The organism is Paracoccus lichenicola, from assembly GCF_009708075.1.
GTDB lineage: Bacteria > Pseudomonadota > Alphaproteobacteria > Rhodobacterales > Rhodobacteraceae > Paracoccus > Paracoccus lichenicola.
In genome coordinates this window covers 54142-108273 of the sequence record NZ_WMBT01000003.1, presented here as the reverse complement: position 1 = coordinate 108273, position 54132 = coordinate 54142, and the positions used below count along the sequence as shown (strand labels likewise).

The 54132-nt window shown below is 66.5% G+C and carries 62 protein-coding genes and 2 tRNA genes (2 of these 64 cut by a window edge); 31 read left to right on the top strand and 33 right to left on the bottom strand.

The window, feature by feature from the left end:
* Positions 1-60 carry the 3' end of a LabA-like NYN domain-containing protein gene (locus GIY56_RS06675; protein WP_154764046.1) on the top strand. The gene continues 492 nt to the left of window position 1, outside the view, so 60 of the gene's 552 nt are visible here — the last part of the coding sequence; its start codon lies beyond the left edge, outside the window; it ends in the stop codon at positions 58-60.
* Between the two features lie 175 nt (positions 61-235).
* Here GIY56_RS06675 and GIY56_RS06670 read toward each other — a convergent pair whose 3' ends face one another.
* The gene (locus GIY56_RS06670; RefSeq protein ID WP_154764045.1) at positions 236-1879 is read right to left on the bottom strand and encodes a CTP synthase; all 1644 of its coding nucleotides are present in this window, start codon (positions 1877-1879) and stop codon (positions 236-238) included.
* A gap of 152 nt (positions 1880-2031) precedes the next feature.
* Positions 2032-2499, bottom strand: a complete 468-nt coding sequence (secG, locus tag GIY56_RS06665; RefSeq protein ID WP_328288466.1) for a preprotein translocase subunit SecG — start codon at positions 2497-2499, stop codon at positions 2032-2034.
* 72 nt (positions 2500-2571) lie between these two features.
* Between secG and GIY56_RS06660 the strand changes: the two genes are divergently transcribed.
* Genes GIY56_RS06660 through GIY56_RS06635 form a run of 6 tightly spaced genes read left to right on the top strand, consistent with a single transcriptional unit; the run spans position 2572 to position 7365 of the window.
* Positions 2572-4005, top strand: coding sequence for a cobyric acid synthase (locus tag GIY56_RS06660; RefSeq protein WP_154764044.1), 1434 nt, complete (start codon positions 2572-2574; stop codon positions 4003-4005).
* A gap of 47 nt (positions 4006-4052) precedes the next feature.
* Positions 4053-5009 (top strand): 4-hydroxy-3-methylbut-2-enyl diphosphate reductase, encoded by a 957-nt coding sequence (gene ispH / locus GIY56_RS06655; RefSeq protein ID WP_154764043.1) that lies wholly within the window; start codon positions 4053-4055, stop codon positions 5007-5009.
* A gap of 58 nt (positions 5010-5067) precedes the next feature.
* Positions 5068-5673, top strand: a complete 606-nt coding sequence (locus GIY56_RS06650) for a glutathione S-transferase family protein (RefSeq protein ID WP_154764042.1) — start codon at positions 5068-5070, stop codon at positions 5671-5673.
* Entirely contained in the window at positions 5670-6272 is a 603-nt protein-coding gene (locus tag GIY56_RS06645) for a LysE family translocator (RefSeq protein WP_154764041.1), read from the top strand. The genes GIY56_RS06650 and GIY56_RS06645 overlap by 4 nt, the downstream gene beginning before the upstream one ends.
* A complete protein-coding gene (gene rnhA, locus GIY56_RS06640) occupies positions 6269-6736 on the top strand; it encodes a ribonuclease HI (protein WP_154764040.1) in 468 nt (155 codons plus the stop codon). The genes GIY56_RS06645 and rnhA overlap by 4 nt, the downstream gene beginning before the upstream one ends.
* Positions 6737-6738: 2 nt before the next feature.
* Entirely contained in the window at positions 6739-7365 is a 627-nt protein-coding gene (locus GIY56_RS06635; RefSeq protein ID WP_154764404.1) for a trimeric intracellular cation channel family protein, read from the top strand.
* A gap of 9 nt (positions 7366-7374) precedes the next feature.
* On the opposite strand, the gene GIY56_RS06630 is transcribed toward GIY56_RS06635, so the two are convergent.
* Positions 7375-7776 (bottom strand): group III truncated hemoglobin, encoded by a 402-nt coding sequence (locus GIY56_RS06630; protein WP_154764039.1) that lies wholly within the window; start codon positions 7774-7776, stop codon positions 7375-7377.
* A gap of 97 nt (positions 7777-7873) precedes the next feature.
* Between GIY56_RS06630 and queF the strand changes: the two genes are divergently transcribed.
* Entirely contained in the window at positions 7874-8335 is a 462-nt protein-coding gene (queF, locus tag GIY56_RS06625) for a preQ(1) synthase (protein WP_154764038.1), read from the top strand.
* Here the strand turns inward: queF and GIY56_RS06620 are convergent.
* Positions 8332-9156, bottom strand: coding sequence for a DUF6635 family protein (locus GIY56_RS06620; protein WP_154764037.1), 825 nt, complete (start codon positions 9154-9156; stop codon positions 8332-8334). The two genes, queF and GIY56_RS06620, sit on opposite strands and share 4 nt — an antisense overlap.
* A gap of 129 nt (positions 9157-9285) precedes the next feature.
* On the opposite strand from GIY56_RS06620, the gene ileS reads away from it, so the two are divergent.
* The 4 genes from ileS to GIY56_RS06600 all read left to right on the top strand — a co-directional run bounded on the left by ileS (position 9286) and on the right by GIY56_RS06600 (position 14998).
* Complete coding sequence (gene ileS, locus GIY56_RS06615; RefSeq protein ID WP_154764036.1) at positions 9286-12282, top strand: isoleucine--tRNA ligase; 2997 nt, start codon at positions 9286-9288, stop codon at positions 12280-12282.
* A complete protein-coding gene (gene mgrA, locus GIY56_RS06610) occupies positions 12279-13322 on the top strand; it encodes an L-glyceraldehyde 3-phosphate reductase (RefSeq protein WP_154764035.1) in 1044 nt (347 codons plus the stop codon). Before ileS ends, mgrA begins: the two co-directional genes overlap by 4 nt.
* Before the next feature lie 50 nt (positions 13323-13372).
* Entirely contained in the window at positions 13373-13789 is a 417-nt protein-coding gene (locus GIY56_RS06605) for an OsmC family protein (RefSeq protein ID WP_154764034.1), read from the top strand.
* Positions 13790-13894: 105 nt separating this feature from the next.
* Positions 13895-14998: a sensor histidine kinase gene (locus GIY56_RS06600; RefSeq protein WP_154764033.1), complete on the top strand. Its 1104-nt coding sequence runs from the start codon at positions 13895-13897 to the stop codon at positions 14996-14998.
* A 6-nt stretch (positions 14999-15004) separates the two neighbouring features.
* Here the strand turns inward: GIY56_RS06600 and GIY56_RS06595 are convergent, their stop codons facing one another.
* The 3 genes from GIY56_RS06595 to GIY56_RS06585 are packed head-to-tail and all read right to left on the bottom strand — an operon-like array spanning position 15005 to position 16889.
* Positions 15005-15988, bottom strand: coding sequence for a hypothetical protein (locus GIY56_RS06595; RefSeq protein ID WP_154764032.1), 984 nt, complete (start codon positions 15986-15988; stop codon positions 15005-15007).
* 4 nt (positions 15989-15992) lie between these two features.
* Positions 15993-16349 (bottom strand): arsenate reductase (glutaredoxin), encoded by a 357-nt coding sequence (gene arsC, locus GIY56_RS06590; protein WP_154764031.1) that lies wholly within the window; start codon positions 16347-16349, stop codon positions 15993-15995.
* 24 nt (positions 16350-16373) lie between these two features.
* Entirely contained in the window at positions 16374-16889 is a 516-nt protein-coding gene (locus tag GIY56_RS06585; protein ID WP_154764030.1) for an Lrp/AsnC family transcriptional regulator, read from the bottom strand.
* Positions 16890-16989: 100 nt separating this feature from the next.
* Here GIY56_RS06585 and GIY56_RS06580 point away from each other — a divergent pair, with 100 nt between their 5' ends.
* From GIY56_RS06580 to GIY56_RS06555, 6 genes are all read left to right on the top strand, one after another.
* Positions 16990-17322: a DUF2849 domain-containing protein gene (locus tag GIY56_RS06580; RefSeq protein WP_154764029.1), complete on the top strand. Its 333-nt coding sequence runs from the start codon at positions 16990-16992 to the stop codon at positions 17320-17322.
* Positions 17315-18973, top strand: a complete 1659-nt coding sequence (locus tag GIY56_RS06575) for a nitrite/sulfite reductase (RefSeq protein WP_154764028.1) — start codon at positions 17315-17317, stop codon at positions 18971-18973. The genes GIY56_RS06580 and GIY56_RS06575 overlap by 8 nt, the downstream gene beginning before the upstream one ends.
* Positions 18966-19697, top strand: coding sequence for a phosphoadenylyl-sulfate reductase (locus GIY56_RS06570; protein WP_154764027.1), 732 nt, complete (start codon positions 18966-18968; stop codon positions 19695-19697). Before GIY56_RS06575 ends, GIY56_RS06570 begins: the two co-directional genes overlap by 8 nt.
* On the top strand, positions 19694-20080 hold the full coding sequence (locus GIY56_RS06565; protein ID WP_154764026.1) for a DUF934 domain-containing protein: 387 nt from the start codon (positions 19694-19696) through the stop codon (positions 20078-20080). Before GIY56_RS06570 ends, GIY56_RS06565 begins: the two co-directional genes overlap by 4 nt.
* A gap of 46 nt (positions 20081-20126) precedes the next feature.
* A complete protein-coding gene (locus GIY56_RS06560; protein WP_154764025.1) occupies positions 20127-20969 on the top strand; it encodes a ferredoxin--NADP reductase in 843 nt (280 codons plus the stop codon).
* Between the two features lie 168 nt (positions 20970-21137).
* A complete protein-coding gene (locus GIY56_RS06555; protein ID WP_154764024.1) occupies positions 21138-23048 on the top strand; it encodes an OmpA family protein in 1911 nt (636 codons plus the stop codon).
* Between the two features lie 45 nt (positions 23049-23093).
* Here the strand turns inward: GIY56_RS06555 and GIY56_RS06550 are convergent, their stop codons facing one another.
* From GIY56_RS06550 to GIY56_RS06540, 3 genes are all read right to left on the bottom strand, one after another.
* Positions 23094-23525 carry a CoA-binding protein gene (locus GIY56_RS06550; RefSeq protein ID WP_154764023.1) on the bottom strand — a complete coding sequence of 144 codons (432 nt, stop codon included), beginning with the start codon at positions 23523-23525 and terminating at the stop codon, positions 23094-23096.
* A 212-nt stretch (positions 23526-23737) separates the two neighbouring features.
* Complete coding sequence (locus tag GIY56_RS06545) at positions 23738-24142, bottom strand: YHS domain-containing (seleno)protein (protein ID WP_154764022.1); 405 nt, start codon at positions 24140-24142, stop codon at positions 23738-23740.
* Positions 24143-24234: 92 nt separating this feature from the next.
* Positions 24235-25038: a TrmH family RNA methyltransferase gene (locus GIY56_RS06540; RefSeq protein WP_154764021.1), complete on the bottom strand. Its 804-nt coding sequence runs from the start codon at positions 25036-25038 to the stop codon at positions 24235-24237.
* 125 nt (positions 25039-25163) lie between these two features.
* Here GIY56_RS06540 and GIY56_RS06535 point away from each other — a divergent pair.
* Positions 25164-25247 (top strand) — tRNA-Tyr (locus GIY56_RS06535).
* 261 nt (positions 25248-25508) lie between these two features.
* Here the strand turns inward: GIY56_RS06535 and GIY56_RS06530 are convergent.
* From GIY56_RS06530 to GIY56_RS06465, 14 genes are all read right to left on the bottom strand, one after another.
* On the bottom strand, positions 25509-26588 hold the full coding sequence (locus GIY56_RS06530) for a phage portal protein (RefSeq protein ID WP_154764020.1): 1080 nt from the start codon (positions 26586-26588) through the stop codon (positions 25509-25511).
* The gene (locus tag GIY56_RS06525; protein ID WP_154764019.1) at positions 26588-27079 is read right to left on the bottom strand and encodes a hypothetical protein; all 492 of its coding nucleotides are present in this window, start codon (positions 27077-27079) and stop codon (positions 26588-26590) included. The genes GIY56_RS06530 and GIY56_RS06525 overlap by 1 nt, the downstream gene beginning before the upstream one ends.
* Positions 27079-27708, bottom strand: coding sequence for an HK97 family phage prohead protease (locus GIY56_RS06520; protein WP_154764018.1), 630 nt, complete (start codon positions 27706-27708; stop codon positions 27079-27081). Before GIY56_RS06520 ends, GIY56_RS06525 begins: the two co-directional genes overlap by 1 nt.
* A complete protein-coding gene (locus tag GIY56_RS06515) occupies positions 27708-28943 on the bottom strand; it encodes a phage major capsid protein (RefSeq protein ID WP_154764017.1) in 1236 nt (411 codons plus the stop codon). Before GIY56_RS06515 ends, GIY56_RS06520 begins: the two co-directional genes overlap by 1 nt.
* Positions 28936-29277 (bottom strand): HNH endonuclease, encoded by a 342-nt coding sequence (locus tag GIY56_RS06510; RefSeq protein ID WP_154764016.1) that lies wholly within the window; start codon positions 29275-29277, stop codon positions 28936-28938. The genes GIY56_RS06515 and GIY56_RS06510 overlap by 8 nt, the downstream gene beginning before the upstream one ends.
* Complete coding sequence (locus GIY56_RS06505; protein ID WP_154764015.1) at positions 29268-30707, bottom strand: terminase TerL endonuclease subunit; 1440 nt, start codon at positions 30705-30707, stop codon at positions 29268-29270. Before GIY56_RS06505 ends, GIY56_RS06510 begins: the two co-directional genes overlap by 10 nt.
* Before the next feature lie 644 nt (positions 30708-31351).
* Complete coding sequence (locus GIY56_RS06500; RefSeq protein ID WP_154764014.1) at positions 31352-33127, bottom strand: AAA family ATPase; 1776 nt, start codon at positions 33125-33127, stop codon at positions 31352-31354.
* 123 nt (positions 33128-33250) lie between these two features.
* Positions 33251-33649, bottom strand: a complete 399-nt coding sequence (locus GIY56_RS06495; RefSeq protein WP_154764013.1) for a hypothetical protein — start codon at positions 33647-33649, stop codon at positions 33251-33253.
* Positions 33646-33837, bottom strand: coding sequence for a helix-turn-helix transcriptional regulator (locus GIY56_RS06490; protein WP_154764012.1), 192 nt, complete (start codon positions 33835-33837; stop codon positions 33646-33648). Before GIY56_RS06490 ends, GIY56_RS06495 begins: the two co-directional genes overlap by 4 nt.
* 88 nt (positions 33838-33925) lie before the next feature.
* Positions 33926-34288, bottom strand: a complete 363-nt coding sequence (locus tag GIY56_RS06485; RefSeq protein WP_154764011.1) for a hypothetical protein — start codon at positions 34286-34288, stop codon at positions 33926-33928.
* Positions 34288-35535: a tyrosine-type recombinase/integrase gene (locus GIY56_RS06480; protein ID WP_154764010.1), complete on the bottom strand. Its 1248-nt coding sequence runs from the start codon at positions 35533-35535 to the stop codon at positions 34288-34290. Before GIY56_RS06480 ends, GIY56_RS06485 begins: the two co-directional genes overlap by 1 nt.
* Positions 35536-35725: 190 nt before the next feature.
* Positions 35726-36250: a hypothetical protein gene (locus tag GIY56_RS06475; protein WP_154764009.1), complete on the bottom strand. Its 525-nt coding sequence runs from the start codon at positions 36248-36250 to the stop codon at positions 35726-35728.
* 26 nt (positions 36251-36276) lie between these two features.
* Positions 36277-37287, bottom strand: coding sequence for a hypothetical protein (locus tag GIY56_RS06470; RefSeq protein ID WP_154764008.1), 1011 nt, complete (start codon positions 37285-37287; stop codon positions 36277-36279).
* An 81-nt stretch (positions 37288-37368) separates the two neighbouring features.
* Positions 37369-37445 (bottom strand) — tRNA-Arg (locus GIY56_RS06465).
* A gap of 98 nt (positions 37446-37543) precedes the next feature.
* Between GIY56_RS06465 and GIY56_RS06460 the strand changes: the two genes are divergently transcribed.
* From GIY56_RS06460 to GIY56_RS06415, 11 genes are all read left to right on the top strand, one after another.
* Positions 37544-38563 carry a LacI family DNA-binding transcriptional regulator gene (locus GIY56_RS06460; RefSeq protein WP_154764007.1) on the top strand — a complete coding sequence of 340 codons (1020 nt, stop codon included), beginning with the start codon at positions 37544-37546 and terminating at the stop codon, positions 38561-38563.
* A gap of 66 nt (positions 38564-38629) precedes the next feature.
* On the top strand, positions 38630-39412 hold the full coding sequence (locus tag GIY56_RS06455) for a S49 family peptidase (protein ID WP_230312344.1): 783 nt from the start codon (positions 38630-38632) through the stop codon (positions 39410-39412).
* On the top strand, positions 39409-39546 hold the full coding sequence (locus GIY56_RS18360; RefSeq protein WP_196053565.1) for a hypothetical protein: 138 nt from the start codon (positions 39409-39411) through the stop codon (positions 39544-39546). The genes GIY56_RS06455 and GIY56_RS18360 overlap by 4 nt, the downstream gene beginning before the upstream one ends.
* A gap of 300 nt (positions 39547-39846) precedes the next feature.
* Positions 39847-41709, top strand: coding sequence for an excinuclease ABC subunit UvrC (uvrC, locus tag GIY56_RS06450; RefSeq protein ID WP_154764403.1), 1863 nt, complete (start codon positions 39847-39849; stop codon positions 41707-41709).
* Positions 41710-41949: 240 nt separating this feature from the next.
* Positions 41950-42324, top strand: coding sequence for a hypothetical protein (locus GIY56_RS06445; protein WP_154764005.1), 375 nt, complete (start codon positions 41950-41952; stop codon positions 42322-42324).
* Between the two features lie 69 nt (positions 42325-42393).
* A complete protein-coding gene (gene pgsA / locus GIY56_RS06440; RefSeq protein WP_154764004.1) occupies positions 42394-43026 on the top strand; it encodes a CDP-diacylglycerol--glycerol-3-phosphate 3-phosphatidyltransferase in 633 nt (210 codons plus the stop codon).
* Positions 43016-43267 (top strand): molybdopterin converting factor subunit 1, encoded by a 252-nt coding sequence (gene moaD / locus GIY56_RS06435; protein WP_154764003.1) that lies wholly within the window; start codon positions 43016-43018, stop codon positions 43265-43267. The genes pgsA and moaD overlap by 11 nt, the downstream gene beginning before the upstream one ends.
* A gap of 4 nt (positions 43268-43271) precedes the next feature.
* The gene (locus tag GIY56_RS06430) at positions 43272-43760 is read left to right on the top strand and encodes a molybdenum cofactor biosynthesis protein MoaE (RefSeq protein WP_154764002.1); all 489 of its coding nucleotides are present in this window, start codon (positions 43272-43274) and stop codon (positions 43758-43760) included.
* Positions 43747-44253, top strand: coding sequence for a hypothetical protein (locus tag GIY56_RS06425; RefSeq protein ID WP_154764001.1), 507 nt, complete (start codon positions 43747-43749; stop codon positions 44251-44253). Before GIY56_RS06430 ends, GIY56_RS06425 begins: the two co-directional genes overlap by 14 nt.
* Positions 44254-44318: 65 nt before the next feature.
* The gene (locus tag GIY56_RS06420; protein ID WP_154764000.1) at positions 44319-45689 is read left to right on the top strand and encodes a glutamate--cysteine ligase; all 1371 of its coding nucleotides are present in this window, start codon (positions 44319-44321) and stop codon (positions 45687-45689) included.
* 48 nt (positions 45690-45737) lie between these two features.
* Entirely contained in the window at positions 45738-45989 is a 252-nt protein-coding gene (locus tag GIY56_RS06415; RefSeq protein WP_154763999.1) for a hypothetical protein, read from the top strand.
* Positions 45990-46050: 61 nt separating this feature from the next.
* Here GIY56_RS06415 and GIY56_RS06410 read toward each other — a convergent pair whose 3' ends face one another.
* Positions 46051-46767: a hypothetical protein gene (locus GIY56_RS06410; RefSeq protein WP_230312342.1), complete on the bottom strand. Its 717-nt coding sequence runs from the start codon at positions 46765-46767 to the stop codon at positions 46051-46053.
* A complete protein-coding gene (locus GIY56_RS06405; protein WP_154763997.1) occupies positions 46767-48230 on the bottom strand; it encodes a metal-dependent hydrolase family protein in 1464 nt (487 codons plus the stop codon). The genes GIY56_RS06410 and GIY56_RS06405 overlap by 1 nt, the downstream gene beginning before the upstream one ends.
* Positions 48231-48425: 195 nt before the next feature.
* Between GIY56_RS06405 and GIY56_RS06400 the strand changes: the two genes are divergently transcribed.
* Positions 48426-48815, top strand: a complete 390-nt coding sequence (locus tag GIY56_RS06400) for a hypothetical protein (protein WP_154763996.1) — start codon at positions 48426-48428, stop codon at positions 48813-48815.
* On the opposite strand, the gene plsY is transcribed toward GIY56_RS06400, so the two are convergent.
* The 7 genes from plsY to ccmI form a co-directional block, all read right to left on the bottom strand.
* The gene (plsY, locus tag GIY56_RS06395) at positions 48812-49390 is read right to left on the bottom strand and encodes a glycerol-3-phosphate 1-O-acyltransferase PlsY (RefSeq protein WP_154763995.1); all 579 of its coding nucleotides are present in this window, start codon (positions 49388-49390) and stop codon (positions 48812-48814) included. The genes GIY56_RS06400 and plsY overlap by 4 nt on opposite strands.
* Positions 49387-50661 (bottom strand): dihydroorotase, encoded by a 1275-nt coding sequence (pyrC, locus tag GIY56_RS06390; protein ID WP_154763994.1) that lies wholly within the window; start codon positions 50659-50661, stop codon positions 49387-49389. The genes plsY and pyrC overlap by 4 nt, the downstream gene beginning before the upstream one ends.
* On the bottom strand, positions 50658-51656 hold the full coding sequence (locus GIY56_RS06385; protein WP_328288464.1) for a DUF4268 domain-containing protein: 999 nt from the start codon (positions 51654-51656) through the stop codon (positions 50658-50660). The genes pyrC and GIY56_RS06385 overlap by 4 nt, the downstream gene beginning before the upstream one ends.
* Positions 51653-52615 carry an aspartate carbamoyltransferase catalytic subunit gene (locus GIY56_RS06380; protein WP_154763993.1) on the bottom strand — a complete coding sequence of 321 codons (963 nt, stop codon included), beginning with the start codon at positions 52613-52615 and terminating at the stop codon, positions 51653-51655. The genes GIY56_RS06385 and GIY56_RS06380 overlap by 4 nt, the downstream gene beginning before the upstream one ends.
* 66 nt (positions 52616-52681) lie before the next feature.
* On the bottom strand, positions 52682-52840 hold the full coding sequence (locus tag GIY56_RS06375) for a DUF1289 domain-containing protein (protein WP_154763992.1): 159 nt from the start codon (positions 52838-52840) through the stop codon (positions 52682-52684).
* Positions 52837-53307 (bottom strand): Holliday junction resolvase RuvX, encoded by a 471-nt coding sequence (gene ruvX, locus GIY56_RS06370; RefSeq protein WP_154763991.1) that lies wholly within the window; start codon positions 53305-53307, stop codon positions 52837-52839. Before ruvX ends, GIY56_RS06375 begins: the two co-directional genes overlap by 4 nt.
* Positions 53304-54132, bottom strand: partial view of a c-type cytochrome biogenesis protein CcmI gene (ccmI, locus tag GIY56_RS06365; RefSeq protein WP_154763990.1) — the 3' portion only. 383 nt of this gene lie beyond the right edge of the window; only the last 829 of its 1212 coding nucleotides appear in the window; the start codon falls outside the window, past its right edge; it ends in the stop codon at positions 53304-53306. Before ccmI ends, ruvX begins: the two co-directional genes overlap by 4 nt.

Sequence of the window (54132 nt, the reverse complement as noted above, 5' to 3'; positions counted from 1 at the left end):
GACGCGCTGCGCGACATCGTCGGGCGGCCGCCCAGGGAGCAGCAATCGAGCGACGGCTGACGCCCGCCTGTTCCGCAGCGCAGGGACAGCCCCTTTGCCTGGGCCGCAAACATCCTGAGGGATGAGGCGCGCCCGGGGAAAGGTCCAGCGAACGTTTTTCAGCGACGAACGCCTGCCGCCATGCGGCAGGCCGGGGGCGCAAAGCCCCGGCCTTCGCGGGACGCAAGCCGGTCCGTCAGACCAGCCGCCCTTCCTCCATCGCCGCCCGCACGAAGCCTGCGAACAGCGGCGCGGGCGCGAAGGGCTTGGATTTCAGTTCCGGGTGGGACTGCACGCCGATGAACCAGGGGTGGTCGGGGTATTCGATCACCTCGGGCAGCTTGCCGTCGGGCGACATGCCGGAAAAGCACAGGCCCGCCTGTTCCAGCGCGTCGCGATAGGTGGCGTCCACCTCGTAGCGGTGGCGGTGGCGGTCCTCGATCTCGGTGGCGCCGCCATAGACTTCGCTGATCTTCGTGTCGGGTGCCAGCACGGCGGTATAGGCGCCAAGCCGCATGGTGCCGCCCTTGTCGTCCGTCACCTTGCGCTGCACGGTATAGTTGCCCTGCACCCATTCCTTGAGGTGATAGACCACGGGGGTAAAGCGCGTCTTGCCCGCCTCGTGGTCGAACTCCTCGGATCCGGCATCGGGCATCCCGGCCAAGTTGCGCGCGGCCTCGATCACGGCCATCTGCATCCCCAGGCAGATGCCCAGATAGGGCACCTTCTTTTCGCGCGCGTATTTCGCGGCGGCCAGCATCCCCTCGGTGCCGCGTTCGCCGAAGCCGCCGGGCACGATGATGCCATGGTATCCGTCCAGCAGATGCGCCCCTTCGCCTTCCAGCTTTTCGCTGTCCACCCAGTCGGCGCGCACGCGGACGCGGTTGGCCATGCCGCCATGGGTCAGCGCCTCGGCGATGGACTTGTAGGCGTCTTCCAGCTGCGTGTACTTGCCGACGATGGCGATGTTCACCTGGCCCTCGGCATTCTCCAGCCGGTCCATCACGTCTTCCCATTTGGACAGGTCGGGACGCGGGGCGGGGCTGATGGCGAAGGCGTCCAGCACGGCGCGGTCCAGCCCCGCGCGGTGATAGGCCAAGGGCGCCTCGTAGATGGTCTTCAGGTCATAGGCGGGGATCACGGCGTCGGGGCGGACGTTGCAGAACAGCGCGATCTTGGCGCGTTCCTTTTCCGGGATCGGGTGTTCGGACCGGCAGACCAGCACGTCGGGGGCCAGGCCGATGGATTGCAGTTCCTTGACGCTGTGCTGGGTGGGCTTGGTCTTCAACTCGCCGGACGCCGCCAGATAGGGCAGCAGCGTCAGGTGCATCAGGATGCACTGGCCGCGCGGGCGTTCGTGGGTGAACTGGCGGATCGCCTCGAAGAAGGGCAGGCCCTCGATGTCGCCCACCGTGCCGCCGATCTCGCACAGCATGAAATCGACCTCGTCACCGCCGATGGTCAGGAAGTCCTTGATCTCGTTGGTGACGTGCGGGATCACCTGGATGGTCTTGCCCAGGTATTCGCCCCGGCGTTCCTTTTCCAGCACGTTGGAATAGATGCGGCCCGACGACACGCTGTCGGTGCGCCGCGCCGACACGCCGGTGAAGCGTTCGTAATGGCCCAGGTCCAGGTCGGTTTCCGCACCGTCGTCGGTCACGAAGACCTCGCCATGCTCGAACGGCGACATGGTGCCGGGATCGACGTTCAGATAGGGGTCCAGCTTGCGCAGCCGCACGGTGAAGCCGCGGGCCTGCAACAGCGCGCCCAGGGCCGCCGAGGCCAGGCCCTTGCCGAGCGAGGACACGACGCCGCCGGTGATGAAGATGTAACGCGCCATGAGGCCCCCGTGATTTCGCGAATTCGATATGGTTGCGGGTCGCCAGACGACCAGCATCACGGGAGCCGAGATATAGCCGATTCGCCCCGTGGCCGCAAGGAACCGCAAGTTGATGTAGGGCGGAAAGCGACCGCCCCCAGTTGTTGTGTGGTTTAGTTCGCGGGTGCCGCCGGTGCAGGGACCACAGGTTCCGTGGCGGGCGGCGCCACCGGTTCGACCGCCGGTGCCGCAGCCTCGGGCGCGGCGGTATCAGCCGCCGGGGTGTCCGGCGTGGGCGGGGTCAGCGGGTCGCCAGCCGCCCCGGTCGAGGGCGGGGGAACGTAAGCGGGAACCGAGGGAAGCGTCGATTCCTGGCGGCTTTCAGGCACGCCCAGCTGGTCCATGATCGAGCTGTTCGACACCTGCCGCGCGGCGATGATGGTCAGCGCGATCGAGGTCGCGAACAGCGCGATGCCGAAGATCCAGGTCAGCCGCGTCAGCGCGTTGGCCGCCTGGCGGCCGGTCATCACGCCGCCCCCGCCGCCCATGCCAAGCCCGCCACCTTCGGATCGTTGCAGCAGCACCACCCCGGTGAGCAGCACCGCGAGGATCAGATGGATGGTCAGGACGACGTTTTCCACGGCTTTCGGCCTTTCGCTTTCGGACGCGCCTATCTAGTCACCCGGGGGGATGATGGCAAGCGAGTGTGAACCATGCCTGCGCTGATGATCCAGGGCACCGGATCGAATGTCGGAAAGTCGCTGCTGGTGGCGGGCTTGTGCCGTGCTGCGCGGCGTCGCGGCCTGTCCGTCGCGCCCTTCAAGCCGCAGAACATGTCGAACAACGCCGCCGTAACGGCGGATGGCGGGGAAATCGGCCGGGCGCAGGCCTTGCAGGCACGGGCCTGCGGGTTGGAGCCGCTGGTTGACATGAACCCCGTGCTGCTGAAGCCCGAAACCGACACCGGTGCCCAGGTGATCCTGCATGGCCGCGCCATGGCCCGGGCCGAGGCGCGCGATTACGCCGCCCTGCGCCCGCGCCTGCTGGCGGGGGTGCTGGACAGCTTCGCCCGCCTGACCGCCGCCCATGGCCTGGTGATCGTCGAAGGCGCAGGCAGCCCGGCCGAGGTGAACCTGCGCCCCCGCGACATCGCCAACATGGGCTTTGCCCGCGCGGCAGGCGTGCCGGTGGTGCTGGCGGGCGACATCGACCGGGGCGGGGTGATCGCGCAGATCGTGGGCACCCAGGCGGTTCTGGACGCAGGTGATGCGGCGATGATCCGGGGCTTCCTGGTCAATAAGTTCCGGGGCGATTTGCGGCTGTTCGACGATGGATATGCCATGATCGAGCGGCACACCGGCTGGCGTGGCTTCGGCGTGGTGCCGTGGTTCGCGGGCGCGCACCGCCTGCCCGCCGAGGATGCGGTGGACCTGCGCGCCTCGACGGGGCAGGGACTGCATGTCGTTTGCCTGTGCCTGTCGCGGATCGCCAATTTCGACGACCTGGATCCGCTTGCGGCGGAACCGGGGGTGCGGCTGACCATGCTGGGACCGGGCCGGGCGATCCCCGGCGACGCGGATCTGGTGGTGATCCCCGGCACGAAATCGACGCTGGGGGATTTGGCGTTCCTGCGGGCGCAGGGATGGGACGTGGACCTGGCGGCTCATGTCCGGCGCGGAGGGCATGTGCTGGGCCTCTGCGGCGGGTTTCAGATGCTGGGCCGGGTGATCCGCGATCCTTTGGGCCGCGACGGCGCGGCGGGTGAGGTCGCGGGCCTTGGCCTGCTGGACGTGGACACGGTGATGGCCCTCGACAAGCGGCTGCAGCGGATCACCGGCACCGCGATGGGCCAGCCGGTCACGGGCTATGAAATCCACATGGGCCGCACCTCTGGCCCCGACTGCACGCGGCCCTTTGCCCATGTCCCCGGTCCCGACGGCGCGATCAGCCCCGATGGCCGGATCATGGGCACCTATCTGCACGGGCTGTTCTCGTGCGATGCCTTCCGCGCGGCGTTCCTGGAGCGGCTTGGGGCGTCCTCGCAGCCGGGATACGAGGCAGGGGTGGACCAGGCCCTGGACGATCTGGCGGATCATCTGGAGGCGCATCTGGACGTGGCGGGATTGCTGGCGGTGGCCGGTTCGTGAGGGCCTGACGGCTGGACGAAACGCCCCCGGCGCGCTACCTCGGGCACATGGAACATGCGAAACCGCCTTTGACCCTGTATCTTGCCGCGCCGCGCGGGTTCTGCGCGGGCGTGGACCGGGCCATCAAGATCGTCGAGATGGCGTTGCAGAAATGGGGCGCCCCCGTCTATGTCCGCCACGAGATCGTTCACAACAAGTTCGTCGTGGATGCCTTGCGCGACCAGGGCGCGGTCTTTGTCGAGGAACTGGACCAGGTGCCCGACGACCGCCCGGTGATCTTTTCCGCCCATGGCGTGCCCAAGGCGGTCCCCGCCGAGGCGCGGCGGCGCAACATGATCCATGTGGACGCGACCTGCCCCCTTGTCACCAAGGTCCATAACGAGGCCGCGCGCCATCATGCCGAGGGGTTGCAGATGGTGATGATCGGCCATGCCGGCCACCCCGAGGTCCTGGGCACCATGGGCCAACTGCCCGAGGGCGAGGTGATCCTGGTCGAGACGGTCGCCGATGTCGCGCGGGTCACGCCGCGCGATCCGGACCGGCTGGCCTTCATCACCCAGACCACCCTGTCGGTCGATGACACCGCCGAGATCGTCGAGGCGTTGCAGGCGCGGTTTCCGGCAATCGCCGGCCCGGCCCGAGAGGACATCTGCTATGCCACCACCAACCGCCAGGCGGCGGTCAAGGCAATTGCGCACAAGATCGACGCGCTGCTGGTGATCGGGGCGCCGAATTCCTCGAACTCCAAGCGCCTGGTCGAGGTCGGGCGCGCGGCGGGCTGCGCCTATGCGCAGCTGGTGATGCGCGCTGACCAGATCGACTGGCGCGCCATCAATGGTTCCCGCGCGGTGGGCGTCACCGCAGGGGCAAGCGCCCCCGAGGTGCTGGTGAACGAGGTCATCGACGCCTTTCGCGACCGCTATGACGTGACGGTCGAGATCGTCGAGACGGCGCAGGAGAACATCGAGTTCAAGGTGCCGAAGGTGCTGCGCGAAACCGTTTGAGAGCCAAGCCGGGGGCCAGCCCCCGGACCCCCGGGATATTTTGACCAAGGCAAAGCAGATGCGGCTTTATTCCATGCCCTCGTCGGGCAACAGCTACAAGGTGCGGCTGCTTTTGGCGCTGCTGGGGCGCGCGGTCGAGACCGTGGATGTCGAATACATGACCGAGGCGCTGGACCGGGCCAAGGCCAGCGGGCGGCTGCCCTTCGGCAAGGCGCCGGTGCTGGAACTGGATGACGGGCGGCTGCTGCCGGAATCGAACGCCATCCTGTGCTGGCTGGGCGAGGGGACGCGGTTCGTGCCGTCCGACCCCTTCGTCCGGGCCGAGATGCTGGCCTGGATGTTCTGGGAACAGAACCAGCATGAAGGCGTGATCGCCGTCCGCGCAGCCCTGCGAACCTATCCCCACCGCCGCGCGCAGGCGACGCCGGAACGGCTGGCCGCGCTGCTGGACAGCGGACACGCGCTGTTGGGGGTGATGGAGGATCGGCTGGCCGCGCGCGACTGGCTGGCAGGCGATGCGGCCAGCCTGGCCGACATCTGCCTTTATGCCTATACCCACACGGCGGGCGAACGGGGCGGCTTCGACATGGCGCGGTTTCCGTCCGTCAATCGCTGGGTGGACCGGGTGGCGGCGCTGCCGGGATATGTGGGGATCGACGGATGAGCTGGGATTATCTGCTGACCGCCTTCATCGTCTGCGTCTCGCCCGGGATCGGGGTGGTCTATACCCTGTCGATGACCCTGGGCGGCGGTTTCCGGGCCGGGGTCTGGGCGGCGGTCGGCTGCACGGTCGCGACCGTCTTTCACATGGCCGTGGCGATGGCGGGGCTGGCCACCATCCTGCACACCAGCGCGGTGCTGTTCCAGGCAGTGAAATTCGCTGGGGTGCTGTATCTGCTGTGGATGGCCTGGGCGGTGCTGAAGGATCGCGGCGGCATGTCGGTCGCGCCCGCCGCCCCTGCGCCCGCGGGCCGGATCGTCCGGCGGGGGATTCTTCTGAACCTGCTCAATCCCAAGCTCCCTTTGTTCTTCCTGGCCTTCATCCCGCAATTCATGCCGCAGGGATCGGGCCTTGGGCTGCTGGTGCAACTGGGCGCCGCCTTCTCGGCCGTCACCTTCGTGACCTTCCTGGGCTATGCCGCCCTGGCAGCCTCGGGCCGCGACATGCTGCTGGCGTCCGAGGCGGCGATGCGCTGGCTGCGCCGCGCCTTCGCGCTGTCCTTCGCGGCGCTTGGGGTCAAGCTGGCCATGGCGCGCGCATGACCGAGCTTCACGCCTGGACCGACGGCGCGTGCAGCGGCAATCCCGGCCCCGGTGGCTGGGGCGTCCTGATGCGCGCCATGGATGGCGGCACCGTCGTCAAGGAACGCGAGCTTGCCGGGGGCGAGGCGCTGACCACCAACAACCGGATGGAACTGATGGCCGCGATCAGCGCGCTGGAGGCTCTCACCCGGCCAAGCGCGATCACCATCACCACCGACAGCGCCTATGTGAAGAACGGCGTGACCCAGTGGATCCACGGCTGGAAGCGCAACGGCTGGAAGACCGCCGACAGGAAGCCCGTCAAGAACGTCGAACTGTGGCAGCGCCTGGACGAGGCGCAGCGGCGCCATACCGTGACATGGGCCTGGATCAAGGGCCATGCGGGGCATCCCGAAAACGAACGCGCCGATGAACTGGCACGGGGCGGCATGGCGCCCTTCAAGCCCGCGAAGGTTGCCGGGTGACGCTGGCGGGGCTTGTCCCGTGGCTGGACTACGCCAGCGTGCTGGTCTTCGCGTTGACTGGCGCCCTGGTCGCCAGCCGGGCGCAGCTGGACCTGGTGGGCTTCATCTTCTTCGCCACGCTGACCGGCATCGGCGGCGGCACGGTGCGCGACCTGGTGCTGGGCCGCGATCCGGTCTTCTGGGTGCAGCGCCCGGAACTGATCCTGCTGACGACGGGCGCGGCGGTCGTGGTGTTCTTCACCGCGCATCTGTTTGAAAGCCGATACAACCTGATCGTCTGGCTGGACGCCTTCGCCCTGGCGGTGGCCGTGCCCGCAGGCGTGGGGCTGGCCCTGGAAACCGGGGCAAGCCCGGTCGTGGTGGTCGCGATGGGGGTCGTCACCGGCACCTTCGGCGGGCTGATCCGCGACGTGGTGGGCAACGAACTGCCCATGGTGCTGAAGCAGAAGGAGCTTTACGTCACCGCGACCTTCGGCGGTGCTGTGATCGCCGTGGCGCTGATCGGCGTGGGGATGCCCCGGCCGGTGGCGCTGATCTTTTGCGGGATCGTCGTGATCGCCCTGCGCGCGGGCAGCCTGCTGCTGGGGTGGAGCCTGCCGACCTACAAGGCGCGCCCGCCAAGGCGTTAGCGCAGGCCATTATCGTAAGATAGACGGGCCTTCGCGCGTGGGGCGGATGTCCTCGACCCCCATGCGCAGGCCCTGGCCGATGCGGTGGGCCAGGGCGGACCAGGCGCGGGCGGCGTCCGGGGGCAGGGTGCGGCGCAGGGTTTCGTCGAACAGCGCGAGCCAGATCGGGAAATGATCGGCCCGCACGTCGCCCGCCCGCATGTGGGCGCGCATTGGGCTGCCGTCATAGCTGCGTTCGTAAAGGATCGCGTTGCGCCAGAAGGCGGCGATCTTCCCCTCGTGCGCGGGCCAGTCGGTGACGTGGTTTGCGAAGACAGGGCCCAGCACCTCGTGCCGCCGGACGGCGCCGTAGAAGACGGCGACCACCTGGTCGATCTGGTCTGCGGTGACATCGAAGCGGGGCGGGATCATGGCAGGCATCATGTGGCCTGCGGGGCGGGGTTCCGCAAGGCGCGGTTTGACGCATGGGGCGGGGGCTGCTATCCCCGCGCGCCGTCAAGGAGGCCCCATGTCCCATTACACCGATGCGCTGACCCAGCTTGGCGCCAAGACCGACCTGCCCGCCAGTCCCGAACGGGCCGTGCTGGAGCGCGTCCCGAACCCGCAGGCGGGCGAAACCTACGTGATCCGCTTCACGCAGCCCGAGTTCACCAGCCTGTGCCCGATCACCGGCCAGCCGGATTTCGCGCACTTGGTCATCGACTATGTGCCCGGCGACTGGCTGGTGGAATCGAAGTCGCTGAAGCTTTACCTGGGCAGCTTCCGCAACCACGGCGCCTTTCATGAGGATTGCACGGTAGGCATCGGCAAGCGGCTGGTTCAGGCCATCGCGCCGCAATGGCTGCGGATCGGCGGATACTGGTATCCGCGCGGCGGGATGCCCATCGACGTGTTCTGGCAGACCGGGACCGCGCCTGCGGGGCTGTGGCTGCCGGATCAGGGCGTGGCTGGGTATAGGGGGCGGGGCTAGCGCAAGTTCCGCCACAGCATCAGCACCGCGTCCGACAGGTCGCCCGCGCGGGCGAGGAGATGCTCGCGTTCGATCCCCGATGCGGGTTCCGCCCGGTCCAGCCGGTCCAGCAGGCGCCCGATGCGGCGGCGGTGGGTGCCGGTCCACAGCTGCACCGGATCGGCGATCAGCCCGGCGAAGGTCGTGACCAGCGACCCTGCCACGGCAAGGGCGACCCCGGTCAGGATCACCGTCCAGGGGGACAGTTCGACCGGAAAGGCCCAGTACCAGGCGCGGCCCAGGGTGTCGCCCAGCAGGAAATCGTTCACGGCCGTGGCATGGGCGCGGATCTCGGCCAGCGGTCCGGCCAGCGAGATGACGCCCGGCGTCGCGCGGTCGAAGAGCAGCCAGCCGCCCACCAGGACGATCAACGATGTGGTGATCTCGGACACGGCGTTCCGGGTCTCGGCCAGGGTGGCGGCCTGATGGCGGACGGCCTCGGGCGGGGCGTTCGGGCCGATGCCTTGGGCGTCCAACTCACCGACCAGGCGGATCAGGTCGGCCTCGATCACCCGGCCCATGTCGGACGGCAGGAACACCCGCCGCGCGCCCAGCCAGGCGCCCGCGCGCCTTGCGCCAAGCCGCGACAGCAGCCAAGACAGCAGCCGCGTCAGCAAAAAGACCGGTGACAGCATCACGTTGACCGGCGCGCGCAGCAGATCCCACCCAAGCGCCGCGCGGTGCAGGCGCAGGCTGCCGCGCGGGCCATACCTGTCGCGGACAAAGCGCGACACGGCGGCCCGGCGGCGGGCCATGGCGTCATCGGTCAGGGTTGCGGGCACGCGGGCGGGTTCCTATAGAGGGCGGCATGGAATTTCTGGCGTTCGGATCCCGAATTAGCAACCCGGCGGCGTGAGGTTTCGCGCCGCCGGGTCGCCGCATGTCCGAACCCTCCGCACCAAGGATGCCCCATGGCCGCCGATACCGTCACGTCTGACGCCCCCGATTACCGCGACACCGTCTTCCTGCCGCAGACCGAGTTTCCCATGCGCGCGGGCCTGCCGCAGCGCGAGCCGGAATGGCTGGCCCGGTGGGAGCGGATCGGCATCTATGACCGCCTGCGTGAACGCAGCGCGGGCCGCGCGCCCTTCATCCTGCACGACGGTCCCCCCTATGCCAACGGGCACCTGCATATCGGCCACGCGCTGAACAAGACCATCAAGGACATCATCGTGCGCAGCCACCAGATGATGGGCCGCGACGCGCGATACGTCCCTGGCTGGGACTGCCACGGCCTGCCCATCGAATGGAAGATCGAGGAGAAATACCGCGCTGAGGGCCGCGACAAGGACGCCGTGGACGTGGTCGAGTTCCGCCAGGAATGCCGCCGCTTTGCCGACGAATGGATCGACATCCAGCGGGCCGAGTTCAAGCGCCTCGGCATCACTGGCAAGTGGGACGACCCCTATCTGACGATGGATTTCCACGCCGAGGCGGTGATCGCGGCCGAGTTCATGAAGCTGGTGATGAACGGCGCGCTGTATCAGGGGTCCAAGCCCGTGATGTGGTCGCCGGTGGAAAAGACCGCGCTGGCCGAGGCCGAGGTGGAATACAAGGACCACACCAGCCATACGGTGTGGGTGCGGTTTCCGGTAACAAACCCGTCGCAGGCTGTGGTCACTCTTTATGACAACCCGCAAGACCCGGCGATGTCCGAGGTTGAGTTGAACCTTCTTGCAAACCATGTTCGCGACCAGCTTGCCTCGGCATCCGTGGTGATTTGGACGACGACGCCTTGGACCATCCCGCAAAATCGCGCTGTCGCCTTCAGCCCCGATATTGAATACGCTATTTACAATGTGACCGAGGTTGCTGAAGGCGCCTTGGCGCGACCGGGCGAGCGCCTGATTTTGGCGACTGCGCTGGCCGATACTGTTTTCGCGTCCGCAAGGATTGAACATGCCGAGCGTCTTTTCCTTCTGACGGCAACGGAACTTGGCAGCCTAACCCTCGCTCACCCCTTCCGCGCCATCGAGGGCGGCAATGGCGAATGGGACTATGACGTTCCCCTTCTCCCCGGCGATCACGTCACCGACGACGCGGGCACGGGCTTTGTCCATACCGCGCCCAGCCATGGCGACGACGACTATCAGCTTGGGCTGCGCTTCAAGCTGCCCATGACCTACAACGTCGAACCCGACGGCTCGTATCGCAAGGATCTGCCGCTGTTCGGCGGGCAGGCGATCATCGACGCGGACGGCAAGGACGGCCCGGCCAATGTCAGCGTCATCAAGCAACTGGCCTATGCGGGCGCGCTGCTGGCCAAGGGGAAGATCAAGCACTCCTATCCCCATTCCTGGCGGTCCAAGGCGCCGCTGATCTATCGCAACACGCCGCAATGGTTCGCGGCCATCGACAAGCCTCTGACCGACGGCATGGGCGCGCATGGCGACACGATCCGCACGCGGGCGCTGAACAGCATCGACAAGCTGGTGAAGTGGTGGCCGCAGACCGGGCGGAACCGCATCCACGCGATGGTGGAAAACCGCCCCGACTGGGTGCTGTCGCGCCAGCGGGCCTGGGGCGTGCCGCTGACCTGCTTCGTGCGGCGCGGGGCCAAGCCCACCGACGACGACTTCCTGCTGCGCGACCAGCGCGTGAACGACCGCATCATCGCCGCGTTCGAGGCCGAGGGCGCCGATGTCTGGTACCGCGACGGCTTCAAGGCGCGGATGCTGGACGGGATCGTGAACCCGGACGACTATGACCAGGTGATGGACGTGCTGGACGTGTGGTTCGACAGCGGATCCACCCATGCCTTCGTGCTGCGCGACCGGGCGGACGGGGCGCCGGACGGGATCGCCGACGTTTACCTGGAAGGCACCGACCAGCATCGCGGGTGGTTCCAGTCGTCCTTGCTGCAAGGCTGCGCCACCAAGGGCCGCGCGCCTTATCGCAACGTGGTGACGCATGGCTTCACGCTGGACGAAAAGGGCATGAAGATGTCCAAGTCGCTGGGCAACACCATCGTCCCCGCGAAGGTGATCGAGCAATACGGCGCCGACATCCTGCGCCTGTGGGTGGCGCAGGCCGATTACACCGCCGACCAGCGGATCGGGCCGGAAATCCTGAAAGGCACCGCCGACAGCTATCGCCGGTTGCGCAACACGCTGCGTTTCCTGCTGGGCGCGCTGGACGGGTTCGGCGATGCCGAGAAGATCGACCCGGCGCAGATGCCCGAGCTGGAACAGTGGATCCTGCATCGCCTTGCGCAACTGGATCACGCGGTGCGCAAGGGTTACGACCAGTTCGACTTCCAAGGCGTGTTCCAGACGCTGTTCCAGTTCTGCACCGTCGATTTGTCGGCCTTCTATTTCGACATCCGCAAGGATGCGCTGTATTGCGACGCCCCGGACAGCCCGCGCAGGCGGGCCGCGCGGACGGTGCTGGACATCCTGTTCCACCGGCTTGTCACCTGGCTGGCCCCGATCCTGCCCTTCACGACCGAGGATGTGTGGCTGTCGCGCTTCCCCTCATACGACGACAGCGTGCATCTGCACGACTTCCCCGTGACCCCCGCCGACTGGCTGAACGAGCCGCTGGCGGTGAAATGGGACCACGTCCGCCGCGCCCGCCGCGTCGTCACCGCCGCGCTGGAGGTCAGGCGGTCCGACAAGACCATCGGCGCCAGCCTGGAGGCCGCGCCGGTCGTTCATGTCGAGGACCGCGACATGCTGGCCGCGTTGAAATCGGTGGATTTCGCGGATGTCTGCATCACCTCGGACCTGTCGCTGACTCTGGACCCCGCCCCGGCCGAGGCGTTCCGCATGGCGGAAACCCCCGGCATCGGCGTGGTGTTCGAGGCGGCGGATGGCGAGAAATGCCAGCGGTGCTGGAAGATCCTGCCCGATGTGGGGACGCACAAGCATCCCGGCGTCTGCGGGCGCTGCGACGAGGTTCTGTCATGACGGACTACCGGCCCGACCCCGACCGTTACGACCGGATGCGATACCGCCGCTGCGGGCGGTCCGGGTTGCAATTGCCCGCGATCAGCCTGGGGCTGTGGCACAATTTCGGCCATGACACGCCGCATCAGACGAAACGCGACATCTGCCGCACGGCCTTCGATCTTGGCATCACTCATTTCGACCTGGCCAACAACTATGGCCCGCCCCCCGGCAGCGCCGAGGAAGCGTTCGGGGACATCCTGCGCACCGATTTCGCGGGCCACCGGGATGAGCTGGTCATCAGCAGCAAGGCCGGTTGGGACATGTGGCCCGGCCCTTACGGGGAGTTCGGCAGCCGCAAATACCTGATCGCGTCCTGCGACCAGTCGCTGAAACGGCTGGGTCTGGATTACGTGGACATCTTCTATTCCCACCGCTTCGATCCCGACACGCCTTTGGAGGAAACCATGGGCGCGCTGGATCATATCGTGCGGTCGGGACGCGCGCTGTATGTGGGGATTTCCAGCTATAACAGCGCGCGGACGCGCGAGGCGGCGGCGATCCTGCGCGACCTGGGCACGCCCTGCCTGATCCATCAGCCTTCCTACAACATGCTGAACCGCTGGATCGAACGCGACGGGCTGCTGGACAGGCTGGAGGATGCGGGCATGGGCAGCATCGTCTTCACGCCGCTGGCCCAGGGGATGCTGACGGGGAAATACCTGCGGGACATCCCTGCCGACAGCCGCGCGGCGCAGGGGAAATCGCTGGCCCCCGACTGGCTGACGGACGACATGACCCAACGCCTGAACGGGCTGAACGATCTGGCGGCCGGGCGCGGGCAAAGCCTAGCGCAGCTGGCGGTGGCCTGGACCCTGCGCGACCCCCGCGTGACCAGCGCGCTGATCGGCGCGTCGCGCGCGTCGCAGGTGGCCGATTGCGTGGGCGCGCTGGACCGGCTGGATTTCACGGCGGATGAACTGGCCCGCATCGACGAACTGTCGGCGGGCGGGGACGTGAACATCTGGCGCGGATCGACCGAGGACGCGGGCGAGGGATAAGGACAAACCGCCCCGACCCGTGCTAGGCTGGTCCCATCAAGGGGGCCACCATGCCAGTCGTCAGCGTCAGCCTGATGAACCTTCCCGAAACCGAGGCCGCGCTTGGCTGGGCGGGCGCCCATTGCCTGATCGCCGACCGGCCCGAGGGCCGCGCGGGCGGCATGGGCCTGGGCTTCAACGGCGCGCAACTGCTGGCGCTGGCCATCGGCGGCTGCTTTTGCAACGACCTGCGTTACATCGCGCACAGGCGCGGGGTGGCTATCGCCTCGATCTCCGTCAAGGTGCATCTGGCGTTGGAGGGCGACCCGCCCATCGCCACGGGGGCCGAGATGACCGTGCAATGCGTCATGGCTGACGGATCGGACCCGCAGCCCCTGATCGACGAGGCCAGGGACAGCTCGATGGTCGGTTGTTCGCTGCCCCGCGGGATTCCCGTCACGGTTTCATCGGACCCACGGCCCGCCTGAATAGGCCTCACGTGGGCGGTTTCCCGCCCGGTTCGCGGTTGACTGTCCGGGCCGTTTGGCCGGACTGTCGCCAGACCCGATCCAGACAAGGCCCCGACGATCCCCATGGAAGCACAGCCCCATCCCCGCCAGGCGGACCGCTTGAAGGAACTGCACGACCTGGACATCCTCGACACCCCGCGAGAGGAGGAGTTCGACGCGGTGGTCGCCCTGGCCGCCGACCTGTGCGAGGCGCCGATTTCCGTCATCAACCTGATCGACGCCGACCGCCAGTGGTTCAAGGCCGAGGTGGGTCTGGGGGTGCGGGAAACGCCCCTGGACACCTCGCTCTGCGCCCATGCCATTCTGGAACGGGATTTCCTGGAGATTCCCGACACGCGGCTGGACGCGCGGATGCGGGACAACCCCTTGTGCCTGGGGGATGGGGGGCTGCGCTTTTACGCGGGCGCGCTGTTGCGGACGGATCAGGGGCTGCCCATCGGCACGCTGTGCATCCTGGACACCCGGCCCCGAAGCCTGACCGCCCTGCAACGCCGGGCGCTGAGGGTGCTGGCAGGGCAGGTGATGGCCCAGATCAGGCTGCGCCAGGCCCTGCGCCGGGCCGAGGCGATGCGGCAAGAGGCCGACCACCGGGTCAAGAACTCTCTGCAGGCCATGGCCTCGCTGATCGCGATCCAGGCCCGGGACGCGGAACCCGCCGTCGGCGCGGCGCTGGACCAGGTGGGGCGCCAGGTCCGGTCGGTCGCCACGCTGCACGCGATGCTGAACCAGCACGGCGGGTCCGACACGGTGGCCTTGCAGCCCTATGCGACCGGGATCGGGGCGATCCTGGACGACTCGATGCCCGCGCACCTTTCGGTCAGCGTCGAGGCCGCGCCGGTGATGGTCACCTCGGCGCAGGCTGCCGCGATCGGGACGATCATGAACGAATTCGCCAGCAATGCGCTGAAGCACGCCTTCCCGGACGGCCGGGCGGGCCGGGTGTCCTTTGCCATCCGGCCGGACGGGGACGACAGCCTGCGCCTTGTCTGCGCCGATGACGGGATCGGGTTCGATTGGGACAAGGTGGACCGGGACGCCAGCCTGGGGCTGCGCGTGATGATGGCCACCGCCGAAACCCTGGGCGGGGCCTTGCAGCCGGTGGATGGCGGGACCGGCCTGACCTTGGCGCTGACCTTCGGCATCGACCGGACGATCAACCCGGCGTGAGGCCGTTCAGTCCCACCACCAGCCGTTCTTCTTCAGCGTCTGCCGGATCGGCTTTTCCCTGGACGGCAGGCCGCCAGCGAACAGCGGGCGCACCTTGTCGCGGCCCTTGTTCTGATAGATCAGCTTCTTCGCCGGCTCCCATTCCCGCAGGCGCTTCTTGATGCGGTTGGGAGCGACGGCGGCTTCCAGCACCTCCAGCACCCGGTCGGATTCGCGGGCATACAGCAGCGGCAGGTTGCGGTAATGGCAGGTCACGCCGCCATCAAGGCCCGCCAGGTCGGGACCGGGACGCCCGCCGCCCAGGCTGTGGATCACCAGCGGCAGGATCACCTGGTCCAGCCAGGGATCGAGGCTTTGGCAGGCCAGCTCCTCGGGTGGGTCGCGGCGCACGGACAAGGCCCAGTCCAGGAACCGCTGCCCGAAGACCGCCGGGTCGGGACCGAAGAACCAGCCCGCGTTGAAATACAGGTATCGTTCCCAGTGCTCGTCCGGCTGGGACAAGTCCAGGGACGACGCGAAATCCAGGCCGAAGCGGTCGTAAAGCGATTGCCAGATCCCGCCATAGCCGGGACCATAGAGCGGCGGTTCGGGCCATGTCCCCTCGCGCCGCATCGACGCGGCGGGCGGCGCGGCGTCGAAGGGCACCTGCTCCAGCGGGCCGCAGATCAGCGTGTCGGTGCCGAAGAAGGCGAAGGCTTCCCCTGCGGGCAGGACCGACAGCGCCTCGATCTTGTTGCCATAGGGATAGGCCGCGCCGAAATGGCGGGCGGTAAAGAGCGCGATCTCGGCCCCCAGGGATTCCAGCAGGGCGCGGGTTTCCTCGTCGATCCGCGTGTCGTGGTCCGCCCAGGCACCGTCCGGCTGGGGTTCGGCGACGATCAGGCGGCCGGTGAAATCCGGGGCGGCGTGGCGCAGGCTCGCGGCGAAGATGATCGCCTCGAACTCCAGCCGCCCCTTCTGGGCCAGGATCAACAGGTTCGGTGCAGCCATCCGCTCAGCCCGCCAGCATGTCGAAAACGGTTTCCTTGGGACGGCACAGCCGGGCGCCACCGGGTCCGAAGACAACCGGGCGTTCGATGACTGCCGGGTGCTCCGCCATGGCGGCGATCAGCGCATCGTCCGACAGCACCGGATCGTCCAGGCCAAGCGCGTCATGGGGGGTGTTCCTGCGCCGCAGCAGGCCGCGCGGGGCCATGCCCAGCCGGTCCAGCGCCGTCCGCAGTTCCGCGACCGTGGGCGGCTGCGCCTGGTAGTCGCGCACCGCCAGGTCCACCCCCGCGTCCTGCAAGGCTTGCAGGACAAAGCGCGAGGTCGCGCAGTTCGGATTGTGCCAGATCGTATAGTCGGACATGCGGCCCCCAGGATTGGCGCAACCCTAACGCGCAACGTCCGGAATGGGAAGCGCAGTGGTTGCCTTGATCTCCTCCATCGACAGCAGGGCGGTGACGTTGTGGATCTTCACCTCGCCGATCAGCGACTGGTAGAAGCGGTCATAGGCGCGCGCGTTGCGGACCTGCACCTTCAGGATATAGTCGATGTCGCCCGCTAGGCGGTGCGCCTCGATCACCTCGGGGCGTTCGCGCAAGGCCTTGAGAAAGCGCGCCGCCCAGGCCTTGTCGTGTTCGCTGGTGCGGATCAGCACGAAGAAGCAGGCTTCCAGCCCAAGCGCCTCGGGGTCCAGAATCGCCACCTGGCGGCGGATCACGCCGGCCTCGCGCAGCTTGCGGATGCGGTTCCAGACGGGGGTCTTGGATGCCCCCACCCGGTCGGCGATCTGGTCCAGCGACAGGCTCGCATCCTCTTGCAGCAAGGACAGGATTTTGCGATCCACCTCGTCCAGCCGGAAATTTGTTTTGGCATGACCTGCATTATGTGGAAGCTGTTCCGGCATGATGGACCATCCTGGCTGAATGTCCTTATTTCCCAGACCCTATCGCAAAGATCCAGAACAAAATTCTATATTAGAAGAACCAATCCGAAAGGGTCCGATCATGAGCAAAGCCTTCGTCCCGACGGCCGCGAAACCCGGCGTCATCACCGCGAACGACCTGCGCGAAGGCCATAACGTCTGGATGTGCGAGGATGGCTGGACCGCCGATCCCGCGCAGGCGACCCTGTTCGAGGACGAGGCCATCGCCAATCTGGCGCTGCTGAAGGCGGTGGGCCAGTCCAACATCGTGGTCGGCCCCTATCTGGTCGAGGCCCGCCGCGGCCCGAACGGTCCCGAACCGACCCATTTCCGCGAGGCGTTCCGCCAGCGCGGCCCGTCCAACTATTTCCACGGTATCCAGACTGCAAAGCAAGCCGAGGCCAGCAATGTTTGATGTTCGTCCCGTCGAGACCGACTATGTGCGCCACCGTGCGGCCCAGTTCCGCGCCCAGGTCGAACGCCGCCTGGACGGCAGCCTGACGGAAGACGAATTCCGGCCCCTGCGGCTGATGAACGGCGTGTATCTGCAACTGCACGCCTACATGCTGCGGATCGCCATTCCCTACGGCACGATCAGCCCCGACCAGATGCGGATGCTGGCGCATCTGGCCGAAACCTATGACAAGGGCTACGGCCACTGGACCACGCGGCAGAACATCCAGTTCAACTGGCCGCGGCTGGTGGACATCCCCGACATGCTGGACAAGCTGGCCTCGGTGGGGATGCACGCCATCCAGACCTCGGGCAACACGATCCGCAACGTGACGACCGACGCCTTCGCGGGGGCGGCCGCCGACGAATGGATGGACCCGCGCCCTTATGCGGAGCTGCTGCGCAGCTGGTCCACCGACCACGCCGAGTTCCAGTTCCTGCCGCGCAAGTTCAAGATCGCCATCACCGGCGCCGCGCGCGATCGCGCCCTGGTCGCCGCCCATGACATCGGCTTGCGTCTGATCCAGAAGGACGGCCAGACGGGGTTCGAGGTCTGGGTCGGCGGGGGCCTCGGCCGCACGCCCATGCTGGGCAAGGTGATCCGCGATTTCCTGCCCGAAGCCGACCTGCTGGCCTATATCGAGGCGATCATCTCGACCTACAACCTGTCGGGCCGGCGCGACAACAAGTACAAGGCGCGCATCAAGATCACCGTCCACGAACGCGGCTTGGATGTCTTCAAGGCCGAGGTCGAGGAAGAATTCCTCAACCGCCGCCGCGACTTCCACGGCGCCGACCGCGAGGCGCTGGCGATCTTCCGCGACCGCTTTGCCGCCCCCGCCTTCCGCAACGCGCCGGTTGACGGGTATGAGGCCGAGCGGGCGCGGAACGGCGCCTTCCGCAGCTGGACCGACACCAACCTGCATCCGCACAAGGTGGACGGCTATGCCAGCGTGATCGTCACCTTCAAGACGCCTGGCGAAACGCCGGGCGACGCCAGTGCGGACCAGATGCGCCTGCTGGCCGATCTGGCCGAACGGTATGGCCATGCCGACCTGCGCATCAGCCATGACCAGAACGTCGTGCTGCCCCATGTCCACAAGTCGGACCTGCCCGCCGTCTATGCGGCGCTGCAGGGGGCCGGGCTTGCCACCGCCAATGCCGGGCTGACCAGCGACATCATTGCCTGCCCGGGCATGGATTACTGCACGCTGGCCACCGCCCGATCCATCCCCATCGCGCAAGAGATCGCGACGCATTTCAAGAACAACGGCCTGGAAGACGAGATCGGCAAGCTGAACATCCGCATCTCGGGCTGCATCAACGCCTGCGGGCATCACCACTTGGGCCATATCGGCATCCTGGGCCTGGATCGGGCGGGGGTGGAAAACTATCAGATCACGCTGGGCGGCGACGGCTACGACATCCCGGCCATCGGCGAACGCGCCGGGGCGGGCTTCCCCTACGATCAGGTCGTGCCCGCCATCGACCGCCTGCTGCGCGCCTATCTGGAGGTTCGTGCGGACGCGTCCGAACGCTTCATCGACGCCTATCGCAGGCTTGGCCCCGCCCCGTTCAAGGCCGCGCTCTACCCCGAGCCTGCCCATGCTTGACGACACCTTGGACAGCCGCGCCGCGCGGTTGAACGACCGCTATCGCCACCATGCCGCGACCGAGGTTCTGCGCCGCGCCGTGTCCGACCCCGACCTGGGGCGAGTGGCGCTGGTGTCGTCCTTCGGCGCGGAATCGGTGGTGCTGCTGCACATGGTCAGCCGGGCGGCGCCCGGCCTGCCGGTGCTGTTCATCGACACGCAGATGCTGTTCCCCGAAACGCTGGAATACCAGCGCGAGGTGTCGGCCAAGTTGGGCCTGACCAACGTCCAGGTGATCCGCGCCGATCCGGCCCAGGTCGCGCGCCAGGATCCCGACGGGACGCTGCACCAATTCAATGCCAATGCCTGCTGCGACCTGCGCAAGACGGTGCCGCTGGAAGGTGCGCTGTCGGGTTACGACGCCTGGATCACGGGCCGCAAGCGGTTCCAGAACTCTGATCGCGCCGCGCTGGAGTTCTTTGAACCCGAACCCCCCTCGCGCCTGCGCATCAACCCGCTGGCCCACTGGCGGGCCGAGGACGTGCAGGACTACATGGTGGAAAACAACCTGCCGCGCCATCCGCTGGTCGCGCGCGGTTATCCGTCCATCGGCTGCGCGCCCTGCACCTCGCCGGTGAAACCGGGCGAGGATCCGCGCGCGGGCCGCTGGCGGGGCAGCGACAAGACCGAATGCGGCATCCACTTCATTGGCGGCAAGATCGTCCGCGGAAAGGTTCCGGCATGACCGAACGACTGAACAGCGAACGCGTCATCGCGCGCGACGACGGCTTCCACCCGCTGGTCCAGGAGGCCGAGGAAACCCTGGCCCCCGACACGCCACTGGCCGATCTGGCCCAGCATCTGGACCGCGACCTCCTCGCCATCGACTTTCCGTCCTTCAGCGACGGGCGCGGCTTTTCGCTGGCGCGCCGCCTGCGCGAGATGGGCTTCAAGGGCCGCCTGCGCGCCTCGGGGCGGCTGATCGCCGACCAATACGCCATGGCCCGCCGCGTGGGCTTTGACGAGGTCGAGGTCGCCCCCGACATCGCCGCCCGCCAGCCTGCCGAACAATGGATCGCGCGGGCCGACTGGCAGGCCCATGACCACCGCGCCAAGCTGGCGGGCTGAGGGGCTTTCGCCCTGCCGCCGCATCGACTAGAACACAGGAAATCCCATGACGCTGGACATCCCCGTGGCCGACGCCGCCCCCAAGACCGCCCCGAAGACGCTTCCCGACGCGCAGACCGTCACGGCGGTCAGGCACTGGACGGACAGCCTGTTTTCCTTTCGCGTGACGCGCCCCGCGTCCCTGCGCTTCCGGTCGGGCGAATTCGTGATGATCGGCCTGCTGGGCGACAACGGAAAACCCTTGCTGCGCGCCTATTCCATCGCCTCGCCCAACTGGGACGAGGAACTGGAGTTTTACTCGATCAAGGTGCCGGACGGGCCGCTGACCTCGAAATTGCAGCACATCCAGCCGGGGGATGAGATCATCCTGCGCCCCAAGCCCGTGGGCACGCTGGTGCTGGACGCGCTGCTGCCGGGCAAGCGGCTGTGGTTCCTGGCGACCGGCACCGGCATCGCGCCCTTCGCCTCGCTGATGCGCGACCCCGAAACCTATGAACGGTACGAGCAGGTCGTGATGATGCACACCTGCCGCACGGCGGACGAACTGGCCTATGGCCGCGAGCTGGTCGAGAACCTGCGCCACGACCCCCTGCTGGGCGAGATCTATGGCGAGGATTTCGCCAACCGCCTGGTCTATTACCCGACCACCACACGCGAAGAATCCCCGCGCATGGGCCGGATCACGGACAACATGACCTCGGGCAAGGTGTTTGCCGACTTGGGCCTGCCGCCGATCAGCCCGGAGACGGATCGCGCCATGGTCTGCGGCAGCCTGGCCTTCAACGTCGATGTGAAGGCCGTGCTGGAAGGTTTCGGCCTGCACGAGGGGGCCAATTCCGAACCGCGGGAATTCGTGGTGGAAAAAGCTTTCGTGGGCGACGGGGTCTGATCCCTGCAAATAGAAGGACTTGGCAAGGGCGCGGCAGGGACCGCGCCCTTTACCGTTCCGGGGGCTTTCCCGCCCATCACGGCAGGGTCACGCAAGCGTTTGGAACTTGGCGGTTTGTTTGCCTGTTAAGTTGGCAACGCAGAAACCGTCCGAGGGAGAGGAGTCCCCATGCGCCGGATCATCCACAACACCACCGCCATCGCGGCCTGCCTGTCGCTGCTGGTGCCGCAGCTTGCGCAGGCCCAGCCTGCCGTGCCGCCCGGGCAACCCCCCGCCGCCCAGGCCGCGCCGAAGCCGCAGCGCCAGCGTGCCGAACCCGCAGAACCCGCGCCGCAGCGGGCCGAGCGCCAGCCGCGCCCCGAACGCCAGCAACCTGAAGCGGCCCAAGCCAAGCCGGACCGGGCGGAACGCCCCGCCCAGGCCGCCCGCGAACAGCAGCGGCAGCGTCCCGCCGACAGCGCCGAAGGCCGTGCCGCCCAGCAGGAGGAAAAGCCGCAGCGTGCCCGCGATCGCGCCGCCCGCCAGTCCGCCGGGGAAGAGGCCACCGAACGTGGCCAGGCCGAACGCCCCGAGGAACCCGCCCGCCGCCAGAACCGCGAGCGCCCCGAGCAAGCGGCGCGCCAGCAGAACGGGGAACGCCCCGCCGGGGCCGCGCGCGACGGGCAGGCCGAACGCCCCGCGCCGCGCCGGCAGCAGGCAACCCCCGCGCCGGAACCCCGCGACGAACAACGCCCGCAGCGCGCGGGCGGCGGCGATCCCCGGGCGCAGGCGCCGGACAGGGAACGGCGGGCCGGCCAGCCCCCTGCCGCCGGGGACAATGCCCCGCGCCGGCAAGCGGCCCAACCAGCCGCGCCGGTCCCGGGCGAGACCCCCGACGAGCGGACGCTGCGGGAAAAACTGGAACGCGACCAGCGGCAGCGCAACGTGACAACCGAAGGCCAGGGCAGGCCGCAACGCGCGGGCGAGCGCGCGCCGCAACAAGCCCGCCAAAGCGAGGCTTCCCGCGAAGCCGCCCGGGAAACCCGCGCCGCCCCCGCCGCCGCGCTGAACGAGGACAGCCGGGGCGAAGTGGTCGAACAGCGGATCACCAGGGAAAACAGCCGTTCCTCGGACGAGGATTTCGCGACCAGCCTGCGCGAGGCCGTGCAGCCCCAGGCCCCCCGGCAGGCCCGGAACAACGATGAAGACAATGACGACAACGACCTGGCCAAGGCGCTGCTGCTGGGTCTGGGCGCGGTCGCGGTGGGCAGCTATCTCAACAACAACCGCCAGGTCGCGTTGTCTGCGCCCGACCGGGTGGTGGTGACGCGCGCCGATGGCAGCCAGGAACTGATCAAGGACGACACGGCCCTGCTGCGCCAGCCGGGATCGACGGTGGCGACCGAGAACTTCGACGACGGATCGTCGCGCACCGTGGTGACGCGGGCCGATGGCAGCCGCGTCGTCACCATCCGCGACGCCGACCTGCGGGTGCTGCGCCGCACGCTGGTGTCGCCCGACGGCACGCAAACCCGGCTGATCGACGACACCGCCGCCGTGGAACCCGTGGACATCGCCACGCTGCCCGCCCCGGCCCCGGCCGCCACCCCCGGCATCTACCAGGACGAGGCCGCCCTGCGCGAGGCCCTGCGGCGCGAGGTCGATACCGACCGCCGCTTTACCCTGGGCCAGGTGCGCAGCATCCCCGAGGTCCGCTCTCTGGCCGCGCCGGTCAATATCGACGCGATCACCTTCGACAGCGGATCGGCCGCGATTTCCCCGGACCAGGCGCGGCAGCTTTCGACGCTGGGCAGCGTCATCCAGGACGCCATTGCCGAGAACCCGCGCGAGGTCTTCCTGATCGAAGGGCACACGGACCTTGTCGGCTCGGACGCGGCCAACCTGGCGTTGTCCGACCGCCGCGCCGAATCGGTGGCGCTGGCGCTGACCGAATATTTCCAGGTCCCGCCGGAAAACCTGGTCGTGCAGGGTTACGGCGAACAGTTCCCGCAGGTGCGCCAGGACGGCGACGTGCGCGAAAACCGCCGCGCCGCCATCCGGCGGATCACGGACCTGCTGCAAACCGCCGAGGCGCAATGACGGACAAGGCCCCGGCAATGCCGGGGCCTTTTGCCTGGATGCCGATCACAGGTGACGGGGAAACTCGATCTTGGGGCAGCGGTCCTGGATGACGGTGATGCCCCTGGCGCGCGCCCGCGCCGCGGCCCCATCGTTCCTGATCCCCAGCTGCAGCCAGATCGACTGCAGGTCGGGAAGATGCTGCAAGGCCTCGTCCACGATCGGACCCACGGCGTCCGGGCGACGGAAGATGTCCACCATCTGCACCCCGGCCGACTTGGGGATGTCGGACAGGCTGGCATAAACCGTCTCGCCCAGGATCCGGTTGCCGGCGTGACCGGGATTGACGGGAATGATGCGGTAGCCATTGGCCTGGAGATAGCGCGCCACCCCCCAGCTGGGGCGCGCCTCGTTCGGCGACAGTCCCACCACCGCGATCACCTTCATGGTGCGGGCAATGCGGGCAATATCCTCGTCGTCCTCGAAATCGACTTCCATGACGGGCCTCCCCTCCTCGTCCAAAAGTTGTGGAACCATTACATAGAAAAGGCGCCCGGTCCAGTTTGCTGGCCGGGCGCAAGTCGCGGAACGAGGGACAGTGATCTGAACATGACGGTTCCGAGGTCATGTTCCAAAGGGTAAATGTGCAACAGCCCCGAAAAGTTCCAGAGGGATCGCGACTTCGTGATTATGCCGGACAGGGTGCCCCGTCACTGGTCCCAGATGTGGCGGGCACGGGCCAGGATGTCCTGCGGCGTGCGCCGCAGTTCTTGGGCCGACCGATCCGAACCCACCAGGTAAAGCCGGTTCCCGATGATCACGAAGTGCCGCGGGTTGCCCCGCACGCGCCGCCCCTGGGCCAGGGCGACGGGGCACAGCCCGCCGAAGGCGGGGGCAAAGCTGCGCGGATCGGACTCGAAGCGGTTGCGGTTTTCCTCGGTGGCGAAGTGCCAGACCTTGCCCTTCCAGATCGTCGCGATGTCGCCCCGCCCCGGAACGGGCCTGCCGCTTTCCAGAAGGCCCACGGCATCGAATCCGTCGATGGCCCAGTCCTCGGCAAGGGCCGGCAGGGCAGGAACCGACAGCAGGAACAGCGAAAGAAGCAGGGGTTTCATGAAACGGGCGGTGGTGGCGGCAAGACGCCTCATTGACAGCGACAGGCCCGATTCTCAAGCACGAGACAGTCATTGTCGCGGTGATGTGACCCTTATGCCATGCTGGCCGCGTAAAGCGCCACCGCCGCGGCATTGGACACGTTCAGCGACCCGAAATCCGCTGCAAAGGGGATGCGCGCGACATGGTCGCAGGTCTTCAGCGTCAGTTCGCGCATTCCCGGCCCCTCGGCCCCCAGGACCAGGCAGACCGCCCGGCCGGGCAGGGTGGCCAGCAGGCCGGGCAGGGGGACCTCGCCGGTGCCGTCCAGGCCGACCAGGATGAAGCCCATGCCCTTGAGTTGCGACAGCGCCTCGGCCAGGTTCGGCACGCGCAGATAGGGCTGGCGTTCCAGCGCGCCCGAGGCGGTCTTGGCCAAGGCGCCCGTTTCCGGCGCGGAATGGCGGGCCGGCGCGATCACCGCGCGGGCGCCGAACACCTCGGCCGAACGCAGGATGGCGCCGATGTTGTGGGGATCCGTGACCCGGTCCAGCGCCACCAGCAGCGGCCGCCTTTCGCCCGGCGCCTCGCGCAGGACGACATCGCTCAGCCCGCCCCATTTAAGCGGCTTCACCTCCAGCGCGGCGCCCTGGTGGACGCTGTCGGGCGCCAGGGGGACGGCCTTGCTAAAGATCCGCGGGTCGGTAATTTCGGGTGCCATCCCGTGCAGGTCGCCCAGCCGGTCCACGGCGTTTTGCGTGACCACCAGCCGCAGCTTGTCGCGCCGGGGATTGGCCAGCGCGTCGCGCACGGCGTGCAGCCCGAACAGCCACACCGTTTCCGCAGCCGCCGCGCGGCGCGCCCGTTCCTTGTCGATCACCCAGTCGGGTTTCCTGGACTTTCCCGGTTGTTCTGCCATGCCTGTCATCCTTTCGGCCTTGCCCCTTCATGGCGCGCAAGGCGCATGGGGCGCAAGGCCCGGAAATCCGCTTGACGCCCCCTGCCGCGCCCGCTAATGACGCCCCCACGCCGAAAGCGTTCGGCGGGCGACGTGCTGCAAGGTGCGGCAGCGGACTGTAACTCCGCCGGGGAGACCCATGCCTGGTTCGATTCCAGGGTCGCCCACCATTTTCCCTACTAAAGCACTGTTTTTATTAAATAAAACTGAAATCAGTTTTTCGCACCCATACACACACCCATAAAAGTAAAACCGAGGGTGTGGGGAGGAACAACCACACCCTCGGTTCCAGCACCGCGCCCCTCAACGATGGAGTGGAAGGGGCCGCGCCTGTCGGTGTTGTTTGCCGTGTGGCGGGACACTTACCGACTTGTCCCAGCGCGTTGGAGGGGAAGAACCACCGACCCCACAGGTGCGCCAACCCTAGCTCATCAGGCCGCGTTGTCGTTCGGCCCCCAATTCACTTGTGTCAGTGCCGCGTTGACCTCGGCGTCGGAAAGCCCGGCTTCCTTGGCTCGTGCCATGGCATCGAGGATGGCCGACAGCGCACGGGACCGCCCGCCCACGTCGAAGGCTTGGACCGGGCGCAGGGTGTCGATCTGCACGGGCACCCCCAACTTCTCTGTGGCTTCCTCCGCCAGCAGCATGGCCAGCGGTTGCAACGTCCACTGGCACAGGTGGCGCTGGGCCTCACGCACCAGCGGCCCTTGTGCCGAATCAGCAAACAGGGCGGGCAGCACGCCATAGGCGCTTAGCACCCCCGCCCGCGCCGCTTGCAGCGACTCGCCGGGCCGCACGCCGCTGATGTCGGGCGTCATGCTGGCGGGCCTCCAGTCCTGGGCCGGGGCAGGGCCGCCCGCCGCCGAAACATGGACGGACTCGCGCATCAGCACGCGGCCACGACGCCCGCGGAAGTCACGCGACAGGCTGGCCAAGTCGTCCTCGTGCGTTTCGGGGAACGGCACGATCTGGCTACCGATGGGAGCCTCGCGGTAAACTTCAGACAGCGCAGTCTCCACCGCCTGCAACAGCCCTGCCGACAAGCTGGCCCTGTGCAAAGGGGAGGTGCCAGCCCAGGGGGCAGCGGGCGAACTGCCGACTGCGACGTGCAGCACCTCGGCGGCCAGCAGGGTTTCGGACCTCCCGCCGCCGACTTCTGAGATACTGACGCGGTAGGCGCGCGGCCTGCCGTCGCGGGTGGACAAGTCCCAGTCTGTGGCGGGCAGCAGCCGGTCATCGCGGATGACGAACACCGACTCGCCGCGCAAGGCGATAGAACGGGCGAACATGGCAAGGTTGCGGCGGGTCATTAGTCGGGTGCCGTCAATGTCCGCCAGTGCAAAAGCCCCTTCCCACAGGGAGACGCAGCTTTGCACGGTAGAGGTCAGTTCGCCGACCCCGGAGGTTCCCGACAGCCATTCATGGCGGGCCGCGATAAGGTCGGCGGTGTAGCCCATGGCGACGGCCCGCTTTTCGACCTCGGGTTCCTTGCGTTTGAATAGTCCGAACATCAGCGGGGCCTCCGGTAAGGGCGCAGGAGATCGGCCGCGCCAGACAGTTGCAGCGCCTGCGCCATGGCGCGGCGATCGCGGTTAAAGCTGACGGTGATATCACCTGTGGTTAGGGACCGATGGCCCTTCCGGGTTGCGCTTTCCGCCGTGTATTCCGTCAACAACGTGGCGGCTTGGATAACGTCTGCGGGCGGGTCATCGTAGGTGCCCACCGTTGCGGTGATGCGTGTCAACGACACGTCCCGCACCTCGTCGGCAACGAGCCGCTCCGTCCACACGCCGCCGTCCCATTCCTCAACCTTGGTGATAACGGCAGGGGTCAGCGGCGGGCGGAACAGGCCAGACCCCGATACCACCCATGTCACGGTTCGGGGTGTCCAGCGGTGGCTGCAATACGCCTCGATACGCTGCCATACCCATTCGGGAATGCCGATCACGTCCGGGTAGTCATTAGGGCGGGACTCGATGGTTTCCATGATTTCGGGACGCATCACGCCCTCCAACGGTTGAGGGTGCGGCCAAGGCCCGCAGTGGAAGTCTCCGGCAGAAGCACCCCGCCCCCTGTGGGTTGCCAGTTCCGCGCCTCGATCTGTGTTTCGGGATAGGCCGGGCGGGTCACGAGGCTGATTTCGTAAAGCAGCGCCGCATAGATCGTGCGGATCAGCGCAATACCCAGCGCGGGGTCTTCTTCCTCGACCTTTTCGGCGTTGGGCACAGCCCGCTCCGGCGGGATGCGGAAGCCAGGCGACAGGCCCACGATCAGCCCGGCAGACATGGCCGCCATGGCATCGCGCACCCAAGTCACTTCCTGCATCTCGGGCGAAATGGTCGCCTCAAAGGTCAAGGCCTCGTCGCTGTCGCGTATATCGAGCGTCCCTGCCGACTTACTGGCCAACGGCTGGCCAAAGTCGTGACCCACAAGCAGGTGGATTTCCTCTTTCGGATCCTTCACCCGGTATTCAAAGGCGCGGGACGCAAGCACTTCCTTGCGGGGGCGCCCGGTGCGGCCACCGTCCGAGAGGACGGCAGCCGTGTTGTATGGGAAGCGGCCATGAAGCGCCAACGCGCCCGACGCCCGCTTGCGGAGTTCAAGCCCGCCGCTATGACCGCCCCAAAGCATCAGGGTGCCCCGATGCCGGTGAGGATGCGGGTCTGCATCCCACGCGGGGCGGTAAAGTCTGCCGTCACAAGGCCGGTCAGCACCAACTGCCCCGACTGTGCCTTGGTGTAGGGGTCGCGGATCAGGTCCACGCCGCCGTAGATGCCAAGGTAGCCCGGCGCGATGCCCTGCACGGTTGCCGTCATGATGGCGGTTTCCAGCGGGATCGTGTTGCTGATAGCGGGGCTGCCGACTTGCTTGGTCAGCCGGTCCCATTCGCTCGTTGCAGTGCCACCGACTAGGGCGTCATCCAGTTCGGCCCAGATGGTCGGGGCAAAGCCCAGGTTGATCTGGCTGGCCGAGGTGATTGCGTTGGCCTGCATGAAGGCAACAATCTGCGCCCGGAAGGCCGCCCACGATGCGGTATCGCCCACAGAAGTGGAGGCGATGCCGTAGGCCGCAGCGCCGGGGATGATGCCCAGCGGCTGGCCTGCCGCCCCGCTGCCGTTGATGACCACACGGTCCAGTTCCGCGCCGATCACCGCGTTCATATCGCGCCGGATGGCCTGTTCCAGCCCGTCCCCCGCCTGCTTCAGCGCCTTGCGGCTGATGACCATCTGTGCGCCCCCCGTGTGGTCGGGGGTCAAGCTGCGCTCCGTGGTCTTGAACGGTGATGCTGCGCCCACGTTCGCCAGTTCGTTCGTCTGCCAGCCGAACACCGCGCCCGCCGTTGCCACAGGGAAGGCAAGTTCGCCCTGCGCGATGTTGATGCGCTGGATGCCCAGCCGCTCGGCCACACTGCCGGGGAAGATGCGGTCGATGATGGGGCGGATGACCTTGGGGTTGATCTGGTCAGCCGCGACGGTTTCCCCGGCGCGGGTTTCCAGCGCAGCCAGCGGCACCGGGATGCCCTGATAGCCGCCCTTGCTGCGCAGTTCCTCCACCACCTCGGCAGTCGCGCCCGACAGCGCCCGGCCCTCGTCCAGCGACAAGGCAACCTGGCGCAGTTCAAAGCGGCTGGTCAGTTCGGCAAACTCGCGGTCGGAGCGGGTTTCCAGATCGGCCCCGGCCTCGCGCCGTTCCTGATCCTCGGCGACCAGCGCCGCGCGATACCGGGTTTCGTTGGTGCGGTATTCCCCGTCCAGCGTTTCCATGGAGCGGGTTTCGTCTTCGGTAGGCTTGTCCTTGCCGACAAGCCCGGCAAGTTGCTGGCGAATTTCGCTTTGCCGCCGTGCGATCTTCACTGAATCAAGCATTTCGGTCTCCTGTATGCTTGCCTCGTTTCGCCGCTGGCATCATTGCTGCGACGGCCTCACCCCACGCCTCGCGCCTGGGGTTCCTTTCGCCCATGCCGACCTCGATCCGCGTCTTGCGCGAATGACAGGAGGGGCACAGGGTTTGCAGGTTGGTCAGGTCGTAGGACAGTTCCGGGTGCGTCCTGACGGGTTTGATATGATCCACCTCTAGCCGCCCGCGTGCGCTGCATTGCACGCACTTCCAGCCGTCCCGGCGCTTGGCTTGCAGCCGCACGCCCTTCCAGCGGGCCGACCGGATGACAGCGGCGGAATGGCGTTCCCACTTCATAGCCATCTTGCCGTCCTCGCGTTCTTGGTCGGGCGGCCCATGCGCCGCGCTCCCTCGGCAACGGCCAGCACGGTTGCGGAAACAGCGTCGATGCGTCCCGTGCTGCGGGCCTTGGCAAGTTTCAGGTTGTTGGCCGGGTCGCGCAGAACCACGGCATCGGCGAAGGCCGAGCGTAGGAGCAGCGAGGGGCGGGATTTGACCTTGCCGTCATAGGCAGCACGCTGGAAGCGTTCGCAGTCCTCACCCCCGTCGCGGAACCCTTGTCCACGCCACACCACAGGGGTGCGCACGCCAGCGCGGTCCATCGCCTCGGCCAGTTCGCTTTGCTTGTAGCGGTCAGCGGTGATGGCAGCGACGTTTTCGCCCTCCACCTGCTTCATCAGTTCGGACAGCCACAGGGCGACGGGCACAGTCTTGTCGCCCAGCGTATTCAACTCGCCCCGGTTCTCCATTTCGACGTAGCGCCCACTGACGCCATCCGCCGCCCCGCGCTCCGCAAGCGTCGGGCTGCTGGGGAAGGTGCCGAGGGTTTCAAGCCGCCCTGTGGCAGGCCAGTAAAAGGCCACCGCCGACATGGAGGCCGAGCCGCCGAGGTCGATGCCGATGATGCACTCACCCTCACGCGGCGGCAGATCGGTGGTTTCGCAATGCTGCCATTCGTCAACCGTCAGTAATACGTCGCGCGCCTCGCCGGAAACACGTTCATTCCGGTTGTAGAGGCGGAAGCTGGTCAGCGTGGACCCGCCCTGCGCCGCAGCGCGCCGGGCTTGCCCTTGCAGCCATTCGAGGCTGGAACCGATACCGGCCTCCGCGCCTGGGTTGGCGATGCGCAGGCTTTCCAGATCATCCACAGGAAGGCCGGGCGGTGGGCGGTGCTCTTGAATATAGACGCCGGGCTGGGGATTATCGAGCCATTGGCTGAACGGGTGCGTGTCGGTGCTGGCCGAGGTCGAAATAATCAGCGCCTTGCCGCCGCGCTTGCCCAAGCCCGACAGCAGCGCGTGTTCCAGATCGTCGCCCCGGTCCAACGGCCAGTGCCCGCGCTCGTCCATAAGCACCAGCGTCGGCGCAGAACCCAGCGCGGTCTTACCGTCTGCCGAAATCGCACGAAGCATGTGGGGGCCGGTTTCGTCCCGCACCTCCAATTCAAGCCGGGGCGAACGGCGGATAATGACCTTGGCCTGAATTGCCTCGGGCAATGTCTGCAAAAACCCCACAGCGAAGTTCCAAGCAATTTGTGCCTGATCGCGCGTCCGCGCTGCCAGCAGGATTTCGCGCCTGGGCTGGTCGTCCCACACACCGAGCAGGGCACCCAGCGCAAGGCCGCCTGACAGGGCCGTTTTCGCATTGCCTCGCCCGATGCTAAGAATGGCGACGTTATTGGCCGGGTCCAAAGCGCCTTCAACGAATTGACGCTGGAATGGCGCAAGGCGCATCGGGTCGCCAGCCTTAGGCCCCTCGGGAATACGCAAACTTTCAAGGAATACTATGGCGCGCTCGGCCGCCGTGCCGGTTGGTAGGGTAAAGGTGTTACCACAATGGGGCCGTAGGGGCGCTGGGGTGGGGCCTACACCCCCGGTAACCCCAATACCTACCCCAACCACACCCCCAACACCAACACCCCCCACAGGGGTAAAAAACGAGGGTGGTGGGGGTGGGGCAATAACCGCCCTTTTATTCGTCTTCACCGGCTCGCCCTCCATTGAGGGAACGCGCGAAAAGAAAACCCCCCACTACGTGGGCAACCCCCCAACCCCTCAGGGGTCATTGGGACCAAATATCGGTCGCAATGACGAACCGATTTTGAATTGTTGATTGAGATGTGATTAATTGTCATGGCATTACGCCCGTGCGGTGGTTCACATTATAAAATAACCACCATTATTTAATTCTCAAGGTGCTTTATGTTATCTCGTAAATAAAAACTGTTATTAAATATTTGATCTATGTAACGCTTACCGTTGTAACGGGGGCCGTTGCGTTACGCGTTACACCCCTATGGGGTATGTAACGCGTGTAACGCGTTACACATGGCAAATGTAACGCTATGTAACGCATGTAACGCTCTTCCCAAACCATACTAAACCGTGCCAACCTTTCTTGCTGCTTTCATGATAGTTAAACGGGAAGTAAGGGTAGGCATTATCTGATAGCTGTCTCCGCATTTGTTTATTGATCCACTATCCATAAGCGATTTGCAGACGCGATTGAATGCCTGCCTTTTAGCATTGGGCGTCTTATCACCCATCCCATCATAAAAGCGTTGTCGCCACACCTCTGTGGGAATGAGGGTGTTATCGCCGGGATGCTGCATTTCGACCAGGACAGCCATGAGTGTATCCAAGCCCATGCGCTGCTGTTCACTCACTCCTGCTACCGGGGCATCACCCTCGACCAGCACCGCACTCTTACCTGTGGGCTGCAACTGCATGTGCAGGGCATCGGGCGGTTGGTCGTCTTTCATCTTGGTGTTGGCGAGGACCAATCCCGCAGGTGACGCATCAAGGCGGTATTCTGTATCCACCGCACCCTTGAGCGCCATTGCACCCCGTGCCCGCTGCTTTTCGGCATGGCCTGAATGATGCACGATCAGCACCGTGCAATCCGGGTATGCCGCCTTCAACTGGTCCACGGCAGCTATAAATGCTGTCATGTCCTTGGTGCTGTTCTCGTCGCCCCCGCCGAAATTCCGCGCCAACGTGTCGAACACGATTAACGCTGGCGGCTGCGGCAGGGCGGCAATAGCGGCCTTTACCTCGGCAACTGCGCCAAGCATGTCGGCAGGGCCGTGTGACAGGTAAACTGGCGCGGTCAGTGTATCTTCCCCGTGGTGCTGCCCCCATGCCTCGCGGCGGCGGCCAAACCCCCGGTGCCCTTCGCCAGCCACATAAACCACGGTGCCTTGCTTGACTGCTCGCCCCATGAACTCCGTGCCGGTTGCCACGCAATAGGCCCAATCGATGGCGAGGAACGACTTGCCGACGCCGGGGTCGCCGAACAGCAACCCCAAGGCTCCCACCTCGATGAACCCGTCAATCAACCACACAGGGTCGGTTGCCTCCCACTCCCCCGCTAAGCGTAGTTGGAAGGCTGGACGCCCCACCTGTGGGGCTGGGCTGTCCAGCTTGCCCCATGCTCGCTCCAATTCGCGCCGCAGGTAGTCGCGCCCGCTTCCGAGGTATTTGTCGGCACCATAGGTAAAAGGGTCTGTGCGCAAGGCTGACTCGGCTGCGTCGATGCTAAGCCCGGCATCCTTCAACTTGCCGACTGCGCCGTAGAAGTGTTCTGAGCGGTCAGGGATGGGCTTACCGCCCGCCGTCAAGGTAGCACGGTCAAACGGCTCGGCTGAGACGCGCTGGGCGCTAGCTACCCACACCGGGGCGGTGGCTAGATAGCGTCCTTCCACGGTAGTGTATGGCTTCCCATTCACCACCGAAGGGGCCAGCAGGATGTATCCGTCCCACTTCACGTCAACGCCCTGGCACAGCTTGCCAGCATAGGTCGCATTAGGATCGGCGCGGAAGATGTAATGCCGCCCACCCTGGGGCGAATCCTGGACCCATGTCTGCGGGATTTCTTTACCCTCAATGAACGGCTCCCATTGGCAGTCCGGCTTGTAAAGGTCAGGATCGACAGCGACCAACCCGGACGGCTTCAAGTAAAGCCCGATATTGGCGTATGGCGCATGAGTCCACCACTGCCGGATTTTCTCCAAGTCGGTAGTTGCATCCAATTGCCCGTTTGGTGTCATAGGACGTTTTTCATTCGGAACGCATGGAAAAACGTGTAAGCCGAGCTTTGCGTAACTAATCGCAGCCTGCCCGTTTGTCGAAAGACCTATGGTCATATCGTTCATTTGGTGGCTCTATTTGTAAGTGGCCGTATTTGCCCGCTAGGGTAGGCTAACGGCTGGCGGGTGTAGGAGTGGCGGTATGGTGGCTGGCGGGCCGCTTGGGCGGCCCCGCACGTGTGGGGCGGGCTATTGGAGGCTGCGCAGATAAACCATCCTCACCGATTTTCGCACGATCAGGTCAGCCAGTGTATAGGGAGATGGCAGTAAACCGCGCTGGATGCACAGTTCATCTTGGCGTTCCCACATAACGGCGAGAACCAAATCATCGTCCATGTCGAAGCCACTGTCCCACATCCCAGCGGGGTCCGTCAGATACCGAGTCAAGAAACACCGAGGCCCGATCTGCAATACCAATGCCCAAATTTCTCCGACGCGCTCCTGGCGATCAAACAGGGCGTCTTCTTCCATGAACGACTGCCGGAGGTATAGGATACGATCAGGGTTATCCGCGAAGAAGTCGCGGGTATCCTGATGAACTGCTTCGAGGTTCTGGAACGCCCATTGATTTTTATCAGAATCGCTCATGCTGCCGACTCCCGCGAGGCTTCCCAGGCCTCAACGTCATCCAACTTCCAGCGCACGACCTGCGGACCCAGCTTTACCGGCTTGGGGAAGCCCTTGATGCAATAAGGGCCGTCACCCGACCAGACCCAGATAGTCTGAATCGACACCCCGAATCTGATCGCAAGATCCTTAACGGATAGATATTTCATTGTTGGCTCCTACGGTTTTATTTACCTAGGGCCATTGTTACGGGTTTATTTGGGTTAATTAACCTTTACTACTTGCAAGTTGCTAAGGTTACTGATTTTCTTGTATAGTTTGTTGATGTGCTGTGCGCGCCTGCTTGTATGACCGCACCCAGCCTTCTAAAGTTTTCTCGTTCAAGGCCGGGTTTTCAGCCAGCACGATTGCTATCGCTTTATATTCCGTCATACTTGGCTCGGAAGCCAGCAGCATCACACGCGCTGCATACGGCCAACCATCGCGCGCTTGCGTCTTGCGTGATACTTTCTGTGGATTGATTAGCTGTTCCGCTATCAGGTCGCGCACCTTTGGGTCCATGATGCTTGGATCGCCCGCGCGGATGGCCTTCGCTAGCTTGCGAAAGTCACCATACAGCAGCGCGTCGTTGTAAGGTTCCCAAAATAGAAATTCTGCCATCACACCGCCCCTAAGAATTTGGCCCATTCGGCCATCATCGCTCTGCGGCGCTCAACCATGTCGCTGCGCCGGTAAGCCCGTTCAACGTCGCTGCCCGTATTGTGGGCCAAGGCGATCTCGGCCATGTCGCGTGGCTGGCCCGTCTCGGCAGCCCAATCGCGAAACGTGCTGCGCAGGCCATGCGGCACGGCTGGGCGACCATTACGGGAGTCCAGCCACCCCTTGCGTTCGGCCTCAACCTCGGCCTCGTGCATCCGCTTCATGGTGGCCGATAGCGTCATGTCGGAAAGCTGACCGCCCCGTGCCGCAGGGAACACAAGCGGGTTGCCCTCGAATCGGGGTAGCGCCTCAAGCAGCTTGACGGCGGCGGCGGGCAGCGGCACGCGATGCTCCCGCTCCATTTTCATCCGTGCAGCCGGGATGACCCACAAGCCCGCTTTAAGGTCGATCTCGTCCCAGGTAGCACCTCGGACCTCACCAGACCGTGCCGCCGTAAGCGCGAGGAACTCCAAGGCTCGGCTACCCATGCCCTCCCGCTTGCGAAGGTCCGCGAACCAAGCCGGTGCGTCAGCTAGTGCCAGGGCGGGCTGATTGCTGCCCTTGGCTACCTTGGACGGGACAGGTAGCAGCTCTTTCAGGTTGCCACCCCAGCGGGCCGGGTTGTCGCCCGTGCGGTGCCCCGCCACGGTGGCCCACGACAGCACAGCTTCCATCCGGGCGCGAACGCGCGTTGCCGTGTCCGTCTTGCTCGTCCAGATGGGTTCAAGGACACGAAGCACGTCCTGCACGGCAATGTCTTGCACCAGCATGTCGCCAACGTGTGGCCGGGCATAGCGTTCAAGCGAGGACACCCAGCGGTCCCTATCGCCGACATTCGTCAGCTTGGCTTCCGCGTATTTCCCGATAGCATCCCCAAAGGTCAGCCCCCGTCTGTGGGCCGCTATTAGGGCAGCCCGCGCCGCCTTGCGTTCCTCCACAGGGTCCACACCCTGCCGTATCTTGTCTTTGGCCTCACGCGCGCGTTCACGCGCCATAGCCAAGCTCACCTCGGGATAACCGCCCAGCCCTATGTCGCGGGACTTGAGTCCTACCTTGGTTCGCAGCACCCATGTCCTACCACCTGTAGGCAGCAGTTGCATATAGAGGCCCGACACGCCGCCGACAGCGGTCATGTCGCTGCCACGGCCCCCGCTATGCTTGAGCCGCTTGACCTCTATGGCAGACAGTTCTTTGGCAAGCCTCGGCATGTTTTAACACCCATTATAAAACCCATCATTACCATTTAGTTTGGCTTGGTTTGGCTTACAAGGGTTTGGTAAGGAAAAAACTCATTTTCCCTATTTATTCAAGAACTTATTGTGCCGGTTTACACAGGTTTAGGACGCAGGATGGCGGTAGGGTCGCCCACCATTTTCCTCCGACACATGCCCGCTTTCGTCAGGACCGGATGCTGTCCAGCGGAACGGTCTTCCCGAAGCCGTCCTTCTTCGCGAACATCTGCCGGATCTCCGCATCCGACGGCGATCTCTCGGCCAGGGCCTTGCGCGCCTCGTGGATCGCGATGTCCTTCTTGATCGCCAGGACGCGGGCCAGGATGCGCGGGATGGCCGCGGCCTTCAGGGTGGCGGCGACGGTCAGCAGGAAGGCCAGCGATTGCAGAGCGCGCCGCAGCGCATCGGGAATGGCGAAGGGCGCATGGGGGATCCGCCAGCCGATGTCCGGCACGATGGCGATCACCATCAGCAGCGCCACGACCCCCGCCACAAGCCCCAGGATGGAAAACAGGGTGCGCATGGCCTGCGCCAGTTCCCGGGCCAGCGCGTCGATCTTCATCACCGAACGCCCCGACGAGGACAGGCTGCCGATGACCAGCGACACGGTGGGCAGGATGCTGGCCGAGACCAGACCCAGGAAGGTCACGAGCAGACGCGACGGATCGCCGATCAGCAAGACTGGCGGCAACAGCGCACCGGCCGCGGAACCCGCGGTCAGGGCGGCAAGTCTGAACCATCGAAGCGACAATCTATCTTCCCGGCGGCGGCCCATTCCCTCAGGGCCTCGATGATCTTCACCATAGCATCGGCCGGATCAAGAAGGGAGCCTTCGGTTGCGATCTCCTTCACCACCGACAGCTTGACCATGCCCCCCTGTTCCCGGCCGTCGCCGTGCAGGCCTAGATCGGCGGGATCGACATTCCTCAGGGCTTCGTCGATGGCGGCCCTGGGGATGCGCAGCTTGTGCCGGCGGTCCTTGATGAAGACCTTCAGCAGCCCTTCCACCCGGCCGCCTTCCGGCACCTCGGCTTCCAGGCGCGCCAGGGCCTCGTCCCGCCAGCCCATCAGGCGCAGCACGTCCAGGACCGTGGCCCCTTCGTCTCGGACCTCGGCCGCCTGCCGGTCGAACAACCGGTCGCCCGCCATGGCCTTGGCGCGATGGCTGGGCCGCGCGGTCAGCGTCAGGTCGCTGAACTCGGACAGGCCCTTTTCGCCACTGGCCAGGAACTTGCCCGCCAGGACGATGCGGTCGTCCGGGTCCAGCTCGCCCGCCTGCCTCAGCAGCGCGGCGATATAGCGTTCCAGCACGACCCCCCGGACCGCCGTGCTTTCGATCAGGCCCACATGGTTGCGGTTGACGGCGAAATACAGCACGCCCTTCACGATCCGCGCGCCCCGGCCCATGTCGATGTTCTGGACCAGGAATTCGTCCGTGTCGTCGTCCAGCGATTGCAGCACGGCCTGGATGTCCGCCCCGGCCTTGACGTGGATGATCTGCCCGCAGAAGACCGGCCCGTCCCAGGTTTCCGGCGACGAGACCTTGTTCAGCACGACATGGCTCCCGTCCCCGTCCAGGTCGATCGCGCGCAGGCGGGCATTCTCTCCGATCCGGTGGGCATCGGTCCGGCGGCGCAGCACATCGACCAGCACCGCCTTGAGGTCCATCCCCCGCAGGGCGCCATTCGCCTTGAACTCGCGGTATTGAATGGTGGCCTTCTTCGGCAAGGAACTGCTCCTGGTTGATTCCGGACCAGTATTGCACGTTCCGATCCAGAACAAAACAAGAACATTGGGGGTATGGAGACTTGGTGACCCCGACAGGACTTGAACCTGTAACCTGCCCCTTAGGAGGGGGCTGCTCTATCCAGTTGAGCCACGGGGCCGCCACAGCCCTTTTGACCGCTATGACGCGGTTTGGCAAGGTTGTCGCGGGGGGTGGCGTCCGCTAACATCGGGCAAAGACCTGACCGATCGGTGCCCGATGAACGTCCCAAGACCCCGCCGCCCGTTGACCCTGCGGGATGTGTCCGAAGCCTCGGGCGTGTCGGAAATGACCGTCAGCCGGGTCTTGCGCAACCGGGGCGACGTGTCGGCGGCAACGCGCGAAAAGGTGCTGACGGCGGCGAAGATGCTGGGATACGTGCCCAACAAGATCGCGGGCGGGCTGGCCAGCCAGCGGGTGAACCTGGTCGCGGTGGTGATCCCGTCCTTGTCGAACCTGGTCTTTCCAGACGTGCTGGGCGGCATTTCGGCGGAACTGGACGATACCGGCCTGCAACCCGTGATCGGCGTCACCAACTATTCCCCCGCGCGCGAGGAGATGGTGCTTTATGACATGCTGTCCTGGCGGCCGTCGGGCGTGATCCTGGCCGGGCTGGAGCACAGCAAGGCATCGCGCGCCATGCTGTCCAATTCCGGCATCCCGGTGGTCGAGATCATGGACGTGGACGGCGAAGGCATCGACACGGTGGTGGGCATTTCCCACCGACGCGCCGGGCGCGAGATGGCCGCGCGCATCCTTGCCGCCGGATACCGCCGGATCGGCTTCGTCGGCACCCACATGCCCGAGGATCACCGCGCCCGCAAGCGCCTGGCGGGGTTCGAGGAAGGCCTGACCGAGGCGGGCGTGACGCTGGAGGCGCGCGAATACTACCAGGGCGGATCCTCGCTGCTGAAGGGGCGCGAGTTGACGGAACGGATCCTGACCCGCGCGCCGGATCTGGATTTCCTCTATTTCTCGAACGACATGATCGGGGCGGGGGGGCTGCTGCACTGCATCGACAAGGGCTATGACATTCCAAACCGGATCGGGCTTGCGGGCTTCAACGGGGTCGATCTGCTGGAAGGGCTGCCGGTGCGGCTGGCCACGACTGACGCGCGCCGCGTCGACATCGGCAGGCGCGCGGCGCGGCTGGTCGCGGGCAAGGACATCATCCCCGAGGATCGCATCGTCGCCCTGACGCCCACCTTCCTGCCGGGCGACACGATCCGCCATGGGTGACGCTTGCGGCAGGGGCGGGGCGTGATTAAGTCTGCGCTCATGCATATCCCTTATCTCGACCGTTTCATGAACAAGGGTCCCCGCGTGTCGGTGGTCCGCCTGCACGGCGCCATCGGCATGGCCGGGCGCGGCGGCGCGCTGTCCGACGCCGCCCTGGCCCCGGTGATCGAGCGCGCCTTCCGCAAGGGCAAGCCCGTCGCCGTGGCCCTGTCCATCAACTCGCCCGGCGGATCGCCGGTGCAGTCCTCGCTGATCGCCGCGCGCATCCGGCGCCTGGCGGACGAGACGAAAATCCCCGTCCATGCCTTTGTCGAGGATGTCGCGGCCTCGGGCGGATACTGGCTGGCCTGCGCGGGCGACCAGATCTGGGCCGACGACAGTTCGATCCTGGGGTCGATCGGGGTGATCTCGGCGGGCTTCGGGTTCCAGGATCTGATCGCCCGCTGGGGAATCGAGCGGCGCGTGCATACCGCGGGCCGGTCGAAATCCACGCTGGACCCCTTCCGCCCCGAACGCCCCGAGGATGTGGAGCGCCTGCACAACGTGCTGGAGCCGATCCACCAGGCCTTCAAGGACCACGTCGCCGCCCGCCGTGGCGACCGGCTGGCAACCGACCGCGACCTGTTCACCGGCGAGTTCTGGGCCGGGCGCAAGTCGGTCGAACTGGGGCTGGCGGACGGCATTGGCCATCTGGTGCCCCGGATGAAGGCGCTTTACGGCGACAAGACGCGCTTTGTCGTCCACGCCCCCCGCCAGTCGCTGTTCCGCAGGCTGGGCCTGTCGGCGGGCACCGTGCTGGACGCGGTTGAGGAACGCGCGGCCTTCGCGCGCGTCAAGGCCGGGGGATGAGCGTCCGGATCGTCATCCTGTTCCTGCTGGTGATGGTGGCGATGGCGCTGCTGCGCGGCCCGGCCTTCCGGCGCGGGTTGGGCCGGATCCTGGGGATTCGCCGGTCCGACCGCCCGACCCGGCGGCGCGACTGACAGGGGGTGTGACCCTGCGGCAGTTGTCCCCGGCTTAGGTAAGATCCGTCAAGCAAAGGCCTGAAACTGCGCAAGTTTCATTAACCGGCGGCGGGCATCAAAAGTTTTCCAGTCAATTCAACGGCCTAAAGTTCTGCTTAAAAATCCGGCAAAGTCACGGCACTGTAACGATTGCTGGACAGGAACCCTCAGGCTCACAGGACACCCACAGATTTATCCACAGCACCGGTGGACAGCTTCTGCCTTGCAATCACCCCCGGGAACTTGCAGCCCGCCACGGGAATCACCTATCTGAAGAACATGACGGAAACCACGCCCCCCAAGACCGGCCATGCGCTGATCCAGGACTATCTGCGCCAGCTGGACCGCAGCCCCGGCGTCTATCGGATGCTGGATGCGCAAGGGGGTGTGCTGTATGTCGGCAAGGCCCGCGACCTCAAGGCGCGGGTGTCGAACTATGCCCGGCCCTCGGGCCATTCGGCGCGGATCGCGCGGATGATCCGCGAAACCGCCAGCATGATGTTCCTGACCACGCGCACGGAAACCGAGGCGCTGCTGCTGGAACAGAACCTCATCAAGCAGCTGAAGCCGCGTTACAACGTGCTGCTGCGCGACGACAAGTCGTTCCCGAACATCCTGGTCGCGAAATCCCATGCCTATCCCCAGATCAAGAAGCATCGCGGGGCGAAATCGGAAAAGGGCGACTATTACGGCCCCTTCGCCAGCGCGGGGGCGGTGAACCGCACGCTGACGCAGTTGCAGCGGGTGTTTTTGCTGCGCAACTGCACGGACGCCACCTTTGAATCCCGCACGCGGCCCTGCCTGCTGTTCCAGATCAAGCGGTGCAGCGCACCCTGCGTGGGCCGGATCAGCGCGGATGATTACGGCGCGCTGGTGTCGGACGCCGAACGCTTCCTGCAAGGCAAGACCACGGTGATCCAGGCGAACCTGGCCCGCGACATGGCGGCGGCGGCCGAAAACATGGAATACGAACGCGCCGCCGCCCTGCGCGACCGCATCAAGGCGCTGACCGCCGTGCAGTCGGTCCAGGCCATCAACCCCAAGCGCGTGGCCGAGGCCGACATCGTCGCCCTGCACATGGACAGTGGCCAGGCCTGCGTGCAGGTCTTCTTCATCCGCGGCAACCAGAGCTGGGGCAACCGCGACTTCTATCCCCGGTTGGGCGGGGTGGAATCGCCCGCCGAGGTGATGCAGGCGTTCCTGCTGCAATTCTACGACGACAAGCCGCCGCCCCGGATGATCCTGCTGTCGCACACGCCCGATGAACCCGACCTGACCCAGCAGGTGCTGTCCGAACGTGCCGCCCGCCGCATCGTCATCGGCGTTCCGCAGCGGGGCGAGAAGTTCGATCTGGTGGAAAACGCCCTGCGCAACGCCCGCGAAAGCCTCGCGCGCCGCATGTCCGAAAGCGCCACGCAACTGCGCCTGCTGGAAGGCGTGGGCGAGGCCTTCGACCTGCCCGCTGCCCCCCGCCGGATCGAGGTTTACGACAACAGCCACATCATGGGCACCAATGCCGTGGGCGGCATGATCGTGGCCGGCCCCGAGGGCTTCATCAAGAGCCAATACCGCAAGTTCAACATCAAGGGGACCGAGATCACGCCCGGCGACGACTTCGGCATGATGAAGGAAATGCTGGGCCGCCGCTTCGTGCGCCTGCTGAAGGAGGATCCCGACCGCCAGACCGAATCCTGGCCCGACCTGCTGCTGATCGACGGCGGCGCGGGGCAGGTGTCGGCGGTCGAAGGCATCCTGGCCGAACTGGGGGTCGAGGACATCCCGGTCGTCGGCGTCGCCAAGGGCATCGACCGCGACCAGGGAAAAGAGGAATTCCACCGCCCCGGCCGCGCGCCTTTCGCCCTGCGCATGAACGACCCGGTCCTGTATTTCATCCAGCGCCTGCGGGACGAGGCGCATCGCTGGGCCATCGGCACCCACCGCGCCAAGCGCGCCAAGGCGGTCATGGCCAACCCCCTGGACGAGATCGCGGGCATCGGCGCGTCCCGCAAGCGCGCGCTGCTTCAGCATTTCGGCAGCGCCAAGGCGGTCAGCCGCGCGGGCCTGGCCGATCTGCAGGCGGTCGAGGGGATCTCGGCCGCGATGGCGCAGAAGGTCCATGACCACTTCAACGCCCGAGGCTGATGCTGCGGTGCGGAAAATCGCGTAGAATTATTTCCTGAAGTTTCAGGCGGTGGTGGAACGAAGAAAGCCGGATGGGAAACAGGCGCCGGGTTTGTCCTTGCGAATCCGCGTCTTGCTTGCCGGGCAGGGCATTCGCACGCCGCAGCATCGCAAGGGCGGGATGCCGCACGGTATCAAATTACCGCCACCCTGACCCGAGGTCACGCTAAGGTTGTGACTTGCTCACCCAAGGAGGCCCTCATGCCCCGCGTGCTAGAACACGGCACCGCTGACTCACGGACCCCTGCCTTCGTTCCGACCCCCATCGACGATGATGCCTGGGACGAGTTCAAGCCCCATCTGACCCGGCTGGAGGCGGTGGTCACGGACAACTACGTTTCGGGCAGCGACCCGGTCATCTGCGTCCGCGACGAGGACGGCCGCAACTGGACGGTCGAACTGGCCAGCCGCGCCCGCAACACCGAAATCGGCCTGAAGGAAAGCGCCGCGATGCCCGGCGACCCGGTCCGCGTCATCGGCCGCCGCACCCGCCATTTCGGCGAACAGCGGATCAAGGCCGTGCACCTGACCATCGCCGGGCGCCCGTTCGAGCTTTACCCCGGCGCCCTCGGCTGACCGGCAGGGCGGCGCATTTCGCTGCGCCGCCCCTTTCCAAGTCGGGCGGCACGGACTAGCTTGGCCCTCATGCGCTGGACCGTCCCCAATATCCTGACCCTTCTTCGGCTGATCGCGGCGCCCGCCGTGCCGCTGATGTTCCTGTATTTCAGCCGCCCCTTCGCCGACTGGGCGGCGCTGGCGCTGTTCATGATCGCCGCCGTGACCGACTGGATCGACGGCTATCTGGCGCGCAGCTGGCAGCAGGAAAGCCGCTTCGGCGCGGCCATGGACCCCATCGCCGACAAGGCCATGGTGGTGATCGCCATCGTGGTCATCACCGGCTATTCCGGCATGAACCCCTGGCTGATCCTGCCCGCCACCCTGATCCTGTTCCGAGAGGTCTTCGTGTCCGGCCTGCGCGAGTTCCTGGGATCGAACGCGCGCCTGCTGAAGGTCACGAAGCTGGCCAAATGGAAGACCACGACGCAGATGGTCGCCATCTCCGTCCTGTTCCTGGGCACGGGCCTGGCCTATGTCGAACATGGCCGCCCGCCGCGCGTGGGGGAACCGGGACTGCCGTTTTCCCTGTCCTGGGCGGATCTGGCGACGCAAGTGGGGCTGCTGCTGATCTGGTTCGCGGCGGTGCTGACGGCCTGGACCGGCTGGGATTATTTCGTCAAGGCGCGCCCTTACCTGCGCGAACCCGGCCATGACGCTTGATGTCCTGTATTTCGCCTGGCTGCGCGAACGCATCGGCCAGCCGCGCGAACGGATCGACACCGACGCCGCCACCGTCCGCGACCTGATCGCGGACCTTTCCGCCCGCGACGACTGGCACGCGGCGGCCTTTGCCGATCTCGCCGCCGTCCGCTGCGCCCTGGACCAGCAGCTTGCCGATCTGGACGCGCCCCTGGCGGGCGTCCGCGAGGTCGCCTTCTTCCCTCCCATGACCGGCGGCTGACCCCATGTCGGCCCGCGTCCAGACCGCGCCCTTCGACCTCGCCGCCGAACTGGCGGGCTTCGGCGCGGGCGCGGGGGCTATCGTCACCTTCACCGGCGTGGTGCGCGACGACACCGGCGCCATGGCCGCGTTGGAGATCGAGCATTACCCCGGCATGACCGAACGCGCGCTGTCGGATTACGGGACGGAAGCCGCCGCGCGCTTCGCCCTGACCGACTGGCGCATCGTCCACCGCCACGGGCGGCTGGCGGTGGGGGAAGCCATCATGATGGTCGCCACCGCCGCCCGCCACCGCCACGCGGCCTTCCAGGCAGCCGACTACCTGATGGACTGGCTGAAATCCCGCGCCCCCTTCTGGAAGCGCGAGATCGGCCAGGACGGCACGGCCCGCTGGGTCGATGCCAAATCCGGCGACGAACACGCCCTGTCACGATGGCAGGCTTCTTCTTCACGCAAATATCCATGCTCGCTTGCAACCGATGATCCGGCCTGAGCTGCGCGCCTGGCTTGCCACCCGGTCCGAGGCCCTGGTGGCAACCGCCATCCTTCTGGCCGGGCTGTGGCTGGCCCTGCGCGGCGGCTGGTTCTTCGCCGCGGTGGGCCTGCTGGTCGGGCTGGTCGGCCTGTCGCTGCTGCTGGGCGCCCTACGCCGCCTGCCGTTCCGTCGGCAAATCGCCGCCCCCGGCATGGTCGAGGTCGATGAAGGCGCCATCCGCTATTACGGCGCGGCGGTCCTGGGCGGGGAAATCGCCCTGCGCGATCTGGCCGAGATCCGGCTGATGCGCCTGAAGGGCCAGGGTTACTGGCGGTTGCGCAGCACCAGCCGCGAGGCCCTGCTGGTTCCCGTCGATGCCGCCGGCGCCGAGGCGCTGGCCCATGCCTTCACCGCGCTGCCGGGCCTCGACATGGGCACCGTGTCCGCCGCGCTGGCCCATGTCGCGGACCAGCCGGACGCCGTGCGCACCGTTTGGCGGAGGCCGGGTTGAGGCGGGTTGACTTGGCCCCCGCCGCGCGTCACCTGTGACGCGCGAACCCAGAAAGGCCCCGCCTCATGTCGATACCACAACAGGGCGGAGGCCCGATCGAAAGCCGCGACCAGCTGGCCGCCTATATCGCGTCGGGCGAAAAGCCGCGCGCGGATTGGCGCATCGGGACCGAGCACGAGAAGTTCGGATACGACAAGGCCGGCCTGATGCCGCTGCCTTATGACGGGGCCTGTTCGATCCTGGCGATGCTGACGGGGTTGCAGGAACGCTTCGGCTGGACCCCTGTGATGGAACAGGACAAGCTGATCGGGCTGGAACGGAACGGCGCCAACATCAGCCTGGAACCGGGCGGGCAACTGGAACTGTCGGGCGCGCCCCTGGAAACCATCCACCAGACCTGCGACGAGGTGAACGGCCATCTGGCCGAGGTGAAGGAGATCGCCGACCGCATCGGCGCGGGCTTCATCGGCCTGGGCGCGGCGCCCATCTGGGGACAGAACGACATGCCGATGATGCCCAAGGGGCGCTACCGGCTGATGACCGACTACATGGACCGGGTCGGCACGCTCGGCAAGCAGATGATGTATCGGACCTGCACCGTGCAGGTGAACCTGGACTTCGGCTCGGAAGCCGACATGGTGCAGAAGATGCGCGTAGCCCTGTCCTTGCAGCCCGTCGCCAACGCCCTGTTCGCCAATTCGCCCTTTCTCGACGGCAAGCCGAATGGCTGGAAAAGCTGGCGCGCGCATATCTGGCAGAACCTGGACGCCGCGCGCACGGGGATGCTGCCCTTCGTCTTCCAGGACGGTTTCGGATACGACGCCTGGGTCGATTACGTCCTGAACGTGCCGATGTATTTCGTCTATCGCGACGGCCGCTATATCGACGCCCTGGGCCAGTCCTTCCGCGATTTCCTGAACGGCCGCCTCCCCGCCCTGCCGGGCGAGGTGCCCACGCTGTCCGACTGGGCCGACCACATGACCACCGTCTTTCCCGAGGCGCGGGTGAAGAAATACATCGAGATGCGCGGCGCCGATGGCGGCCCCTGGCGCAGGCTCTGCGCGCTGCCCGCGCTGTGGGTCGGGTTGATCTATGACCAGTCGGCGCTGGATGCCGCCTGGGATCTGGTCAAGGACTGGGACCACGAGACGCGGGAAAGCTGGCGGCGCGAGGCCGGGATCCACGCGCTCGACGCCCAGGTGAACGGCGTTCGGATGCAGGATCTCGCGCGCCAGGTGGTCGAGATCGCGGAAGCGGGCCTGAAGAACCGCGCCCGCGCGGGCGCAGGCGGCATGGTCCCGGACGAGACCCATTTCCTCAACGCCATCAAGGAAAGCCTGGACAGCGGCAAGGTCATGGCCGACGAATTGCTGGACAAGTACCACGGCGAATGGGGGGGCGACCTGACGCCCATCTACCGCGAATATTCCTATTGAAGCGGGATCGGCAGCGGCTAATGTTGAATTGAAAACAAAGAGGATTTCATGCGCGATTTTTTCATTCTCTGGATGGAGAGGATCATCAACGTGGTCATCATCCTGGGCGCGGTCGTCGTCCTGATGGCTGGCCTTGTCGTCATGTTTTCGCCGGCTGGCGGGTTCCTGCAAGGGTTGGCAACCTGGGCCTTTGGCTTTGTCTACCTCGTCCTGATGGGGGGCATGATCTATCTGGGCCTTGGCATCTACAACAACACCCGCCGCACGGCCGAGGCGGTCGAGGCCTTGACGCAGCGTTGATCGACCGCGCGATAATCGCTGACCCTTTTCCGTGGCGGCCCTTGGCACGGGCCAGGCGCCGTCAGAAACGCCAGGTCAGGCCCAGCAGCGGGCCTGCCATGGTGGCGTCCACCCGCGTGCCGCCGCTGCGGTAATCCACGTCCAGCCGCCGATAACCGACCGAGACATAAGCTTGGTCCGTCATCTGGTAATTGACCGTCGCCACGACCTGCGTGGTGCTGTCCGACCCCATGCCGGTGATGCCGTGGTCGATATAGGCGATGGCCGACCAGCGGGGCGCAAGGGTGTAATTGGCCCGCAAGGCGATGATCGGATCGACGAAATCCTTGTCGCCCGACCGGCTGATGGCCCCGCCCGCAACCGAGACCTCGGCCTTGATCTTCCAGGCCCGCACCCCGCCCAGCACGTCAAGCGCCAGCCCGCCGTTGTCGATGGCCCGCCAGCCTGCGGCCAGGGTCAGGGATCGTTGCGACACCTCGCCCTCGGCAGGCAGGCCCGGCGGAATCAGGCCGGATTTGGAACTGGCCGAATAGCTGAGATCGCCGAGGACGACAAAGCGGTCCTTGCGAGCATAGCCCGACAGGAAGAAGGCCGCGTCCAGATCCTCCAGCACCTCGGAAAAGCTCTTGTCGAATTCCAGCGTCGGCGCGCCGGTGAAGGGGGTGACATCGCCCCCCAGGCCGGATGCCCAGACATAAGGGGTGACCTGCGCGTTCCAGTCCTGCGCCAGGGCAGGCGCGGCGGCCAGCGCGGCGGCGGCAAGGGCTGCGAATTTCATCATATCGAATCCTCGGACAACTCGTTCTTGAACAGGCGGCCGTTCTTCATGATCAGCCGCAGGTTGCCCGTGTCGGCCAGCCAGTCCAGGCCCTGCTCGGGTTCGCCGTCGATCACCAGCAGGTCGGCCAGCGCGCCTTCCGCGATCACCCCCAGCCTGCCGTCGTAAGGCGCCCGCGCCCCCGACAGCGCCAGCAGCCGACCCGCGGCCCCCGTCGCCCGATGCAGCGCCGAAAGCGGCGACATGAAGCGCGCCAGCTTGGCTAACTGCCGCCCCTGGCTTTCGCCCCCGCCATACAGGATGTCGGTGCCGAAGGCCCAGTTGACCCGGTGCTTGTCGGCCCATTCGAAGGCGCGCGCGGTGCCCTCGGCCACGGCGCGCTGCGCGGCCACGGCCTTGGGGTCGGTGTATCGGTTCGCGTCCTCGTCGGCCAGGAACGGCTGGATCGACCACCAGGTGTCGCTGTCGGCCATCAGCCGCACGGTGTCCTCGTCGGCCAATTGCCCGTGTTCGATGGACTTGACCCCCGCCGCGATGCAGCGCCGGATGCCGGGCGGGGTATAGACATGGGCGCAGACATAGGTGCCCCAGTCGGTCGCCGCATCGACCGCCGCGCGCATCTCACCTTCCGTGAATTGCAGCGATTCCAGCGGGTCGTATTGGGACGCGACGCCGCCGCCCGCCGTGATCTTGATCTGGCTCGCGCCCTTCATCAGCTGCTCGCGGGTGCGGCGCAGCACCTCGGGGACGCCATCGGCCAGGGCCGACATGCCCTGCTGGCTGGCGTAATCGGCGGGATCGCCCGGCATCATCGGCAGGCTGTTGGAAAACCGGAAATCCCCGTGCCCTGATGTCTGCGAGATGATCCCCCCCGACGGAAAGACGCGCGGCCCCGTGACCACGCCCCGGTCGATCGCGGCCTTCAACCCGAAGGCGGGGCCGCCCACGTCGCGCACGGTGGTGAAGCCGCGCATCAGCGTGGCCCCGGCCTCTTGCCCCGCCATCAGGTGCACGAAGCCGATGTCCTGGGTCATGGCGGCGATCTGACTGACGGATGCCAGGGTCGCGTGCCAATGCGTGTCGATCAGGCCGGGAATGACCGCGCGCCCGCCGCAGTCGATCACCTGCGCATCCTCGGGACCTTGGCCCACCGCGGGAAGCGCGGTGATCCGCCCGCCGTCGATCAGGATGCCCACGCCTTCGCGCAGCGACAGGGCCTCGCCGTCGAACAGCCGCAGGTTGGTCAGCAGCACGGGCCGCGCCGGGGTCTGGGCCTGCACCTCGCGCGGGGCGAGGCCGAAGCCCGCGAACATGCCGACGACCGCCGCCATTCCGCCCATCATCTGGCGGCGGGAAATGTCGGCCTCGATCCGGCGCATCGCGGCCAGGGTGGTGGGGCTGCCGCAATGGCAGAAATGCAGCTTTCCCGTGACGGGATCGGGGGCGAAACAGGCTTGGCACATCGAGAATCACCAAAGGCGAGGGAACCGGCTGCATCCTGTGCTTGCAGCATGATGCCCGAATTTCAATAAAAACGTTTTGTTTCGCACGATTGCCGGCGACATTCCGGGCGGGCGCACGACAAAATGACCGCCCCCCGTCTTGCGCCGGATTCGTGGCGGTGGCAGGGCAGGATCAAACCGGAAAGGGGACAGGCGATGAAGGCGGATGCGATGGTGTGGGTGCAGCGGATCGTGGGCGCGGTCTTCGCGGTGGGGGTCGCGGCCCTGGTCGGGGCCATCGTGACCCAGGTCGGCCAGGCCGAGGGGCTGCCGCCCTTGCCGATCTTCGTGGGCATGCTGGGAATCGTGATGCTGGTGCTGCTGTCGGGCGCGTGCCTTGCGCTGGTCTCGCTGGCGATCTCGGCCCGCCGCGGGGCGGATGCGCTGCGCCGCATCGCGGGGCAGGGCGTCGCGGCACCTGCCGCAGCCCCGGTCCGCGTCTTCAGCCAGACCCCCCTGCGCGAGGTCGTGGCCGAGCCGCAGCCCGAACCCGTTCCCGTCCGCCCCGCGCGCCCGGCAGGCCGGACGCTGGTGGCCGAACGCTAGCCCTTCTTCCCGATCCGGGGTTCGGTGCCGTCCAGCAGGCGGGCGATGTTGGGGCGGTGGCGCACGACGATCAGCACCGCCATGAACAGGCTGACGGCGATCAGGTCCGTGCGGCCCATCCCCCAGGCGAAGACAGGCGACAGGGCTGCGGCCAGCAGCGCCGACAGGCTGCTGATGCGGCTGACGGCTGCGGTCAGCAGCCAGACCCCGCAGGCGATCAGGCCCAGCGGCCAATGCAGCGCGATCAGCGTGCCCAGGAAGGTCGCCACCCCCTTGCCGCCCTTAAAGCCCAGCCAGACCGGGAAGCAATGGCCTAGGAAGGCCGCGCCCCCTGCCAGCACCGCCGCCATGTCGCCGCCGAACTGGCGCGCGACCAGCACGGCGATGGCGCCCTTGCCGCTGTCCAGCAGCAGCGTCGCCAGCGCGGCGGGCTTGTTGCCGGTGCGCAGCACGTTGGTCGCGCCGATATTGCCCGACCCGATGGCGCGCAGGTCGCCCAGGCCCAGGGCGCGGGCGATGACCAGGCCGAAGGGGATGGACCCCAGCAGATAGCCGAAGATCGTCCACAGGATCATGGCTCGCCTCCGAACACGCGGCGGCCCGCGACCCAGGTGCCGATCACCCGCCCCTCCATCCGCGCGCCGTCGAAGGGGGTGTTCTTCGATTTCGACAGCAGGGTAAAGCGGTCCAGCACGAAGGGCGCGTCAGGGTCGAACAGCACCAGGTCGGCAGGCGCTCCCACGGACAGCCGCCCGCCCGGCAGGCCGAGGCGCCTGGCCGGGTTCAGCGACATCGCCCGCCACAGTTGGGGCAGGGTCAGTCCGCCGCCGTGGTAAAGCCGCATCGCCGCGGGCAGCAGCGTTTGCAGGCCCACGGCGCCGGGGGCTGCGGCCTCGAAGGGCAGGCGCTTCGATTCCTCATCCTGAGGGGTGTGGAAACTGGCGATCACGTCGATCAGCCCGTCCGCCACCGCCTGCACCATCGCCAGCCGGTCGTCTTCCGACCGCAAGGGGGGCGTGAAGCGGAAGAAGGTCCGGTAATCGCCTATGTCGTATTCGTTCAGCGTCAGGTGGTGGATCGAGATCCCCGCCGTCACGTCCAGCCCCGCATCCCGCGCGCGGCGCAGGGCGGGCAGGGCGCGCGCGGTGGTGATCTGGTCCGCGTGCCAGCGGCATCCGGTCATCTGTGCCAGGGCCAGGTCGCGGTCCAGCCCGATCACCTCGGCCACCGGCGACACGGCGGGAATGCCGTAGATCGAGGCGAACTTGCCGCTGGTGGCCGCCGCCCCGCGCGACAGGTCCGCGTCCTGCGGATGGCCCACGATCAGCGCGCCCAGGCCCCGCGCATAGGTCATGCAGCGCGACAGCAGGCGCGTGTCCGCCACCTGCCGCACGCCGTCGGTGAATGCGACCGCGCCCGCATCGGTCAGGAATCCGATCTCGACCATCTCGCGCCCCTCCCGCGCCTTGGTCAGGGCGGCCATGTGGCGGATGTTCACGGGCGCGTCCGCCGCGCGGCGGGTGACGAATTCCAGCGATTCCGGCGTGTCGATGGGCGGGGCCGTGTCGGGCCGCGCGACGATGGTGGTCACGCCCCCGGCGGCGGCGGCAAGGCCCGCGCTGCGGAAGGATTCCTTGTGCCGCTCTCCCGGCTCGCCGATCTTGACGCCCCAGTCGATGATCCCCGGTGCCAGGGCGCGGCCCTGGCAGTCGATGACGGTGGCGCCTTCGGGGGCGGGGGCGTCGATGGCCTCGATCACGCCGCCCTGGACCAGCAGGCTGCCGGGGGCGTCGGTCTGCGCCTCGGGGTCGATCAGGCGGGCATTGGTGAACAGCGTCGCGGTCATGGCGCCTCAGAGGATGCAGGGTCTTCGGCGATCTTGCCACTGCGGTCCAGCGACATAACCAGAGGCCGGAACACTTGGTGCAGCGACCGGGCATTGTCGACGATCCAGCGGTGTTGACGTTCCCAGTCAGCCTCGTCGAAGGGGTCGATATTGGGCAAGTGAAGGGCAATCCTCGCATCTTTCTTGTCGGGCATGGGCTGCCAGACAAGGGGCTGGCCCAGCTTTGCCTCGATCTCGGCCCGGCGGGCCGCTAGTTGGGCAAAATCGGACTTTGCATGAAGCCCAGAGAGATAAACCTCGATCCGGACAAGATTCTCGGGGCGGCTCATGGCAAAATTGAAATGCACGCCGGTCTTGCCGATGCCATGCGAGACCCAAGAACTGGCCTGGGGCGATACGGGCCGTATCACGCCGTTGGCCTTGCCGATCAGATCCTCGACCGCTTTCCAATAGCGCCACTGGGTTTGGCGGGTTTCGCTGAATTCACCATCGGTAATAGCCTTCTGCGCTGTGGCGACCTGCCTGGCCCAGTCATTCGGCTGACTGATGATGTTGAACTTGGGTGCGATGGGGCTTTGACCGATCCGCCACAGTTCCACCTCGAGAGCGAAGATGCGAACATTCTCCGATGTTATCTCGTTCAGCCAATCACACGCGGCGCGGTGTTCATCAGCAAAGCGTGCGGCAATCCAGATGATCGTGACCGCATGCAGACCTGCCGCATAGGTGATGAGTTGGCCCAGATGGCTGTGATCGGTGCGTTCCAACTGATTCTCGATCAAAACCCAGGTGTCATCGGCGGTGTTCTTGCACAGAATATCAGCTCGGAAGGGTCCGACAGCTTGCTCCTGCGCTTCGAACTCAAGATCAAGACCCAGAGTGTCAGCCAAGAGCGCGAGGTTTTCTTCGCGTGCAAGCCAGGGGGTGAAATGCTGTGCTTCGGTCATCCAGCCGTGGCGCAGGTCGACGCGTTCTAGTCGCCCAAAATCGCTCACACCATCACCCCCGCCGCCGCCCGTCCCCGTTCCGCCCGCAGGTTCCGCGCCAGCAGGTCCAGCGCAGCCATCCGCACGGCGACGCCCATTTCAACCTGATCCTGGATCACGGATCGGTTGATGTCATCGGCAATGGTGCCGTCGATCTCGACCCCGCGGTTCATGGGGCCGGGGTGCATGACGATGGCGTCGGGCGCGGCGCAGGCGAGTTTCTCGGCGTCCAGGCCGAAGCGGTGGAAATATTCGCGTTCCGACGGGATGAAGCCGCCGTCCATGCGTTCCTTTTGCAGCCGCAGCATCATCACCACGTCGGCGCCCTTCAACCCCTCGCGCATGTCCTCGAACAGCTCGACGCCCATCTCGCCGGCGCCTGCGGGCATCAGGGTCGCGGGGCCGATCAGGCGCAGGCGGTTTTCCATCTTGCCCAGCAAGAGCAGGTTCGACCGGGCCACGCGGCTGTTGGCGATGTCGCCGCAGATGGCGACCGTCAGGCGGTGCAACCGGCCCTTGGCGCGGCGGATGGTCAGCGCGTCCAGCAGCGCCTGCGTGGGGTGTTCGTGCCGCCCGTCGCCCGCGTTGATGACGGCGCAGTTGACTTTTTCGGCCAGCAGGTTGACCGCGCCCGAATGGGGGTGGCGCACCACCAGCAGGTCGGGCTGCATGGCGTTCAGCGTCAGGGCGGTGTCGATCAGGGTTTCGCCCTTCTTCACCGAGGAATGCGCGACGGCCATGTTCATCACGTCCGCGCCAAGCCGCTTGCCCGCCAATTCGAAGCTGGCCTGGGTGCGGGTGGAGTTCTCGAAGAACATGTTGATGAGGGTCATGCCCTCCAGCGCGTCGGCGTGCTTCACCGTGCGGCGGTTCAGGGCCACGTAATCCTCGGCCAGGTCCAGAAGGGTGACGATCTCGGGCGGGGCGAGGTGGTCGATGCCAAGCAGGTGGCGGGCGCGAAAGGTCATGGGCGGCCTTTTGGTCGGGATCGCGGTTTCTATCGCAGATGGCGGCCAAGGCGGCAAGCGCAGGGATCAGCCCTTGCGCGCGGGCAGTTCGGCCATGATCCGGCGGCGCGTTTCCGGCGGCAGGCTGGCCCAGGCGGCGATCTCGTCCAGGGTCCGCCAGCAGCCGGTGCAAAGCCGGGATGCGGGGTCGATCACGCAGACCTTGATGCAGGGCGTTTCGATCATCGCGTCATGTACCGCAGCCGGTCCAGCGCGCCTTGCAGGATGTAACCGGCGGCCACCTGGTCGATCACCTCGGCCCGGCGCTTGCGCGAGGTGTCGGCCTCCAGCAGCGCGCGTTCGGCGGCCACCGTGGACAGGCGTTCGTCCCAGAAGCCGATGGAGAGATCCGTCAGCCGTTCCAGGTTGCGGGCGAAGGCGCGGGTCGATTGGGCGCGCGGGCCTTCGCTGCCGTCCATGTTGCGCGGCAGGCCCAGCACCAGGCCCACCAGCGTGCGGTCCTTGACGATCGCCAGCAGTTCCGCCGCATCCAGCGTGAACTTCTGCCGTCGGATCACGGTCAGGGGCGAGGCCACCTGGCGCAGCCCGTCGCTAACCGCCACGCCGATGGTCTTGGTGCCCAGATCCAGCCCGGCGATGCCGCCCACCGGGGGCAGGCTGGCCGCGAAATCGGTGATCTCGGGGTGGATCATGGGACCAGCCCCGCCTGGACGGCGGCTTGGCGCACGGTGTCCAGCGCCTCGGGCTGGCTGGCGAAGCGGGTCTGCGCCTCGGTCCAGATGTCGCGCGCGTGGTCCGTGTTCCCGATCACCACCAGCGAGGAAATCAGCCGCGCCCATTCCTCGGCCGTGCCGCCCTGTCGGGCCAGCCGGGCTTCCAGTTGCGACACCATGCCCGCGATCATCTGCTGGCGTTCCTCGGGCGACATGTCCTCGGCTGCGGCCATGGCGTTCGCATCGGGACCGGGCAGGGGCGCAGGCGGGACATAGTCGGGCTGGCCCGCCAGCCAGGCCAGGTCGGCGATGGCGGTGCGGATGGGGGCGATCCAGGGGGCGTCCTCGGGGCCTTCCTCCAGCAGGCTGCGCCAGATCGGAAAGGCGCGGTCGGGGCGGTCGTTCTGCAATTGCAGCATCCCCAGCAGATAGCGGGCCTGCGGATGCGCGGGATCCTTGGTCAGGGCGCGGACCAGGACCGCCTCGGCCTCGGGGGTGATCAGGCCGCCCGCCGCCTCGATCATCAGGGCGGACAGGCGCACCAGGTCGCCTGCACTCGCATCGTCGCCGCGCAATGCGACAAGGCGGGCTTGCGCATCCCGGGCGGCGGCCAGATTGCCCAGGCGGATTTCGTTCGTGGCCAGCAAGGCGAGGCCCTGCGGGTCATCGGGGTTCTTCGCCACCGCCTCGCGCAGCTGCCCGATCAGGGCGGCGAAATCTTCGGGCACCTCGGGCACCACGGGGGCGGGCGCCCTGGCCTCGGCCTCGGCCTGGCTGGGGCGGTTGTCGTAAACCTGCCGGGCC

Coding starts and splice junctions, on each gene's coding strand:
- GIY56_RS06670 (WP_154764045.1), bottom strand. CDS start 1,879: ATGGCGCGTTACATCTTCATCACCGGCGGCGTCGTGTCCTCGCTCGGC.
- GIY56_RS06660 (WP_154764044.1), top strand. CDS start 2,572: ATGCCTGCGCTGATGATCCAGGGCACCGGATCGAATGTCGGAAAGTCG.
- ispH (WP_154764043.1), top strand. CDS start 4,053: ATGGAACATGCGAAACCGCCTTTGACCCTGTATCTTGCCGCGCCGCGC.
- GIY56_RS06650 (WP_154764042.1), top strand. CDS start 5,068: ATGCGGCTTTATTCCATGCCCTCGTCGGGCAACAGCTACAAGGTGCGG.
- GIY56_RS06645 (WP_154764041.1), top strand. CDS start 5,670: ATGAGCTGGGATTATCTGCTGACCGCCTTCATCGTCTGCGTCTCGCCC.
- rnhA (WP_154764040.1), top strand. CDS start 6,269: ATGACCGAGCTTCACGCCTGGACCGACGGCGCGTGCAGCGGCAATCCC.
- GIY56_RS06630 (WP_154764039.1), bottom strand. CDS start 7,776: ATGATCCCGCCCCGCTTCGATGTCACCGCAGACCAGATCGACCAGGTG.
- queF (WP_154764038.1), top strand. CDS start 7,874: ATGTCCCATTACACCGATGCGCTGACCCAGCTTGGCGCCAAGACCGAC.
- ileS (WP_154764036.1), top strand. CDS start 9,286: ATGGCCGCCGATACCGTCACGTCTGACGCCCCCGATTACCGCGACACC.
- mgrA (WP_154764035.1), top strand. CDS start 12,279: ATGACGGACTACCGGCCCGACCCCGACCGTTACGACCGGATGCGATAC.
- GIY56_RS06605 (WP_154764034.1), top strand. CDS start 13,373: ATGCCAGTCGTCAGCGTCAGCCTGATGAACCTTCCCGAAACCGAGGCC.
- GIY56_RS06600 (WP_154764033.1), top strand. CDS start 13,895: ATGGAAGCACAGCCCCATCCCCGCCAGGCGGACCGCTTGAAGGAACTG.
- GIY56_RS06595 (WP_154764032.1), bottom strand. CDS start 15,988: ATGGCTGCACCGAACCTGTTGATCCTGGCCCAGAAGGGGCGGCTGGAG.
- arsC (WP_154764031.1), bottom strand. CDS start 16,349: ATGTCCGACTATACGATCTGGCACAATCCGAACTGCGCGACCTCGCGC.
- GIY56_RS06585 (WP_154764030.1), bottom strand. CDS start 16,889: ATGCCGGAACAGCTTCCACATAATGCAGGTCATGCCAAAACAAATTTC.
- GIY56_RS06580 (WP_154764029.1), top strand. CDS start 16,990: ATGAGCAAAGCCTTCGTCCCGACGGCCGCGAAACCCGGCGTCATCACC.
- GIY56_RS06575 (WP_154764028.1), top strand. CDS start 17,315: ATGTTTGATGTTCGTCCCGTCGAGACCGACTATGTGCGCCACCGTGCG.
- GIY56_RS06570 (WP_154764027.1), top strand. CDS start 18,966: ATGCTTGACGACACCTTGGACAGCCGCGCCGCGCGGTTGAACGACCGC.
- GIY56_RS06565 (WP_154764026.1), top strand. CDS start 19,694: ATGACCGAACGACTGAACAGCGAACGCGTCATCGCGCGCGACGACGGC.
- GIY56_RS06560 (WP_154764025.1), top strand. CDS start 20,127: ATGACGCTGGACATCCCCGTGGCCGACGCCGCCCCCAAGACCGCCCCG.
- GIY56_RS06555 (WP_154764024.1), top strand. CDS start 21,138: ATGCGCCGGATCATCCACAACACCACCGCCATCGCGGCCTGCCTGTCG.
- GIY56_RS06550 (WP_154764023.1), bottom strand. CDS start 23,525: ATGGAAGTCGATTTCGAGGACGACGAGGATATTGCCCGCATTGCCCGC.
- GIY56_RS06545 (WP_154764022.1), bottom strand. CDS start 24,142: ATGAAACCCCTGCTTCTTTCGCTGTTCCTGCTGTCGGTTCCTGCCCTG.
- GIY56_RS06540 (WP_154764021.1), bottom strand. CDS start 25,038: ATGGCAGAACAACCGGGAAAGTCCAGGAAACCCGACTGGGTGATCGAC.
- GIY56_RS06530 (WP_154764020.1), bottom strand. CDS start 26,588: ATGTTCGGACTATTCAAACGCAAGGAACCCGAGGTCGAAAAGCGGGCC.
- GIY56_RS06525 (WP_154764019.1), bottom strand. CDS start 27,079: ATGCGTCCCGAAATCATGGAAACCATCGAGTCCCGCCCTAATGACTAC.
- GIY56_RS06520 (WP_154764018.1), bottom strand. CDS start 27,708: ATGCTTTGGGGCGGTCATAGCGGCGGGCTTGAACTCCGCAAGCGGGCG.
- GIY56_RS06515 (WP_154764017.1), bottom strand. CDS start 28,943: ATGCTTGATTCAGTGAAGATCGCACGGCGGCAAAGCGAAATTCGCCAG.
- GIY56_RS06510 (WP_154764016.1), bottom strand. CDS start 29,277: ATGGCTATGAAGTGGGAACGCCATTCCGCCGCTGTCATCCGGTCGGCC.
- GIY56_RS06505 (WP_154764015.1), bottom strand. CDS start 30,707: ATGCGCCTTGCGCCATTCCAGCGTCAATTCGTTGAAGGCGCTTTGGAC.
- GIY56_RS06500 (WP_154764014.1), bottom strand. CDS start 33,127: ATGAACGATATGACCATAGGTCTTTCGACAAACGGGCAGGCTGCGATT.
- GIY56_RS06495 (WP_154764013.1), bottom strand. CDS start 33,649: ATGAGCGATTCTGATAAAAATCAATGGGCGTTCCAGAACCTCGAAGCA.
- GIY56_RS06490 (WP_154764012.1), bottom strand. CDS start 33,837: ATGAAATATCTATCCGTTAAGGATCTTGCGATCAGATTCGGGGTGTCG.
- GIY56_RS06485 (WP_154764011.1), bottom strand. CDS start 34,288: ATGGCAGAATTTCTATTTTGGGAACCTTACAACGACGCGCTGCTGTAT.
- GIY56_RS06480 (WP_154764010.1), bottom strand. CDS start 35,535: ATGCCGAGGCTTGCCAAAGAACTGTCTGCCATAGAGGTCAAGCGGCTC.
- GIY56_RS06460 (WP_154764007.1), top strand. CDS start 37,544: ATGAACGTCCCAAGACCCCGCCGCCCGTTGACCCTGCGGGATGTGTCC.
- GIY56_RS06455 (WP_230312344.1), top strand. CDS start 38,630: ATGAACAAGGGTCCCCGCGTGTCGGTGGTCCGCCTGCACGGCGCCATC.
- GIY56_RS18360 (WP_196053565.1), top strand. CDS start 39,409: ATGAGCGTCCGGATCGTCATCCTGTTCCTGCTGGTGATGGTGGCGATG.
- uvrC (WP_154764403.1), top strand. CDS start 39,847: ATGACGGAAACCACGCCCCCCAAGACCGGCCATGCGCTGATCCAGGAC.
- GIY56_RS06445 (WP_154764005.1), top strand. CDS start 41,950: ATGCCCCGCGTGCTAGAACACGGCACCGCTGACTCACGGACCCCTGCC.
- pgsA (WP_154764004.1), top strand. CDS start 42,394: ATGCGCTGGACCGTCCCCAATATCCTGACCCTTCTTCGGCTGATCGCG.
- moaD (WP_154764003.1), top strand. CDS start 43,016: ATGACGCTTGATGTCCTGTATTTCGCCTGGCTGCGCGAACGCATCGGC.
- GIY56_RS06430 (WP_154764002.1), top strand. CDS start 43,272: ATGTCGGCCCGCGTCCAGACCGCGCCCTTCGACCTCGCCGCCGAACTG.
- GIY56_RS06425 (WP_154764001.1), top strand. CDS start 43,747: ATGATCCGGCCTGAGCTGCGCGCCTGGCTTGCCACCCGGTCCGAGGCC.
- GIY56_RS06420 (WP_154764000.1), top strand. CDS start 44,319: ATGTCGATACCACAACAGGGCGGAGGCCCGATCGAAAGCCGCGACCAG.
- GIY56_RS06415 (WP_154763999.1), top strand. CDS start 45,738: ATGCGCGATTTTTTCATTCTCTGGATGGAGAGGATCATCAACGTGGTC.
- GIY56_RS06410 (WP_230312342.1), bottom strand. CDS start 46,767: ATGAAATTCGCAGCCCTTGCCGCCGCCGCGCTGGCCGCCGCGCCTGCC.
- GIY56_RS06405 (WP_154763997.1), bottom strand. CDS start 48,230: ATGTGCCAAGCCTGTTTCGCCCCCGATCCCGTCACGGGAAAGCTGCAT.
- GIY56_RS06400 (WP_154763996.1), top strand. CDS start 48,426: ATGAAGGCGGATGCGATGGTGTGGGTGCAGCGGATCGTGGGCGCGGTC.
- plsY (WP_154763995.1), bottom strand. CDS start 49,390: ATGATCCTGTGGACGATCTTCGGCTATCTGCTGGGGTCCATCCCCTTC.
- pyrC (WP_154763994.1), bottom strand. CDS start 50,661: ATGACCGCGACGCTGTTCACCAATGCCCGCCTGATCGACCCCGAGGCG.
- GIY56_RS06380 (WP_154763993.1), bottom strand. CDS start 52,615: ATGACCTTTCGCGCCCGCCACCTGCTTGGCATCGACCACCTCGCCCCG.
- GIY56_RS06375 (WP_154763992.1), bottom strand. CDS start 52,840: ATGATCGAAACGCCCTGCATCAAGGTCTGCGTGATCGACCCCGCATCC.
- ruvX (WP_154763991.1), bottom strand. CDS start 53,307: ATGATCCACCCCGAGATCACCGATTTCGCGGCCAGCCTGCCCCCGGTG.